Source organism: Bradyrhizobium sp. UFLA01-814 (assembly GCF_046718885.1).
GTDB lineage: Bacteria > Pseudomonadota > Alphaproteobacteria > Rhizobiales > Xanthobacteraceae > Bradyrhizobium > Bradyrhizobium elkanii.
Window position 1 is genome coordinate 1 of sequence record NZ_JAQOSR010000039.1, and the last position, 55,111, is coordinate 55,111.

The window sequence follows — 55,111 nt, forward strand, 5'->3', positions numbered from 1 at the left end:
GTTCAACCTGCTGCCGGACGTGCCGCTGGAGGTCGCGACGACGAACATCCAGCAGGCGGTCGACGAGCTGCACATGCCCGAGGGCATCCGCGGCAGCTTCGACGGGAATGCCGGCGATTTCAACAAGACCAGCGGGCGGCAGCCGCTGCTGATCCTCGGCGCGCTGGTCGCGATGTATATCGTGCTCGGCGTGCTCTATGAGAGCCTGGCGCATCCGATCACGATCATCTCGACACTGCCGTCGGCCGGCCTCGGCGCCTTGCTCGCCTTGCAGGTAACCAACACGCCGCTGACCGTGATCGCCTTCGTCGGCATCATCCTCTTGATCGGCATCGTCAAGAAGAACGGCATCATGATGGTCGACTTCGCGCTCGAGGCCGAGCGGCATCAGGGCCTGTCGTCGCGGGACGCGATCTTCGAGGCCTGCCGCGCGCGCTTCCGTCCCATCCTGATGACGACGATGGCCGCGCTGTTCGCCGGCGTTCCGCTGGTCATTGCGACCGGCCCGGGCACCGAGCTGCGCCGGCCGCTCGGCATCACCATCATCGGCGGCCTGTTCGTGTCGCAGATCCTGACGCTCTACACGACGCCGGTGATCTACCTGCTGATCGACCGGCTGCGCCAGCGCCGCGAGCCGTCTGGCGTGCACGCACCCGCGGAATAGTTTGAATTGCGCGGTTGCAAGCGTATAGCGGAGCGATGTCCGAACCGACCGAAGCAAAAACCGACGATGTCGCCGAGATGGAGGAGTGCCCGCATTGCGGCAAGCCGCTGCCGCTGTGCATCTGCGACAGCGTCACGCCGATCGAGAGCCGCATCCAGCTCCTGATCCTGATCCATCCGCAGGAGCAGGATAGGGCGCTCGGCACCGCGCGACTGTTGGCGCGGCATTTCGAGAACGCCGTGGTGCGGATCGGGCTGTCCTGGCCGAGCCTTGCCAAGGCGCTCGGCCGGCCGGTGCCCGATCCGTCGCGCTGGGCGGTGCTCTATCTTGGCTCCGCCAAGGTCGAGGATCTCGAGACCGATGCCGAGATCGTCGCGATCAACCGCAAGGGCGAGCTTGAGCCGCATCAGCGTGCCATCCTGGCCGACATCGAGGGAATCGTGCTGCTCGACGGCACCTGGAGCCAGGCCAAGGCGCTGTGGTGGCGCAATGCCTGGATGTTGAAGTGCCAGCGGGTGATTCTCGGACCGAAACGGCCCTCGCTCTACGGCAGACTACGGCGGGAACCGCGCCGCGACGGCCTGGCCACCATCGAGGCGGCCGCGATCCTGCTGGCGGGGCTGGAGAAGCGGCCGGACATTGCCGCAACGTTGTCAGGGAGTTTCGAGCGGATGCTGGCGAGGTTCCGGGAAGTGCAGGCCAAATTGCCGGAACTGGCGCCAAAACCGAAGAAGCGGGATTTCCGGAGGCGCCGGCGTTAGAGCCTAGCCCGGAACGGTGCGAAGCGGTTTTCCGAAAGGATCATGCTCAAACGAGGGGCACCTTACCTTCCGGCTCGGTTGCCTATCGGAGAGAGGCCGTATATGAAGTCCGCCGCAAGGGGCCACGTGGCGGAGTGGTTACGCAACGGTCTGCAAAACCGTGTACACCAGTTCAATTCTGGTCGTGGCCTCCACTCATCTCATCAATGGCTTGCAGCCAATCAATGAGAAGCCGCATTAGCTCGCGGCGTACCAACCTTCAGGAAATGGAATCAGCGGCCACGGCGCCTGGTTGTCATTGGCCGCGCGCGGTGGCGGCTGAATGCGGGGCGAGGGCTGAGCCACAAGATCCTCCTGAGCAATGGGCGCGATCGCCGTTCGTACGGCGTCCAGCAGCAGATCAAATTCGACTTCGCTCATCGCGCTCTCCGAGGTTCGAGAGCGCCATGGTCGCAAAACTGTCTTCGGTCCGGATTGAGCGATTCGTTCGAATTTTATGAAAAGAACGATGGCGCCCGCGTTGGTTAATAATTCGTTGGTGACCCCTTCGGGAACCTAGGTCGGCGTAGCCGCACCTCATGTGAGACAGATCACATCTTGCGAAAAACTCTGCCCGGAATTCCCGGCAATACTCATAGCCGTCAAATATCGCAGGAATTTTAGGGAGCCGTGACAATGAGGGCGTGCATCGCGGCATACTCGTTGATCGCATGCCACCTCGATCCTCGGCTCTTGCTGACATGGTTTCACCGGTGGGCAGCGTTGGGCGCTGCGGGCAGCTCCCGGACAGCGCAAATCGTCGACACCCGCTGTCTATCGCCTCTAGCCGGAGGAAATTCCCGACGTCTGCGCGCGGTTATGTCAGCCCGGTGAGGTCGTGCGGCAGCATGGACTTGAACTGCGTCAGCGCCTGCCGCGCCTTCCTCGGTGGCAGCGTGATCGCATGTCGCACGGCGGCTGCGATCAGCGTCATGGTCAGTCCCGAGAACGTGGCGACGGTGGCAGTCGGCATGTCGGGCGCAATCCGGATGACCGCATCGGACAACAGGCCGGAGAGCACGGCCATGTCGTCCGCATCGAGCTTCTGCAGGGCGCGGTCGGCTTGCGTCGCCTGCCGGATGTCGCGCATGACCGGCTCGCGCATGAACATCTCGTAGTAGCTGTCGACGATCCGGCACAGCGCCGGGTGCAGGTCGCGCGCGGTCGTCACGGTGGCCAGATCGCGTCTGACGCAATCGCGCCCGACCGCGTTATGGCGTTCGGCCAGGGTGCCGATAATCGCGGCCTTGTCCGGGAAATATTGATAGAGCGAGCCGAATGCGACGCCGCTGCGCGCGACGATGTCGCTCATGCGGAAAGCCTCGCTGCCCTTTTCCGCCATGATCTCGGTCGCGCAGGCGAGGATGCGCTCGAAGCGCTCGCGGCTGCGCTGCTGGGTCGGGGCAAGCCGCGCAAGCCCGGGCAGGGGGACTGTCGCGGATGCGGCCTTTCGTCTCGACATCTCTCTTCCCTGCGATCGGGGTTGACGGCTCTAATACGAGAGTTTATCGCATTTCACAAATACGAGTATTTCTCGTATTTGGAGGCGGAACGATGCGCCAGATCCTGACCTCGGGCTTGCTGTGGTTTTCCGCGCTCGGCTGCGGCCTGCTCGCCGGGCTCTATTTCGCGTTCTCGGCTTTCGTCATGACTGCGCTCGGCCGCATCGATCAGGCCGCCGGCATCTCGGCGATGAACGCGATCAATGTCGATATCGTCCGCTCGCCGTTCATGCCGGTGTTCCTCGGCACCACGCTGTCCTGCGCCGTGCTGGTCGTGCTCGGCGGGCTCAGATGGCAGGAGCCGGGAGCGATTGCGATGATTTGCGGCGGCGGCCTCTACGTGGTCGGCATGTTCGTCGTGACCATCGTCTTCAATGTGCCGCTGAACGATCAGCTTGCGGCCTCTGATCCTGCGGGCACGTCGGCGGCATCGGTCTGGGCGCGCTATCTGACCGACTGGACCTTCTGGAATCATGTGCGGACCATCGCCTCGCTGGCGGCGACTGCGCTGTTCATCGTTGCCATCGCCGGGCGGTAGCCAGCCCCGTTTGCGCGAGGAGCCGGGCTGTGCTGCCCGAGACCAGAATCATAGGCGCGGCCCGATCGCCGCGCTGGCGGTGTTTCCAGGCGCCCGCAGGAGCGCGGCGGGGCCGGCGGGCTGGGCATGTACCAAGCCGGGGCGATGGGTAAGCCCTTGTATCGCAGAGGCTTACCGTGCGCGCTAAAGTTTCGCCGGAGGGGCCATTTGGTTCTTTGCAAGGCCGAAAGGCTTTGTTATACGCTGCCCGCTCGCGAACAGATGTTCGCCTATTCCTCGGTAGCTCAGCGGTAGAGCATTCGACTGTTAATCGAATGGTCGCTGGTTCGAATCCAGCCCGGGGAGCCAGTTCGGTCTGGCCCCATCACACTCATCAACAATCACAAGCCCGTGGTCCGCATCGGACAGGCCGAAAACGTCGTCAAATCGACTCAATAGCCGTCGACACTCGCTCTCGCCGGGTCTTGAGAGGTGATTTTGATGGCCATTAACCTGATCGACCTGTCGATGCCGCAGCCGACGCTGGTTCCGAACGATGCCCCCGACATCAGTGACGATGAGTGCGTCCGCCGGCTCGCGAGGGCCGTCGAGGAGCATGATTCCGAGCATCTCGATGAAGTGGCCCGCCTGATCGGCCGACTCGCCGTCACGATCGAATAGCCCGCGCCTTGAAGCGCGTTTTGGGAGCGCGTTTTGCACGCCAGCGGCGTGTTGCGTTTTGGCGGAGCTTGTTCCAAAAGATGGCCCTGTTCTAGCTTCTCCAGCGGCAACGCCGCGACTTGCAGGGTCTCCGCCAATGACCGGTTCTTCGACCGCGCGCCAGTATATGGTCGATGGTCAGGTGCGTCCGAGCGACGTGACCGATGATCGTATTCTCGATGCCATGCTGACCGTGCCGCGCGAGGTCTTCGTGCCGGCCAGCAAGCAGGCGCTGGCCTATCTCGACCTCGACCTCGATGTAGCCGAGGGCGGTGCGACGAGGCGCTGCCTGATCACGCCGGCGCTGCTCGCCCGGATGCTCCAGGCCGCCGAGATCAAGGCCACCGACCGGGTCCTGGTGGTCGGCTGCGCGACCGGCTACGCCGCCGCTATCGTGGCGCGCTTTGCCGCAGACGTCAGCGCGACCGAAAGCGATCCGGCGCTTGCCGCAAAGGCGGCCACAGCCTTCGCCCAGCTCGGGGTCCAGAATATCACCGTCAAAACGGCTGCCGCCGCCGACGGCGACGCCGCCGGCGCCCCGTTTGACGTCATTCTCCTCAATGGTGCCACGGAAATCGTCCCGACCGGGCTGTTCGGCCAGCTCAAGGAGGGGGGCCGGCTGGTCGGGGTGTTCAGTCTGTTGCCGCCGCCGCGCGCCACCCTGGTGACGCACTCGCACGGGGATTTCGGCCATCGCGAGCTGTTCGACGCCTCGGCCCCCGTTTTGCCCGGATTCGAGCGGCTTCCCGCCTTCGTCTTCTGACGCTATCGCGGCGCACCGGCTGATAAAATCCCGTTCCGAATCAGAAGTGTGGCCCGTTTGCCCCATGTGAAGAGTTTCGACCGTGTTCCGTTGCGGGGTAGTTCCGTTGGCCCTAGCTGCGGACTAAGGTGAGGCGGGACTCACTTCGACTGAAGCGACCGCCGGACTGATTTGCGTGTGGAGACGGCGACTACAATGATTGGATTTCCGGGGATGCGTGGGGTGAAGGTTGTCACCGCGGCTGCGACTGCCGTCCTTCTGTTGGCGGAGATGGGCCCTGTGCCCGCACTCGCCGATACAATCGAGGCCGCTTTGGTGCGGTCCTACCAGAACAATCCCCAGCTGAACGCGCAACGCGCGCAGGTGCGGTCAACTGACGAGAACGTTCCGCAGGCACTGTCGGGCTACCGCCCGAAAGTCGCACTGACGGCAAGCGCGGGGTACCAATACACCGATACGCTGACGACACAGGGTGGCGACTCGAACAATCTTGTCCGCACCGGAATCCATGGCGCCAACGCGCCGCGCAGCGCAGGCCTCACGGTCAACCAGTCGCTGTTCAACGCGCAGACCGCGCCCAGGGTGCGCGCGGCGGAAAGCCAGGTCTCGGCGGCCCGCGAGGGCCTGCGTGTGCTCGAGCAAACCGTGATCCTGAGCGCGGCCACGATCTACATGGACTTTCTCCGCGACTCCGCCATCGTCGAAGTTCAACGCAGCAATACGCGCGTGCTGGAACAGACGCTGAAGCAGACTCAGGACCGTTTCAATGTCGGCGAAGTGACGCGGACCGACGTCGCGCAATCCGAAGCGCAGCTTGCGGCTGGCAAAACCCAGCAGCTCACCGCCGAATCGAACCTGACGACGACGCGATCGAATTTCCGCCGCATCATCGGCAACGAGCCGCAGAATCTCGCGCCGGGCTCGCCGGTTGATCGCTTCCTGCCAACGACGCTTGCGTCCGCCGTCGAACTCAGCCTGACCCAGAATCCGAACGTCACCTCGGCGATGTACGGCGTCGACGTCAACTTCCTGCAGGTCAAGGTCAGCGAAGGTGCGCTGTTCCCGTCGGTCAATCTGCAAACGTCCGTGCAGCAGCAATACGAGCAGACCATGATCAGCCAGCGCGCATTCAGCGCGGGAACGGCGGTCCAGCTGTCGGTGCCGCTCTACCAGGGCGGTGCGGAATACTCGCTGATCCGCCAGTCCAAGGAATCGCTGGCGCAGCAGCGCCTTGTGCTCGAACAGACCCGCGATCAGGCGCGCGCCAACGTCGTCACCGCATGGGGCCAGCTGGTCGCCGGCAAGTCGCAGGTGGCGTCGGCACAGGCGCAGGTGACCGCGTCGGAGATCGCCCTGAACGGCGTGCGCGAAGAGGCCAAGGCCGGTCAGCGCACCACGCTCGACGTGCTCAACGCGCAGCAGGCGCTCGTCAACGCGCGCAACGCGCTGGTCACCGCGCAGCACGACCGCGTCGTCGCGTCCTATAACGTGCTGAGCGCAGTTGGCCGCCTGTCGCCGCAGGTGATGGGCCTTTCGACCAACGTCTACGATCCGAGCGTGCATTACCAGCAGGTTCGTGACAACTGGGCCGGCGTCCGCACGCCCGACGGCCGCTAAACACCTTCGCATCATCATCGCTTGTCGCGTCATGTTTGTGGTTCTGAGTTAATCAGGACCACAAACAGGCGCGTTTGCTTGCATTCGATAATTGGGCTGACATACCGTTTTGTCGGGCAGCAAGGCGATTCGCGGCGCGCCGGCGTAGCGTGATGACAGGTGCGACGCCACCTGTGATCACGCTGCATTGGGCGACACGAAGCTTGCACAAAGCCTCGGGCGGGCTTGATCTGGGGACAAGTCGGGCGGGAGCAATGAAAATCTCCGCCCGCATCATCGGAACCGGCGAATCCTCTCGGGCTTGATGTAAAATCGTTTCGATGTGGAGTCGGAGATGACGCAACCTGCGAAGGTCCAAGAGCCCTCGATGGAGGAGATCCTGGCGTCGATCCGTCGCATCATTGCCGACGACGAGGCGAAGCCGGCCGCGGCCGAGAAGCCTGCGGCCGCCGCTGCGGCTCCGCCGCCGAAGGTCGAGCCAGCACCAGCAGCCAAGCCCGCGATCAAGAGCCCGCCGCCCGCAGCGCCACCGGCCGCGAAGGCCGCCGCGCCCGCGCCGAAATCACCGCCGCCTGCGCCAGCACCGGCGGCCAGCAACAGTCAGGACGACATCGACTCGCTGCTCGCCAGCCTCGACGAGGCGACGCCCGCAGCCGAGATCAGGCCGTCGCCGCAGCCCGCAGCCCAGCCCGAAGCCGACGTGTTCGAACTCACCGACGAGATGGCGCTGCCGGATCCGGCGACCGCGCCGTCGTTCCGCAAGGTCGAGCCGCAGGACGACCTCGAGTTCACGGAAGCGCGGAGCCGGGCGCCGGAACCGGCCAGGGAGCCGCCGGCGATCGAGAGCGCGCCCATGCAGCAGATCATCTCGGGAACCACGATGCGGGCCGTCGAGTCGGCCTTCAACTCGCTGGCCAACACCGTGCTGAGCAACAATGCGCGGACGCTTGAGGATCTGGTCAAGGAGATGCTGCGGCCGATGCTGAAGTCCTGGCTGGACGACAATCTGCCCGGGCTGGTCGAGCGGATCGTCAAGGCCGAGATCGAGCGGGTATCCCGCGGGCGCTAGCTCCGCGCGGGCGCTAGCTCCGCCGCGGGCGCGAGGCTGGCTCCCGCCGTCGGGTCTGGCAGCCCTCATTCAGCTTCCCAAATGCCCTAAACGCCGATTTGACGTGCCGGTCCGGTTGACTTGGTGCGCTCCGGCGGCTTTCTAGCCCTTTCCATGGTCCACAGCGCATTGTCATGATCGAGAAAAACTACCAGCCCGCCGATATCGAGCACCGCATGGCCCGGATCTGGGAGGAGAGCGGTGCGTTCAAGGCCGGCCGGCCTGAACGCAAGGACGCCGCGCCTTTCACCATCGTGATCCCGCCGCCGAACGTGACCGGCTCGCTGCACATGGGACACGCGCTCAACAACACGCTGCAGGACATCCTGTGCCGTTTCGAGCGGATGCGCGGCCGCGACGTGCTGTGGCAGCCCGGCACCGATCACGCCGGCATCGCCACCCAGATGGTGGTCGAGCGTCAGCTGATGGAACGGCAGGAGCCGGGCCGGCGCGACATGGGCCGCGCCAAATTCCTCGAGCGGGTCTGGCAGTGGAAGGCCGAGAGCGGCGGCACCATCGTCAACCAGCTCAAGCGTCTCGGCGCCTCCTGCGACTGGTCGCGCGAGCGCTTCACCATGGACGAGGGCCTGTCGCGCGCCGTCGTCAAGGTGTTCGTCGAGCTGCACCGCGATGGCTTGATCTACAAGGACAAGCGCCTGGTCAATTGGGACCCGAAGCTGCTCACCGCGATCTCCGATCTCGAAGTGCAGCAGGTCGAGGTCAGGGGCCATCTCTGGTACCTGCGCTACCCGATCGAGGGCCGCAGCTTCAGCCCCGACGATCCCAAGTCGTTCATCGTGGTCGCGACGACGCGCCCCGAAACCATGCTCGGTGACACCGGGGTCGCGGTGCATCCGGACGACGAGCGTTACACCGATCTGGTCGGCCACCACGTCATCCTGCCGCTGGTCGGCCGCAGGATTCCGATCGTCGCCGACGACTATTCCGATCCGGAGAAGGGCTCGGGCGCGGTCAAGGTGACGCCGGCGCACGACTTCAACGACTTCGAGATCGGTAAGCGCCATGGCCTGCCGCAGATCAGCGTGCTCGATCAGGAAGGCAGCCTCAGCCTGGTGGGCAACGAGGACTATCTTCGCGGCCTGCCGATGGGTGCCGCCGAGTTCGCCGCCGAGTTCGACAAGATCGAGCGCTTCGCGGCGCGCAAGAAGATCGTCGCAAGGCTGGAGGAGTTCGGCTTCCTCGAGCGGATCGAGCCCAACACCCACATGGTGCCGCATGGCGACCGCTCCGGCGTCGTGATCGAGCCGTATCTCACCGACCAGTGGTATGTCGACGCCAAGACGCTGGCGCAGCCGGCGATCGCGGCGGTGCGCTCGGGCGAAACCACGTTCGTGCCGAAGAATTGGGAAAAGACCTATTTCGAGTGGATGGAGAACATCCAGCCCTGGTGCATCTCGCGCCAGCTCTGGTGGGGCCATCAGATCCCGGCGTGGTACGGACCCGACGGCAAGGTGTTCGTCGCCGAGACCGAGGAAGAAGCAGTCGGCCACGCGCTCGGCTATTACGTCGAGCAGGAAGTCATCACGCCGGAGCAGGGCCACGAGATGGCGGTCGACCCCGCCAAGCGCGAGGGCTTCATCACGCGTGACGAGGACGTGCTCGACACCTGGTTCTCGTCGGCGCTGTGGCCGTTCTCGACGCTGGGCTGGCCGGACGACACCCCGGAGGTCGCGCGCTACTACCCGACCAACACGCTGGTTACCGGCTTCGACATCATCTTCTTCTGGGTCGCCCGCATGATGATGATGGGGCTCCATTTCATGAAGGAGGCGCCGTTCTCGACCGTCTACATCCACCGCCTCGTCCGCGACGAGAAGGGCGCCAAGATGTCGAAGTCGAAGGGCAACGTCATCGACCCGCTCGGCGTGATCGACGAATACGGCGCCGACGCGCTGCGCTTCGCGCTGACCCGCGAGGCGGCGCAAGGCCATGACATCCGCCTGTCGCCGCATCTGGTCGAGACCAACCGCAATTTCGCGACCAAGTTCTGGAACGCCTGCCGCTTCGCCGAGATGAACGAGTGCGTCAAGCCGGACGGTTTCGACCCGAAGGGCGCAAAGGAGACGTTGAACCGCTGGATCGCGCACGAAACCTCGCGCGTCACCCGCGAGGTCACCGAGACGATCGAGGATCATCGCTTCAACGATGCCGCGGGCGCGATCTACCGCTTCGTCTGGAACGTGTTCTGCGACTGGTATCTTGAGCTCGCGAAACCCGTGCTGATGGGCGAGGAGGGCGCGGCCAAGGCCGAGACCCGTGCCATGATCGCCTGGACCCGCGACGAGATCCTCAAGCTGCTGCATCCGTTCATGCCCTTCATCACCGAGGAGCTGTGGGCGGTGACCGCAAAGCGCGACGGCCTGTTGGTGCTGGCGTCCTGGCCGCGCAAGTCGGGCGTGACCGGCGAGCAGCTGGCCGCGATCGCAACCGCCGGTCCGGTGGTCGATCCGATCATTCCGCCGGTCATTGCCGCGCTCGACGCCGACGAGTTCAGCGATCCCGCGGCCGAGGCCGAGATCGGCTGGGTGGTCGATCTCGTCACCGCGATGCGGTCGGTGAAGGCGGAAATGAACATCCCGCCGTCGACGCTGACGCCGCTGGTGATCGCCGGCGCCTCCGCCGAGACGCTGGACCGCGCGCAGCGCTGGAACGACACCATCAAGCGGCTCGCGCGATTGTCGGATATCTCGTTCGCCGATCACCCGCCGGAAGGCGCGGTGCAGCTCCTTGTCCGCGGCGAGGCGGTCGCGCTGCCGCTGAAGGGCGTGATCGATCTCGCGGCTGAACGCACGCGGCTGGAGAAGGAGCTCGGCAAGGCCGACGCCGACATCAAGCGGGTCGATGCCAAGCTCGCCAATGAGAAGTTCGTCGCCAACGCGCCGGAAGAGCTCGTCGAGGAAGAGAAGGAAAAGCGCACGGCAGCAACGGAGCGCCGCGCCAAGATCCTCGAGGCGATCGAGCGGTTGAAGAAGGCGTCATAGCTGATAACGCCGTGGCGCTCAAAACCGCTTGCTGAGGAATTTCGATCCCTTCAGCCCGTAGCGCCAGGGCAGGTCGACGGCCTTGGTGATGCCGATCCGCACCCCGGTGATGATGTCGGGTGCTTCGGTCCGCGCATGGAGCGCGATCGGGGCGCGGTCGAGCGGCAATTCGCTGTGCGCGATGGTGATGCCGAGCGCCTCGCAGAGCTTGCCGGGCCCCGAGCATAGCGCGCGCGTGTCCTCCAGCCCGCGCCGCCGGCGCATCGCCGCGACCCCGTGGGTCGGCTCGAGCGCGCGGATCAGCACGGCGCTGGCGGAGCCCGCTTGCTCGCAGACGAAATTGACGCACCAATGGATGCCGTAGGAGCGGTAGACGTAGGAGAAGCCGGGCGGGCCGAACATCACCTGGTTGCGCGGGGTCGGCCCGCGGTAGGAATGCGCCGCCGGATCGGTGTGATGATAGGCCTCGACCTCGGTGATGATGCCGCCGGCGCCGCCGACCAGGAAGGTGGCGCCGATCAGGTCGGGGGCGACCTCGTGGACGCTGCGATCGAAGAAGGAGCGTTTCAGCGGCTTGCCGAGGCGCGGCGCGGTCGCGCTGGTGGATCGGGGTTTTTGAGGCATTTTGAGGTGGGAATCGGCATGGAACGGATCGCAAGACTGCCAATATATTGGCTGACCTGCTAGGGTCGCAGGGCGGGTTGCGAGCCGCGTCAACACCGATTAGCTAAACCCTTGGTTCGGAGCATGATCTCCAGCGCAAACCCGTTCCGGGTTTGTCGCGGGAAAACCGGTCTCCACTTTTCCGGATCATGCTCCCGCGACTTGCAGGCACAAATGGTCACCATCGTCGACACCATCTCCACCGCTCAGCTCCGTCCGCGGCACCCCGAAAAGGTGAACCGGCCGGATGCCGTGTCGCCGCCGAAGCCGGACTGGATCCGCGTCCGCGCGCCGAACACGCGCGGCTATGCGGATACGCGCCGGATCGTGAAGGAGAATGGCCTCGTCACGGTGTGCGAGGAGGCCGGCTGTCCCAACATCGGTGAGTGCTGGGACAAGAAGCACGCCACCTTCATGATCATGGGCGACACCTGCACGCGCGCCTGCGCGTTCTGCAACGTCAAGACCGGCATGCCCGGCGCGCTCGAGGCGAGCGAGCCGGAATACGTCGCGGAGGCAACCGCCAAGCTCGGGCTCAGTCATGTCGTGGTCACCTCGGTCGACCGCGACGATCTCGCCGACGGCGGCGCCGAGCATTTTGCAGAGACGATCCGCGCCATCCGCGCGCGCTGCCCGACCACCACGATCGAGATCCTGACACCGGACTTCCTGCGCAAGGACGGCGCGCTGGAGCGCGTGGTCGCGGCCAAGCCCGACGTCTTCAACCACAATCTGGAAACCGTGCCGTCGCGCTATCTGACGGTCCGTCCCGGCGCCCGCTATTTCCATTCGATCCGGCTGCTGCAGCGGGTCAAGGAAATGGACCCGACCATCTTTACCAAGTCCGGCATCATGGTCGGCCTCGGCGAGGAGCGGCACGAAGTGCTGCAGGTGATGGACGACCTGCGCTCGGCCGAAGTCGATTTCCTGACCATCGGCCAGTATTTGCAGCCGACCCGCAAGCATCACGCCGTGATGCGCTACGTGACGCCGGACGAGTTCGCAGGCTACGAGCGCGTCGCCTATACCAAGGGCTTTTTGATGGTGTCGGCTAGCCCGTTGACGCGCTCGTCGCATCACGCCGGCGAGGATTTCGCCAAACTGCAGGCGGCGCGCACGGCCCGCGGCCGCTAGATTTTTGTAAAACGGCGGTAACCGGCGTCGTCACGCGCCGTTGCTTGATCGGGCCTTGACCGAACCTTGATCGAATCTTGGACTGGACCAATGCAGCGCGTTCTGGTGATGGGATCGTCGGGATCCGGCAAGTCGACCTTTGCGCGGCGGCTGTCCGCGATGACAGGGATTCCGACCGTGTCGATCGATGCGCTGTTCTGGAAGCCGGGCTGGGTCGAGTCGGGCAGGGACGAATTCGAGCGCCGCATGACCGCAGCAGCCCGCGAGCCGCGCTGGATCATGGATGGGAACTACATGAGGCATGGTGCAGGGCAATTGCGCCGGGAGCTCTCCGACACGATCATCTGGTTCGACCTGCCGCGGTCGACCTGCATGCTCGGTATCTTCAGGCGGATAGCCGAGAGCTATGGCCAGGTCCGCCCGGAGATGGCGGAAGGCTGCCCCGAGAAGATCGATCTCGAATTCTTCCGCTACGTCTGGACCTATCGCCAGCAGCAGCGGCCGAAGCTGATCGAGTATTTTGCCGGCTTGCGGTCCGATCAATCGCTGGTCTGCTTCACCGATCGGGCGCAGGCGGATGAATATCTGACGCGCCTCGCACTCGGGCAAAACCGTGCGAGTATCCACTGATGCCACGATTCTCAAGCAAGCGGCGGGTCCGCCACACCGCACCTCAAATGTTCGATCTGGTCGCCGACGTCGAGCGCTATCCCGAATTCGTGCCGCTATGCCAGTCGCTCAAGATCCGCCAGCGCACGCCCAAGGATGACGGCACCGAGGTCGTGGTGGCGGACATGACGGTGTCCTTCAAGCTGGTGCGGGAAACCTTCACCAGCAGGGTGACGCTCGACCGGCCCAATCTGAAGATCCTGGTCGAATACCTGCGCGGCCCGTTCAGCAATCTGGAGAATCGCTGGAGTTTTGAGCCGAAGTCAGAAGCCGAATGCGACGTCGGCTTCTTCCTGAACTACGAATTCAAGAGCCGGATGCTGGCGATGCTGATGGGCTCGATGTTCGACGCCGCGTTTTCACGCTTTGCCGCGGCGTTCGAGAAGCGCGCGGATCAGGTCTACGGCAAGCCTCAGCTGTCGACGTAGCGAAGCCGTCTCGTCTACATCTCTGGAACGCAAATGCCCGGCACGAGGCCGGGCACGACGGATGATGCAGGAGACCGTTCGCCGACTTACGGGCAGGATCGCCGCACGCCGCCGGAGGCGATGTAGGTGCCCGAAGCGGGGTCGTAGGTACGGAAACGCTGGGAGCAATAGGCGTCGTTGTTGGCCTTGGCCTGGCTCGCCGCAATCGCGCCGCCGATGATCGCGCCGGCCGCCAGCCCGCCGATGATCGCCGCGCCGTTACTACCACGATCGCGATAGTAACCACCGCGGTAGCCGTATCCGCCGCGATAGCCGTAACGCGGACCACCGTGCCAATGACGATACTGCACATGATCGACGGAGGTAGGCTGGTCCTGCAATCGCACGGGAGCAAGTGGCGTGGCGGACGAAGGCGCAACAGTCGACAGCGTCATGGCGCCAGCGCTGATGGCGGCCACGAGCAAAGTTCCCAACTTCATCATTTTCTCCTTGTTGTGGGATTTTGCTGTTGGACGAACAATCGAAACAGCAGAGTTGGAACAACATAAAGCGGCGAAGCCGCGTCAGAGTTCCATTTTAGGTAGGCGTCACTGGGCCGCAGTTGACACAAGTCAGTGTAGGGCGGGCCGTGACGCGACCCGACTTCGAGTCGGGCCTATCCGCGCGGCGGCCGGCGGCGTTTCGCGGCGTGGCTCCGAGGCGAGCGGGCCACCCTTGGCCGCAACCGGCTGGCGGCCTCGCGACGCGGCTTGGCGGCCTGCGGCGGGCGCGCAAGCTCCATCAGCATGCGCAAGGCTTCGACCACGGAGCGCTGCCGCACCGTACTGCGGCCGATTGCGCCAAATCGCTGCTCGCGATGAATGATGCGGCCGTCGCGCGCCGCGACGGCGAAATGCACCAGGCCGACCGGCTTGCCCGGCGTCGCACCGCCGGGGCCCGCGATGCCGGTGATCGAGACCGCAAGGTCGACGCCGGCCTTTTCCAGCGCGCCGATCGCCATCGCGGTCGCGGTCTCCTTGCTCACCGCGCCGAACGTTTCCAGCGTGGCCGCCTTGACGCCGAGCATCATCCGCTTGGCCTCGTTCGAGTAGGTGACGAAGCCGCGGTCGATCACGTCGGACGAGCCGGGGATGTCGGTGAGCGCACCCGCGACCAGGCCGCCGGTGCAGGATTCGGCGGTCGCGATGGTCAGCTTGCGCATCCGGCACAGGTCGAGCAGCGAGCGGGAGAGGGCACGAGCGTCGCTGCCGCCCATGTCAGGCACTCCGGCCTTTGTCGTCCCAACCTGTATCATCCCACGGCAGGCGGACCGTGGCGCTCGCGGTCGCCGCGATGCCTTCCTCGCGGCCGGTGAAGCCGAGCCGCTCGCTGGTGGTGGCCTTGACCGCCACGCGCGAGATGTGGACGCCGGAGATCTCCGCGATCTTCGCCCGCATGGTATCGCGCAACGGTCCGATCTTCGGCCGCTCGCAGATCAGCGTCACTTCGAGATTGGCGATCCGTCCGCCACGCGCGGTGACGCGCTCGACCGCGTATTTCAGAAACTGGTCGGACGAGGCGCCTTTCCACTTGGCGTCGCTCGGCGGGAAATGCGAGCCGATATCGCCGTCGGCCAGCGCGCCGAGGATCGCGTCGACCAGCGCATGCAGCCCGACGTCGCCGTCGGAATGGGCCAGGAATCCTTTCGTGTGCGGCACGCGCACGCCGCAGATCATGACATGGTCACCGTCGCCAAAGGCGTGCACGTCGTAGCCGGTGCCGGTTCTGACGTCGCCGAGTTGGCTTGCGAGCCGCGCTTCCTCGCGCACGAAGTCCTCGGGTGTGGTGAGTTTCATGTTGGCAGCATCACCTTCAAACGTCGCAACCGTCAATCCCGCCCACTCGGCAAGCGCCGCATCGTCGGTGAAATCGGAGCGGCCCTCGCGCGCAGCACGACGATGCGCCTCCAATATTACGTCGAAACGGAAAGCCTGCGGTGTCTGCGCGATCCGCAGGCGCGCGCGCTCCGGCGTCGCCTCGACGTCGCCGGCGTCGCCGGTGAGCTTGATCGTGTCGGTGACGGGAATCACGGGGATCGCAGCTCCGGTCCGGCCGGCCGCGGCGATCGCGCGCGAGATCACGGCTGCGGTGACGAAGGGGCGCGCGGCATCGTGGATCAGCACGATGTCCGGCTTCTCGCTTGCAAGCGCCTCGAGCCCGGCATGGACCGAGGCCTGCCGGGTCGCGCCGCCCGGCGTCGGAGGCCGATGGCGGAGGCCTGCAACCGCTTCATCGAAAAGCGCGGTGTCGTCAGGATTGACCACAGGCTGCACCGCAAACACGTCCGGGTGTGCGGAGAACGCCTCCATGGCGCGGTAGATCACCGTCTGTCCGCCGATCGTCCGGTATTGCTTCGGCCCGCCTGCGCCGGCGCGCAGTCCACGGCCGGCTGCGACAAGAATGGCTGCGGTACGCTCAGGCTTCGGCATTTTGAACCAGTGACAGACGAATCGGGGATGAGGGGGACGGCTGATATCGCCGCGCACAGCCCTTAGCATGACCGCTGCGCAAAAACAGAGCGTTTGCCGATGACTGTGGGAAAAGCAGATTTTGTTGCAGTGCACTTGTACTGATGATAGGAATGTCTAAACCGTAGGCATGAGCCTTGACTGCACAAGAATTGTGCGCAGAATAGACGACGTCAGCTGCAATGGCGTGGCTGACAGAACGACGAGACGGTTGTGACCGGCGTGCAAAGTACTCCTCGTAACCCATTGAAGATCGGCGATATTGCTGTCGCCAACCGGGTTCTCCTCGCGCCCATGTCCGGCATTACCGATGCGCCCTTCCGGCGACTCGCTGCCACTTTGGGCGCCGGCTTGGTGGTCTCCGAGATGACCGCCAGCAACGATCTGGTGAATGGCAAGCCGATGTCGAAGCTGCGTTGCGAGGCAGCCGGGGTCGGGCCGCATGTGGTCCAGCTGGCGGGCTGCGAGACCCACTGGATGGCGGAGGGCGCGCGGATCGCCGAAGGCGCCGGCGCCGACGTCATCGACATCAACATGGGCTGTCCGGCCCGCCACGTGACCGGCGGCCAGTCCGGCTCCGCCCTGATGCGCGACCTCGACCACGCGATCACGCTGATCGAGGCGACGCTGTCGGCGGTCAAGGTGCCGGTCACGCTGAAGATGCGGCTCGGCTGGGATGACCGCTCGCTGAATGCGCCGGAACTGGCGCGCCGCGCCGAGGCTGCCGGCGTGCAGATGATCACCGTACATGGCCGGACCCGCTGCCAGTTCTACAAGGGCGAGGCGAACTGGAACGCCGTGCGCGCCGTCAAGGACGCCGTCACCGTCCCGGTCGTGGTCAACGGCGACATCACCTCGTTCGACAAGGCTGTCAGCGCGCTCGAGATGTCGGGTGCCGATGCCGTGATGATCGGCCGCGGTGCGCAGGGGCAGCCCTGGCTGCCGGGACAGATCGGCCGCCGCCTGGAAACCGGGATCGCCGAAGCGGCGCCGTCGCTCGCCGAGCAGCTCAAGCACATTCGCGCGCTCTATGACGAGGTTTGCAGCCACTATGGCCTGCGCATCGGGCTCAAGCATGCGCGCAAGCATCTCGGCTGGGCGCTGGAGGCTGCTGCGGCCTATAGCTGCGCACCGGCCGCGACATTGAAGGCCTGGCGGCAGGCGATCCTGACCGCGGAAGAGCCGTCCAGCGTGCATCGCTCGCTCGCCGATGCCTACGACGATTTTGCCTGGAGTGCTGCCGCATGACGTCAGCCATGGAATTCCGCCGGCCGGTGCCGACTGACGGGGAGGCCATCCTCAATGCGCTGCCCAATCCGGTGCTGCTGGTCGCACCCGACGGGCGGATCGTCGACGCCAATATCGCAGCCGAATCCTTCTTCGAGATCTCGACCCAGTTCCTGCGCCGGCAGTCGCTGAAGGAGCTGGTGCCGTTTGGCAGCCCGCTGCTGGCGCTGATCGAGCAGGTGCGGACGAGCGGCTCGCCGGTCAACGAATACAAGGTCGATCTCGGCACGCCGCGGATCGGCGGCGATCGCCAGGTCGATCTGCACGTCGCGCCGCTGACCGAGCGGCCCGGGCATATCGTGGTGATGCTGCAGGAGCGCACCATCGCCGACAAGATGGATCGGCAGCTCACCCATCGCAGCGCGGCGCGCTCGGTGATCGCGCTGGCGGCGATGCTCGCCCACGAGATCAAGAATCCGCTGTCGGGCATCCGCGGCGCGGCGCAGCTCTTGGAGCAGCAGGCGTCCTCCGAGGACCGGCTGCTGACGCGGTTGATCTGCGACGAGGCGGACCGCATCGTGACGCTGGTCGACCGCATGGAAGTGTTCGGCGACGACCGGCCGGTGGCGCGCGGCCCGGTCAACATCCATTCGGTGCTCGATCATGTGAAGCGCCTGGCGCAGTCCGGCTTTGCCCGCAATGTCCGCTTCATCGAGGATTACGATCCGTCGCTGCCGCCGGTGCTGGCCAACCAGGACCAGCTGATCCAGGTGTTCCTCAACCTCGTGAAGAACGCGGCCGAGGCGGTCGCCGATCTCGGCACCGATGCCGAGATCCAGCTCACCACGGCGTTCCGGCCGGGGGTGCGGCTGTCGGTGCCCGGCAAGAAATCGCGGGTCTCACTGCCGCTGGAATTCTGCGTCAAGGACAACGGCTCGGGCGTGCCGGAAGACCTGCTGCCGAACCTGTTCGACCCCTTCGTCACCACCAAGCAGACCGGCAGCGGGCTCGGCCTCGCGCTGGTCGCCAAGATCGTCGGCGATCACGGCGGCATCATCGAATGCGAGTCGCAGCCGCGCAAAACCACCTTCCGCGTGCTGATGCCGATGTACAGCGCCGCCAAGCAACACGACCAAAGCAACCGCGATGACGTTCCGGGTACGTCCTCGCCTGCCTCTCAGGATGCACGATGAGGAACACCAATGCCTGCAGGTAGCATACTTGTCGCTGACGACGACACCGCCATCCGGACCGTCCTGAACCAGGCGCTTTCGCGCGCCGGCTATGAGGTGCGCCTGACCGGCAACGCCGCAACGCTGTGGCGTTGGGTCAGCCAGGGCGAGGGCGATCTCGTCATCACCGACGTGGTGATGCCGGATGAGAACGCGTTCGATCTCTTGCCGCGGATCAAGAAGATGCGGCCGAATTTGCCGGTCATCGTGATGAGCGCGCAGAACACCTTCATGACCGCGATCCGCGCCTCCGAGCGCGGCGCCTACGAATACCTGCCGAAGCCGTTCGACCTGAAGGAGCTGATCACCATCGTCGGCCGCGCGCTGGCCGAGCCGAAGGAGCGGGTCTCCAGTCCCGCCGACGACGGCGAATTCGACTCGATCCCCCTGGTCGGCCGCTCGCCGGCGATGCAGGAAATCTACCGCGTGCTGGCGCGGCTGATGCAGACCGACCTCACCGTGATGATTTCGGGCGAGTCAGGCACCGGCAAGGAGCTGGTCGCGCGCGCGCTGCACGACTATGGGCGGCGACGCAACGGCCCGTTCGTCGCGGTCAACATGGCGGCGATCCCGCGCGACCTGATCGAGTCGGAGCTGTTCGGCCATGAGCGCGGCGCATTCACCGGCGCCAACACCCGCGCCTCCGGCCGCTTCGAGCAGGCCGAGGGTGGCACGCTGTTCCTCGACGAGATCGGCGACATGCCGATGGAGGCGCAGACCCGTCTGCTCCGCGTGCTGCAGCAGGGCGAATACACCACGGTCGGCGGCCGCACCCCGATCAAGACCGACGTGCGCATCGTAGCCGCCTCCAACAAGGACCTGCGCATCCTGATCCAGCAGGGCCTGTTCCGCGAAGACCTGTTCTTCCGCCTCAACGTGGTGCCGCTGCGGCTGCCGCCGCTGCGCGAGCGCATCGAGGATCTGCCCGATCTGATCCGGCATTTCTTCTCGCTCGCCGAGAAGGACGGCCTGCCGCCGAAGAAGCTCGACGCCCAGGCGCTGGAGCGGCTCAAGCAACACCGCTGGCCGGGCAACGTCCGCGAGCTGGAAAACCTCGCCCGGCGGCTCGCCGCGCTCTATCCGCAGGACGTCATCACCGCTTCGGTCATCGACGGCGAGCTGGCGCCGCCCGCGGTCACCTCGGGCAGCACGGCGACCGTCGGCGTCGACAATCTCGGCGGCGCGGTCGAGGCCTATCTGTCCTCGCACTTCTCCGGCTTCCCGAACGGCGTGCCGCCGCCGGGCCTCTACCACCGCATCCTCAAGGAGATAGAGATCCCGCTTCTGACCGCCGCGCTGGCGGCGACCCGCGGCAACCAGATCCGGGCCGCCGACCTGCTCGGATTGAACCGCAATACGCTGCGCAAGAAGATCCGCGACCTCGACATCCAGGTTTACCGGAGCGGCGGGTAGAGGTTGACGGGGCCGGCACGGGCCCCATCAGCGTTATTGAGTAGTCACAAATGGTTTTGGGGACACGGCGCCGCACCGTGGTTTGCGCCGCGGAAATGTCGCAATTCGGCAACATTGTGATATGATTGCATCAGTTCGCAATTCCCGCGGGCGATCGCTCTCAGCTCAATTGCCGGTATGACCAGCGCAGAGACCACCGCTTCAACATTACACGCCTCACCGGCCGAGCCCAATGCAGAGGCGCGGGGCTTCCCGCTGCGGCGCTGGCTGGCGCCGTTCGCCGTGGCCATCGCGCTGCTGTCCGCCTTCCTGACCTTCGTGGTGCTGACCGGGCTGACCCCGATCGAGCCCACGTCCGAGGTGGTCCGCTCCTTCCTGATGATCAACGCCGGCACCATCCTGCTGCTGGTCGGCATCATCGTCCGGGAAGTCTGGCAGATGGTGCAGGCGAGGCGGCGCGGCCGGGCCGCGGCGCGGCTGCATGTCCAGATCGTCGGCCTGTTCTCGGTGATCGCGGTGCTGCCCGCCGTGCTGGTGTCGATCGTGGCCAATGTCACCATCGAGCGCGGCCTCGACCGGCTGTTCTCCGGCCCGACCAAGCAGGTGATCCAGAATTCGCTGACCATTGCCAGCGCCTACATGCAGGAGCACGCCCAGCTCATCAACGGCGACACGCTGGCGATGGCCAATGACCTCGCCCATGCGCGGCCGCTCTACGACCAGGATCGTATGACATTCCTGCAGCTGATGACGGCCGGCGCCGAGTCGCGCAATTTGCCGGTCGCGGTGCTGATGGACAAGGACGGCAAGATCGTCGCCAGCGCCGAAACCGGCGTTCGCCTGAACTACGAGGCGCCGCCGCCCGACATCCTCAAGGACATCAACGAGACCGAGCCGAAGATCTCGGTCTTCCCGGAGAACTACGTCGCCTCCGTGGTCCGCCTGCGGGCCTATGACGACATGTTCCTGTATGTGGCGCGGCTGCTCGATCCGGCGGTGGTTGCCCAGCTCAAGCAGACCCAGACCAGCGCGGCCGAATATGCCCAGCTCGAGACCCGCAGGCTCGGCATCCAGGTCGCGTTCGCGCTGATGTTCGCGGTGATCGCGCTGACCATCCTGATGGCCTCGGTGCTGATCGGGCTGAACTTCGCCAATGGGTTGGTGTCGCCGATCCGCCAGCTGATGGGCGCGGCGAGCGAGGTCTCGACCGGCAATCTCAATGTCCAGGTGCCCGTCAACAAGTCGGAAAGCGACCTCGCGCTGCTCGGCGAAATCTTCAACAAGATGACGCAGGAGCTGCGCACCCAGCGCAACGAGCTGGTCGATGCCAGCGAAACCATCGACAGCCGCCGCCGCTTCATCGAGGCGGTGCTGTCGTCGGCCTCTGCCGGCATCATCGGGGTCGACGCCTCAGGCACCATCGGCGTCCTCAACCGCTCGGCGGAAAAGCTGATCGGCCACGCGGAGTCGGAGACGCTCGGCCATCCGCTCTCGGACGTGCTGCCCGAGCTCGACGAGATGATGAAGACCGCGCGCGAGGGAACCCAGCGCCTGGTGCAGGGGCAGGTCACGATCCTGCGCGACGGCCATGAGCGCAATCTGTCGGTCCGCGTCTCGGCCGAGCAGACCAGCCAGTCGCGCGACAGCTACATCATCACGCTCGACGACATCACCGAACTGGTGTCGGCGCAGCGCACCTCGGCCTGGGGTGACGTCGCCCGCCGCATCGCCCACGAGATCAAGAATCCGCTGACCCCGATCCAGCTCTCCGCCGAGCGCATCCGCCGCAAGTTCGGCAAGACCATCACCGAGGAGAAGGACAAGTCGATCTTCGAGCAGTGCACCGATACCATCGTGCGCCAGGTCGACGATATCAGGCGGATGGTCGACGAGTTCTCGCGCTTTGCGCGGATGCCGAAGCCCGTGATGGAAGGCGAGGACGTTGCCGACGTGGTCCGCCAGGCGGTGTTCCTGATGAAGGTCGCCCATCCCGATCTCGACATCGAGGCCGACATCAAGCAGTCGCCGCTGCCCGCGCAGTTCGACCGCCGGCTGATCTCGCAGGCGCTGACCAACATCATCAAGAACGCCACCGAGGCGATCGAGCAGGTCCCGCGTGAGGAGCTCGGCAAGGGCCGCATCGACGTCGTGGCGCAGCGCGAGAACGACGACATCCTGATCGACGTGGTCGACAACGGCATCGGCCTGCCCAAGGTCGCCCGTGCGCGCCTGCTCGAGCCCTATGTCACGACGAGGGCGAAGGGCACCGGCCTCGGCCTGGCGATCGTCGGCCGCGTTCTGGAGGACCATGGCGGCCGCATCGAGCTCAAGGATGCCTCCGATTTCCGCGACGGCCAGCGCGGCGCCTGGATGCGGCTGCGCTTTGCCGTCACGGGCCAGGCGGCCAAGCCGGAGAGCAAGTCCGAAGGCAAGGACCAAAAACCGGACGTCAAACCGGACAAGACCGAACCGGACAGTGAAAAAAAATCCGCCGGAGGAGCCGACCAACAGCCCGGCACAGGCGACCAACAATGAACCAAAAAACCAAGAACCGACCCAAGAACCAATCCAAGATCCCGCTGATCAAGGGCCAAATAATCAAGAGCCAAATGCGCAAAAGCCAAAATTCAAAGCCGCGACGAGCGACTGACAAGGCAGGTGTAACCCATGGCAAGTGACATTCTGATTGTCGACGACGAAGCTGACATTCGCGACCTCGTTGCGGGTATTCTGGACGATGAGGGGTTTTCCACGCGCACCGCGCGCGACAGCGATTCGGCGCTCGCCGAGATCGCCAACCGCCGGCCCAACCTGGTCTTCCTCGACATCTGGCTGCAGGGCTCCAAGCTCGACGGCCTGCAGCTGCTCGAGCAGATCAAGAAGGACAATGCCGATCTGCCCGTCGTGATGATCTCGGGCCATGGCAACATCGAGACCGCCGTCGCCGCGATCAAGCGCGGCGCCTATGACTTCATCGAGAAGCCGTTCAAGTCGGATCGGCTGATCCTGGTCGCGACCCGGGCGCTGGAAACCTCGCGGCTCCGCCGTGAGGTGAAGGAACTCAAGCAACTGGCACCTGCGGCGAGCGTCCTGACCGGCCGCTCGGCCTGCATGAACCAGCTGCGCCAGACCATTGACCGCGCCGCCAAGGCCAACAGCCGCATCCTGATCGTCGGTCCTTCCGGCGCCGGCAAGGAGCTTGCCGCGCGCACGTTGCACCATGCCTCCGGGCGCGCCGAAGGGCCGTTCGTGGTGATCAATGCGGCCGCAATCACGCCGGAGCGCATGGAGATCGAGCTGTTCGGCATCGAGGGATCGAACGGTGAACAGCAGCGCAAGGCCGGCGCGCTCGAGGAGGCGCATGGCGGTACGCTGTTCATCGACGAGATCGCGGACATGCCCCGCGAGACCCAGAACAAGATTCTGCGCGTGCTGGTCGATCAGACCTTCCAGCGCCAGGGCGGCACCAGCAAGGTCCATGTCGACGTCCGCATCATCTCCTCGACCGCGCGCAATCTCGAGGAGGAGATCGCAGCGGGCCGCTTCCGCGAGGACCTCTATCATCGCCTCTCGGTGGTGCCGATCCGGGTGCCGCCGCTGTCGGAGCGGCGCGAGGACATCCCCGAGCTGATCGACTATTTCATGGACCAGATCTCGGCCGCCACCGGCTTGCCGAAGCGGCAGATCGGGCAGGACGCGATGGCGGTGCTGCAGTCGCATGTCTGGCCGGGCAACGTCCGCCAGCTCCGCAACAATGTCGAGCGGGTGATGATCCTGGCCGGCGGCGGGCCGGAGGCGATCATCACCGCCGACATGCTGCCGCAGGACGTCGGCTCGATGGTGCCTGCGATGCCGACCTCCAACAATGGCGAGCACATCATGGGCCTGCCGTTGCGCGAGGCGCGCGAGGTGTTCGAGCGCGACTATCTGATCGCCCAGATCAGCCGCTTCTCCGGCAATATCTCGCGCACCGCGGAGTTCGTCGGCATGGAGCGCTCGGCGCTGCATCGCAAGCTGAAGGCGCTCGGGGTCGGCTGACCCCGGCGCGGCAGGCCGGCAGTCCGCCGGCGGCTCGGAGCGAAGCCCCGGCGGTCACCCGCCGGGGAGCCGACAGCCGGCTCTCGGCGGCGGTTTGGATCGATCGGCGGGGCGAGGGTGGGGCCGGTACAACCGGGGATTTATCCACTCTCCACGAGAATATTCGTCTCTTTCCCCGCAGTTTCTTAGAATTGCCACCGTGTTCCTACCGACTGCACCGCGAACTGGCTTGCCTAAAAACCGCGCGTAGCCTCTAATCCTACCGCTATGCCTGCCGGAGGGGGATCTCGTGGCAGGTGGGCAGCCGGAGGAGGCTCCGTCAGAGAGCAGCAACCGGTTCAATAAAAAAGAAGCACAAGCTTGCGGGACAAAAACAATGGCGGCAGACCGCGCACAAAATCTACAAGACACCTTCCTTAATCACGTTCGTAAAACCAAGACGCCACTGACGATATTTCTGGTCAACGGAGTAAAGCTGCAGGGCATTGTCACATGGTTCGACAATTTCTGCTTGCTGTTGCGGCGCGACGGCCACTCGCAGCTTGTCTACAAGCACGCGATCTCGACCATCATGCCCGGAGCTCCGATTCAGTTGTTCGAAGGTGGTGAGGACGCACCGGCTTGAGAGTGAACTGATTGGAACCCTTCAATCGTGAAGGGGGCGCCGACCGGACCAAGTCTAGGCCCGGGTCGGCGGGGAGCGGCAGCACCGGGCGGGTGATCGTCATCGGCCCGTACCTGCGCACGCGCCGTGGCGACGGCGATGCGCAAACAGATTCGTCTGTCCGCGACTATGAAGCGCGGATCGAGGAAGCCGCCGGCCTCGCCGGTGCGATCGACCTCACTGTGGTGGACTCCGTCATCGCGCCGATCAGCCAGATCCGGCCTGCGACCTATCTCGGCAAGGGCAAGGTCGAGGAGATCAACGGGCTCGTCGCCAGCAACGAGGTCGAGCTCGTGGTGATGGATTGCGCGCTGTCGCCGATCCAGCAGCGCAATCTCGAGAAGGCCTGGAGCACCAAGGTGCTCGACCGCACCGGCCTGATCCTGGAAATCTTCGGCCGCCGCGCCAAGACCAAGGAAGGCGCGCTGCAGGTCGAGCTCGCCCATCTCAACTACCAGCGCAGCCGCCTGGTGCGGTCCTGGACCCATCTCGAGCGGCAGCGCGGCGGCTTCGGCTTCATGGGCGGTCCCGGCGAAACCCAGATCGAGGCCGACCGCCGCCTGATCAGCGAGCGCATCACCAAGCTCGAAGGCGAGTTGAAGAAAGTGCAGGCGACGCGGCGGCTGCATCGCGCCGGCCGCCAGCGCGTGCCGTACCGCGTGGTGGCGCTGGTCGGCTACACCAATGCCGGCAAATCGACGCTGTTCAACCGCCTGACCCGCGCCGACGTGCAGGCCGCGGACATGCTGTTCGCGACGCTCGACCCGACCCTGCGCGCGCTCAACCTGCCGCATGGCGGCAAGGCGATGCTGTCGGACACGGTCGGCTTCATCTCCAATCTGCCGACCCAGCTCGTGGCCGCGTTCCGCGCCACGCTGGAAGAGGTGCTGGAAGCCGACATCATCCTGCATGTCCGCGACATCTCCCATGAGGACGCGGAGGCGCAGGAGCGTGACGTCGAGGCGGTGTTGCGCCAGCTCGGCATTGACCCCGACGCCGACGGCGGTCAGCGTATCATTGAGGTCTGGAACAAGATCGACCGCTTCGATCCCGAGGAGCGGGACAATTTGCGCAATATCGCCGCGCGCCGTCCGCCGGAGCGGCCATGCTTCCTGGTTTCGGCCGCAACAGGCGAGGGGATAGATGCGCTGCTCGCCGCGATCGAGGATCGCCTCGCGGCCAAGCGCTCGACGCTCAATCTCTCGATCGACGCCTCCGATGGCGCCGGCATCAGCTGGCTGCACCGCAATGCCGAGGTCCTGAACAAGGAGCTGCATGGCGAGCGCTTCGACATGACGGTGCGCGTCGACGAGACCAAGCGCGACATCGTGATGAGCCGGTTCGCGGCCGTTCCCCACGAGGCGTAAGCCCTCGAAGACGGTCCCTGCAATCTTCCGAAATATGACGATGCCGTGACGTTGCGGGCGCCGATGCGCCTGCGACGCAGCGTCGCACTTTCTGTTTGAAATCCGCGCCGCCTTGGTTCATTGCGCTGCAAGACGCAAAGCCGAGGCCGATCGATGCAGGACACCAGCGAAACCCTCACCCACGACACGGTCGCCGGCCAGAACGGTGATCTTGCCCATGTCCGCGCGCCCGAGATCGTCGATGCGCTCAACGCCCGCGAGCCCGCGGATGCCGCCAAGCTGCTGCGATCGCTGCCCGCCGAGAAGGCGATCGAGGTGCTCGACTTGCCCGGGCTCGACAACACCTGCGAGATCCTCGCCGAGCTGCCGAAAGACACCGCGGTCTCGCTGCTGTCGGGCGTCTCCGACGACCGTGCCGCCGATATCTTCAAGGAGCTGGTCGAGCCGCTGCGCACCACGCTGCTGAACGGGCTCAATCCGGAGACCCGCAACGTCATCTCGGGGCTATTGGCCTATCCTGAGCGCAGCGCCGGCAGCATCATGACGACCGAATTCGTCAGCGTGCCCTCGAGCTGGACCATCGCGGAGGTCCTGCATCACATCCGCATGGTCGAGCGCACCCGCGAGACCGTCTACTCGATCTTCGTGATCGACCCGGTCAAGAAGACCCTGATCCAGGCCGTGCCGCTGCGCCGCCTGATCTCGGGCGATCCGCACGCCAATGTGCTGACCGCGGCGCCGGCGCGGAAGCCGCTGATGATCTCGCCGGAGGCCGACCGCATGGAGGCGGCGCGGCTGATCTCGCGCTACGATCTGCTTGCCGTCGCGGTCGTCGACGGCCCCGGCCATATCCTCGGCATCGTCACGGTCGACGACGTCATCGACGCCATCGTCGAGGAATCCACCGAGGATGCCCAGAAGTTCGGCGGCATGGAAGCGATCGACGAGCCGTATTTGCGGATCGGTTTCGGCGAGATGATCAAGAAGCGCGCCGGCTGGCTGTGCGCGCTGTTCCTGTCGGAAATGCTGACCGCGACCGCGATGCAGTCGTACCAGAGCGAGCTCGAGAGGGCGATCGTCCTGACGCTGTTCATCCCGCTGATCATGAGCTCGGGCGGCAATTCCGGCTCACAGGCCACCTCGCTCCTGATCCGCTCGCTGGCCTTGCACGAGGTGCGGCTGCGCGACTGGTGGCGTGTCGCCGTGCGCGAACTGCCGACCGGTATCGTGCTCGGCGCCATTCTCGGCCTGATCGGCATCATCAGGATCACGCTCTGGCAGACGCTCGGCCTGTTCGATTACGGCCCGCATTGGGTGCTCGTCGCCGCGACCGTCGGTGCCGCACTGGTCGGCATCGTCACGTTCGGATCGCTGTGCGGCTCGATGCTGCCCTTCATCCTCAAGCGCATCGGCTTCGACCCGGCCAGCGCGTCGGCGCCGTTCGTCGCGACACTGGTCGACGTCACCGGCCTCGTGATCTATTTCGGCGTTGCTGCGGTGATCCTGCGCGGGACGTTGTTGTAGGCTGAGCCGGCGCCCTCAACCTCGGTGTCGTCCCTGCGAAAGCAGGGACCCATAACCACCGGCCGTCGTTATTGAGCTCGGTCGCAGTTGTTCAGCGCAACCAAGCTTGGCGGTGAATTGCGCGGTACTGGTATCGCTAACCTATCGTTAGATCACGCGGTATGGGTCCCTGCTTTCGCAGGGACGACAGCGGTCTTTGCTTCGTTCCACAATGCATCCATCTCCTCCAGCGATGCCCGCTCCAGCGAACGCCCCTTCGCCGCCAGCGCCTTCTCAATATAGGCAAAGCGCCGCTCGAACTTGGCGTTGGTCGCACGTAGCGCGGTTTCCGGATCGGCATCGACGTGGCGGGCGAGGTTGACCAGCGCGAACATCAGGTCGCCGGTTTCCTCCGCGATCTCCACCTTGTCGTTGCGGTCGAGCGCGGCTTCGATCTCGTCGGCCTCCTCGCGGATCTTGGCGAGCACCGCGCGCGGGTCGTTCCAGTCGAAGCCGACGGTGGACGCCTTCCGCTGCAACTCCATCGCGCGCGTCAGGGCAGGCAGGCCCACTTTCACGCTCGCCAGCAGCGATTTGTGCGCGGTGTCTTCGGGCGGCCGCCGCGCGGCGCGCTCGGCCTTCTCCTCGGCCTTGATCCGTTCCCAGGCGCTCTTGACGCCGGCCGGCTGGATGTTGCCGTCCTTGTCGGCAAAGACATGCGGGTGACGGCGGATCATCTTCCTGGTGATCGCCTCGACCACATCGCCAAACGCGAACGCGTTCTGCTCCTCGGCCATCCTGGCGTGATAGACCACCTGCAACAGCAGGTCGCCGAGCTCCTCGCGCAAATCGTCGAGATCGCCGCGCGTGATCGCATCCGCAACCTCATAGGCCTCCTCGATCGTGTAGGGCGCGATGGTCTCGAAATTCTGCACGAGGTCCCATGGGCAGCCGGTCACCGGCGTGCGCAGCGCAGCCATGATCTCGATCAGGCGGGAAATGTCGCGGGAAGGGGTCATGGAGCACCGCTGTATGAGAGGTATGGCCGTTATGCCAAATCGGCCCTGTCGATCCCAGCAAAACACGCCGGAAACACGGCACTGTCCACGGATTGGCCACGGCGCCGTCAGGTGCTAAATCGCGTTCCATGACCGATCAGAACGCGTCCGACACCGCGCTGGTGCTGTTTTCCGGCGGCCAGGATTCCACCACGTGCCTTGCCTGGGCCTTGTCGCGCTTTGCGCGCGTCGAGATGCTCGGCTTCACCTACGGCCAGCGCCACGCAATCGAGCTCGATTGCCGGGACCACCTGCTGGCCGGGATCAAGCGGGTTCGGCCGGAATGGTCCGCGAAACTCGGCGACAGCCACACGCTTGATATCCCGACGCTGTCGGAGATTTCCGACACCGCGCTGACCCGCGACGTCGCGATCGAAATGGGCGCAGACGGCTTGCCGAACACCTTCGTGCCCGGCCGCAACCTCGTGTTCCTCACCTTCGCTGGGGCGCTGGCCTATCGGCGCGGCATCCGCCACATCATCGGCGGCATGTGCGAGACCGACTATTCCGGTTACCCGGATTGCCGCGACGAGACCATCAAGGCATTGCAGTCCGCGCTCAATCTCGGCATGGCCAGGGATTTCGAGCTGCACACGCCGCTGATGTGGCTCGACAAGGCCGCGACCTGGCGACTCGCGCACGAGCTCGGCGGAGCAGGGCTGGTCGACCTGATCCGCGAGCACTCGCACACCTGCTATCTCGGCGAACGCGGCGCGCAACACGATTGGGGCTATGGCTGCGGCGAATGCCCGGCCTGCAGCCTGCGGGCCAAGGGCTGGCGGGAATATGTTGCTCAGGGTGGCCCGTAACAGTGGGCTGATAGCCGTCCGCAGGGGCGCACTGCCAAAATATCGAAAACAACCCCATGCAAAGGAGTCGGCGGCTGCCGTTCGACACCGCAACTTGACACGTCGGGCAACTCAGCGGTACTCTTCTATTATCCAGAAATAGTGCAGTGCGGCTCGAATCGCAAACCCATCCTCATCGTCGTCCCGGCGAAGGCCGGGACCCATAACCACAAATGGTCTTTGTTGAGCGATGGTGGAACGACGAGTCGCGTTCACACAATATTCGCTGCGGAGTATGGGTCCCTGCTTTCGCAGGGACGACAGCTGTGAATGCGGCGCGATCTGGTGCTACGGCGGAAACGCGCCGCTACGCGAAATCCCCCGGCGTCAGCACGATCGGCTGGCCGTGCGGGGTGCGGTCGGCGGCGTGGTCCCAGGCGTCGCGGTAGCGGTGCAGTGTCTCATGCGTCGTGACGCCCTTGGCGGCCACGAGGTGCTCCAGGGTTGCCAGCCAATGCTGGTAATAGGTCTCGCCGGTGTCGGGATCGCCGGCAGCCTGCGCGCGCTTGATCTGGTCGGCGAGCGCGGCGGCCCATTCGGTCCAGGTGAACACGCCGCGGTCATGCAGGCTCAACGCCATGGCGAACGCCTGCGCCTCCCAGGGGGCGCGGAATACCGGGCCGTCCTGATCGCGGGCAATGCTGGAGACGGCGCTGGTGGCGCGCGCGGCGGCACCGGCATCCATCAGACGGCCTCCAGATACGGCTCGAACGCGTCGATCGAGACCTTGATGGTCGGATCGGAGTCCGGTCCCCACAGCTCGCGTCCGTCGAACACGACGGTGTACAGCCACTGCGGATGTTCGCCGGCGTCGTTGGCCACTGTATCGGGAAACACGTGACAGCCATGATCGCGCTCGATCACCCCGACGTGACCGCGCACGTAGCGCGGCAGCCGCGTGTGCGTGGCAGGATGGATGTTCTTCGCCCGCACCCGATCGCCGGCCTTGAATTTCGCAGGTCCTGGCGCGGCGCGGCCGAACTTGCCGCGCACCATGATGCGCTCGATGTCGGCCACCGAGAACTTGCCGTGCTTGAGCGCTTTCGCCGGCGCGACGGCATGTCCGGCAGCAACGTCGTCCCTGGAGATATAGCCCTTGTCGAGCAGCAAAGCTTCCAGCCCGAGCAGCCATTTCCTGTAGTAGGAGCTCGACAGATAGACCTGCGGGGGCAGGGTCTCGCGATAGAAGCGCGAGGCGTCGATGTTGAAGGCGCCGGCCGCGCCCATCGCACGGACCATGGCGAGCACCCGGGATTCCCATTCCTCATGGAACATCGGCTCGTTCGGCTCGGGCTCGACCTTGCCGAACCCGTCCATGCCGCCCATGTCGTGGACGCCGTTCATGACGGCGCCCCCGGCTTTTTGGGAAAGCCGGTACCGATCATGGAATCGCGCGTCACCAGCTCGGCGAGCTGGTCTTCGCTCCAGCCCTCGGTGCCTTCGGGCCGCATCGGCAGCACCAGGAAGCGCGTCTCCGCGGTCGAATCCCAGACCCGGATTTCCGTCTCCTTCGGCAGGCTGACGCCGAAATCGGCGAGCACGCCGCGCGGATCCTTGACTGCGCGCGAGCGGTACGGCGAGGCCTTGTACCAGACCGGCGGCAGCCCCAGCATTTCCCAGGGATAACAGGAGCACAATGTGCAGACGACCATGTTGTGGCGGCCGGGCGTGTTCTCGATCGCGACCAGATGGTCGCCGACCCGGCTGACATGGCCGAGGGTGCCGACCGCCTTGCTGGCATCCTCGAGCAGCGCCTTCTTGAAGGCGGGATCGGTCCAGGCCTTGGCGACGACCCGGGCGCCGTTATGCGGGCCGATCTTGGTCTCGTAGGCCTGCACGATGGCGTCGAGCGCGGCAGCCTCGACATAGCCCTTCTCGGTCAGGATCGATTCCAGCGCACGGACGCGCAGTTCGGTCTCCGACAGTTCGGAATGGTCGTGATCGTGGTGGTGATGATCATGTTCGCTCATGCCCACAGAATAGGCGAAACCGTCGTGCTATGTCGAGGCAGGCAGTACACAAGAATGCGAGCGGGGAGGTATGCGTGGTTGATGATGTGACGATCGAGAAGGGGCTCGGACCGGAGGGACGGATCGCGGTGGTACGGTTCGACCGCGGCGACGGTATCAACGCGCTGTCGCCGGAGGCGCTGCGGCAGCTGACCGACGCGGCGCGCAGTTTCGAGGACGATGGCGAGACCTCGGTGGTGGTGCTGACCGGCGGCGCCAAATCGTTCAGCGCCGGCTTCGACCTCAAGGATGCCGAAGGGCGTTCGCGCCAGACCATGGACATGGGCGCGCTGCGCCGGCACCTGAAGCTCGGGCCGCGGCTGACGCGCGCCTGGCAGGACATCGAGCAGGTCACGATCGGCGCGATCGAGGGGTTTTGCGTCGGCGGCGGCGTGGCACTCGTGGTCGCGCTGGATTTCCGCGTCATGGCGCGCGACGCGCATATGCGGGTGCCGGAAATCGCGCTCGGCATGAACATGAGCTGGCAGAGCGTGCCGCGCATGCTGCATCTGATGGGACCGGCGCGCACCAAGCAGGCGGTGATCCTGGCCGACGACCGGATCTCGGCCGAGGAGGCCTACGAATGGGGCCTGGTGGAGCAGGTGACCGATCCTGGAAAGTCATATGAAGCCGCGATGGCGCTCGCGGCCAAGGTCGCCGCCCAGCCGCCGATCTCGGTCGCGATGACCAAGCTGACGGTCAACCGTCTGGCACATGCGCTCGACGATCTCGCCAGCCACATGGACCTCGACCAGTTCGCCCTGGCGAGCCTGACCGAGGATCACAAGGAAGGCGTCGCGGCCTTCCTCGGACGGCGGAAGCCGCGCTTCAAGGGGCGCTGATGCGTGTCGTTCAAGAGTCCTTCCAGCTTCGCAATGGCGAAGGCCCTGACGCCGGGCCGGTGCGTCAGGGCCTTTGCGGTGCGGAGACGACCCCAGCACCTTTCAGGGCCTGGGAGCCGACGTTGGGGTCATCCGCCTGCACCGTTGTCGAGGTCGAGCAGACAGCGAATAGCATGCGCCCATCGCCGGTGTTCGCATTTGCATATGTGAATCGCGCCTCTCGTCGATCCTATGTTCCCGAGATCAAGGCTGCGCAGTGGCGAGCGATGGTTGCCTCTTCGTTTGTTGCGATGACGAGCACGTCCACTGAACTGTCCTCGCGAGCAATGTGCAGCTGCGCTGCGGTGTTCGCGGATGGGTCGAGCTGGACACCCAGCCATCCCAGTCGCTCGCAGACCTGGATGCGAATTTCGCTCGCGTGCTCACCGATACCGCCGGTGAACACCAGGCATTCCAATCCGCCCAGCGTGCCAGCCATCGCGGCGACTTGTTGCGCGATGCGGAACGTGAAGAGGTCGACCGCTTCCTTCGCGGCGGGCTCCTGGCTTGCGAGCAGGACACGCATGTCGGAGGACAGGCCCGAAACGCCGAGCAGCCCCGATTGGTGATAAAGCAGCTGCTCAAGGTCGTCGACCGACATGCCGTTCTGCTGCTGGAGGTAGAGCAGAACGCCCGGATCGATCGTCCCGCAACGGGTCCCCATGACCAGGCCGTCGAGAGGCGTCAGCCCCATCGTGGTGTCGATGCTCCGGCCGCTCCGCATGGCGCAGAGGCTTGCGCCATTGCCGAGATGCGCCACCACGGTGCGCTTCGAGGAAAGCTCCGGCGAGATGTCGGCGAGGCGGCCTGCGACATATTCAAAGGAGAGACCATGAAAGCCGTAGCGCCGAATGCCGGCGCGTTCGAGATGTCTCGGGATCGCAAGCCGATTGACGGGCGGCGCGAGGCCATGATGGAACGACGTGTCGAAGCAGGCGACCTGCATCAGTTCCGGCCGGATCGCGCTGATTGCCCGGATTGGCGTCAGGCAGCGAGGCTGATGCAGCGGCGCCAGCGGGCTCAGGGCGTCGAGGGCGGCAAGCACCGTCGGATTGACTTCGACCGGTCGCGGAAATTCGCGGCCGCCGTGCACGACGCGATGCCCGACGGCACGCAGCTGCTGGCCAAGATGATGTTCGATCCGTGCCAGGACGGCGGCAAACAGCCGATCGGGCGACGCATCTGGCTCGGCTTGCTCCAACGCGAACGACGCGCGGCCGGCCGGATCGGTGAAGACCAATCGCGACGCGCCCTCGTGCTCATCGATCTGTGCCTTGCAGAGCAGCGTGGGATCGGCATGCGAAGCATCGAAAAGGCCGAACTTGATGCTCGACGAGCCGGAGTTGACGACCAGAACCGCGCCGGAAGTAGGCATGACTCAACCGCCGGATTCAGCAGGTGTGTCGCCGCTTGTGCTGCTCGGCCAGACCCAGTCTCGAACCTCCGGCATGTCCTCGCCATGCTCGCGCACATATCGCGCATGCGCGATCAAGGCATCCCGGTATCCTTGCTTGATCTGCGCGGCCTTGGTGGCGAGCCCCGGCACGCGCTCGATCGCCTCGCTCGCGAGATGATAGCGGTCTAGTCCATTGAGAACGACCATGTCGAAAGGTGTGGTCGTCGTGCCTTCCTCGACAAAGCCGCGCACGTGCATGTTGTCGTGATTGGCCCGGCCATAGGTGAGCCGGTGGATGAGATAAGGGTAGCCGTGGTAGGCAAAGATGACGGGGCGATCGCGCGTGAACAGGCTGTCGAAGTCGCGATCGCTGAGGCCATGAGGGTGCTGTTGCCTCGGCTGCAGCGTCATCAGGTCGACGACGTTGACCACGCGGATCTTGAGGTCGGGGAGGGCCGTGTGCAGCAGATCAACGGCGGCGAGCGTCTCCAGCGTTGGAACGTCACCCGCGCAAGCCATCACGACATCCGGCTCGCTGGTGGGATCCTCGGTTCCGGCCCACGTCCAGATGCCAATGCCGGCATCGCAATGGGTGGCTGCGTCCTGCATCGAAAGCCATTGCGCGGACGGTTGTTTGCCGGCGACGATGACATTGATCCGATCGTAGGTCCGCAGGCAGTGGTCGGCGACCCACAGCAGCGTGTTGGCGTCGGGCGGGAAATAGACCCGGACGATGTCGGCTTTCTTGTTGGTGACCAGATCGACAAAGCCGGGATCCTGGTGGCTGAAGCCGTTGTGATCCTGGCGCCAGACATGCGACGTCAGCAGGTAATTGAGCGAGGCGATCGAACGCCGCCACGGCAATTGACGCGAGACCTTCAGCCATTTTGCGTGCTGGTTGAACATTGAATCCACGATGTGGATGAACGCTTCATAGCAGGAGAAGAAGCCATGGCGTCCGGTCAATAGATAGCCCTCCAGCCAGCCCTGGCAGAGGTGCTCGCTGAGGACTTCCATAACACGGCCGTCTTGAGCGAGATGGACATCATACGGCTCGGTCGGCTCCATCCAAACCCGGTCCGTGGCTTCGAATACGGCATCCAGCCGGTTCGAGGAGGTTTCGTCAGGCCCCATGATGCGGAAATTTCCGGCATCGGCATTCAGCTTGAGGACATCGCGCAGGTATTTTCCGAGCTCGTGGGTCGCTGCGGCGACTGTCTGACCCGGCTGTTTTACCTCGACGGCAAATGCGCGATAGTCCGGCAGCCGGAGCTCACGTTTCAGAACGCCGCCATTGGCGTGTGGATTGGCGCCCATCCGGCGGTTCGCGGTCGGAGCGAGGGCCTGGAGCTCCGGGATCAGCGCACCATTCTTGTCGAACAGCTGCTCGGGATGGTAGCTGCGCATCCAGTCTTCAAGCAGCCTGAGATGCGCTGGGTTGTCGCGGACTTGCGCGACCGGCACCTGGTGCGCGCGCCAAAAGCCCTCGACTTTGAGCCCGTCGACCTCCTTCGGACCGGTCCAGCCCTTTGGACTGCGCAGCACGATCATCGGCCAGCGCGGCCGCTCCGATCGTTTGCTGCCGCGCGCCTCTGTTTGGATCTTGTGAATGGCTGCAAGCGCCTCGTCCATGGCAGCGGCCATGGCGCGATGCATCGGCATCGGATCGTCGCCCTCGACGAAGAGCGGCTCATGTCCGTAGCCGCGAAAGAGGTTGCGGATTTCCTCGTCGCCCATCCGCCCTAGCACCGTCGGATTGGCGATCTTGTAGCCGTTGAGATGCAGGATCGGCAGCACCGCGCCGTCGCGCGCGGGATTCAGGAACTTGTTCGAGTGCCACGATGCAGCCAGCGGACCGGTTTCCGCCTCGCCATCGCCGACGACGCAGGTCACGATCAGGTCCGGATTGTCGAACGCCGCGCCATAGGCGTGGACCAGCGAATAGCCGAGTTCGCCACCCTCATGGATGGAGCCGGGCGTTTCCGGTGCCGCGTGGCTTGGAATACCGCCGGGGAAGGAAAACTGCCGGAACAGTTTGCGCAGACCGTCCCTGTCTCGGCCGACATCGGGATAGATCTCGCTATAGGTGCCTTCGAGATATGTGTTCGCCACCATGCCCGGACCGCCATGTCCGGGACCGCAAACGTAGATGACGTTGAGATCGAGCGCGCGAATGACCCGGTTGAGATGGGCATAGACGAAATTCAAGCCCGGCGTGGTACCCCAATGGCCGAGCAGGCGGGGCTTGATGTGTTCCTTGCGCAGCGGCTCGCTGAGCAGCGGATTGTCGAGAAGATAGATCTGGCCGACCGAAAGGTAATTGGCGGCGCGCCAGTAGCGGTCGAGCAGGTCGAGATTGCTGGCGGTCGTTTTTTGTTCGATCGTTGCTTTCATGGAGCCAACTCCTCCCCAAAACTATCAAGACAACTACAGGTTGATCCGGCCGGTGATGATCGTGCTCGACCCATGGCGAGGCGGGGCGGGACGCCAGGCAGAGATATCCGCGGCGGTTCTCGGCTGATGCATTGCGTTCGCTGGCTCCAACCGCAGGCGCCGACCCTCGTTCCTTCGTTTGCCGCCTTGGAGCGGCGCGCCCGCTGTAGCCTAGCGGTGACGGCGACCGGTTTGGTCTTCGACATCGGCAAACGAGGCATCTCCGAGCGAGATCATTGATCTCTCATATGTAAATGCCGGAACCAGGCAGAGAGATGACAAGCGGCTGCTGCCTGATGTTTCGACCGCGATTCGATATCCGCCTTATTCAGCCGAAGGGTACAGTTGATGAATCTCATCGACCGCTACTTTTTCGCCGCAACGATGACAGTGACAATTGTACTCTGGCTGTACCTCGGGTTGCTGGTGGCCGGTAGCTGACGGCGCGCGCCCTCTAAAGCCAGGGTTACCCCCGCCTTGGCGTCGAATTTCCCTGCTCATTAAATAGGCCACGGCCACTGTCCTAACGGCGCACGCGACGACGCGCCCGGGAAACCCGACCAGCGGGAAAACGTTAACGCCTCGATCATCCGCGCAACTGGCAGAGGTGCCGCTATGCGTACGATCTTGATCGTGGAAGACGAGTATTTCATTGCCGATGACTGTGCCACGCTGGCACGGCAGGCCGGCTATCACGTCGTCGGCCCGTTCGCTTCGATCGACGAAGCCCGCCCGCACGCGTCCGGAGCCTCTGGCGCGCTGATCGATGTCAACGTCAATGGAACCGCGTCCTACAAGTTGATCGATGCCCTGCTTGCGATGGGAACACCGGTCACCCTGTACACCGGCTACGACGCCAGCACGCTGCCCGAGAAGTATGCGCATCTCCCCGTGGTGACCAAGACGCGCGGGTGTGCGGAGGCTCTCGGGATACTGTGCAAGCAGATGAGCTCCGCTGGATAGCCGGCGAGCTGAACGCAGATCGATGCGCGCGCCGGGATGCGCAGCGGTGGTTTGGGTCTCGGCCCCCGTGAGAGCTCGCTGCTCTTTCCACACGTCGTCCCTGCGAAAGCAGGGACCCATAACCACAGGGCTGCGTTGTTGAAGCGGGCTGTGGCTCCAGCGCAGCAAGCCAACTGACGTCGGCGGCTATGGGTCCCTGCTCCCGTGCGCAATTGCGCACTAGGCAGGGACGACACCGCATGTATTGCGCTGAGGTTCCCGGCACCAGCACTTTTGTTGGCAACTTTCCTCGCCGAGGTTTATTGTCTCCTCATCACCGGCCGAGGCTCTGCCCGTAGGCGTCGGTGGCTGAGAGACCGATGGTGCTCCCGCCTGCATAACCGGGGAGCACGACCATGCCCAACGAGCGGTACATCTATCGCCTTTCCAATTCCCACGATCTCGACGATACCGAGCGGACGATCCGGGTCGTCGGCCAGGCACGCAAACTCCTCGCCGAAAACCCGGCCAGCACGTTTCTGGGCCGCAAAACGCAGGAACCCTTTCCGCAAGGGGAAAGCCAGTACGGGAACCTGAAATCCTCACCTGCGTAAGCTTTCGCGCCTTGCGGAGGCGGAATCGTGCCGGATGGTGAATTATACGGGTACCTGCTCGCCGGATATCAGGCTGTGAAGCGGCGCATCGATGCTGGCGACGAACGCGCTCGAACAATTTTCGAAGTCTCATGGGCTGATGCGTTTGTCGCACCGCCGGCTGCCCCCGACTTATCCCATGACAGGGCGGACGCTGCGATCGAGTGACATGTTTCGCCGATGATCGATCCGCTGTTCGCCCGCGCTCAGCTTGCCATCGAAGAAAGTCACACTTTGCGCGCACAAAAGAAATCGCTCGCCGATCAGCGAGACGATCAGCTCGCCGAGCTGCGGCAATCGGTGCGTAGCTCCGCGAGCGCGCGCATGGAGATCAAAGCTCACCGCGACAACAGCAAGTAAGGCTTTCGCCGGCGGGGGCGGGCACATGCAATATCGCGATCGGTCGGCGGGCCGATTAGCGGGCTTTGATGAAGCGTTCGAGATGCATGGATAATTCGTAGCTCAGCGCCAATTGTCGCCAGGATCGCGCCAGCAACTCGTAATCCTTGCGCGTCGTTTCGACGCTGGATGTCGCAGCCAGACGGTCGGCTTCGTCGGCCAGTTGCCGGCACTCCGCGATCCGATCTGTTGAATCCTGCAGCATCGCTGTCCTTCCTGAGGACGATGCGCCAGGAGGATGCGTCAAGCCGCCGGTTTGCCGGAGATCGCGGGCCGAGACAATCAGGCAATATGAATGTCACCCAGCCTCAAGATCCTGAGCTGCGCGACGACGAGCCGCGCCTCGTCTGCCAATTGGGCGTTGCGGATGCGCGTTTCCATGACGGTTGAGAGGTCGGCGATCAGCGCGCGTTCTGCGGCCGTCTGCTCCAGCAGCTCGATACGCCTTTCGATCTCGGTCATTACGCACCCCGTCCGATATCGTGACTGGAGCATCGTGGGGCTCTCTGCAAACCTCCGCACTAACATTTGCAAATGCCCGGCTGGATTATTGGTGTCCAGCAGCGCGATGAGACAGGCGGTCAGACCTGCGGATCAATCTGCTTCATGGGATCACCGCGCAGGATCATGCCGGCGAGCCCGTGCGCCATGGCGCGCTGATCGAACGGCTTCTCCCACAACGGGACGTCCGCGAACTCGGTGCCGAGTACGATCTTGTCGTATCCCGAGGTGAACACGATGGGCACGCCGCGCGCCTGGAGCTCGCGCGCGACCGGATAGATCATCTGCTTGCGGATGTTCACATCGAGCACCGCACCATCAATCACGCCGCCGTCGTGCAGGATGCGAAGCGCATCGTCGATGTCACCGGCCGGCCCGGCGATATCCGCACCAAGCGCGCGCAGCGCGCTGCGCATGTCGTCGGCAAGGAAATATTCGTCTTCGACGATCAGGACGCGCCGTCCTGTCAAGAGTGGGGGTTCGCGCAAATGTGCAAATTCGGACATGTCAATTCCGGCCGCGCCCGGCGTGATGTCTTCGCAAAATTGGAACATAGGACGAATGCGCGCCTTGTTGCAAACAATGTTGGAAATGTTGGAAAAGGCAGGTTCCATGTCCAATCGGGACATCATCGTCATCGGCGGTTCGGCCGGGGCGACTGCACCGTTGAAGGAGATTCTGGGCCGGCTGCCGGCCGATCTACCGGCCGCGGTCTTCATCGTCTTGCACATACCGGCCCACGGGATCGGCATCCTCTCGACGGTCGCGAAGGCCGCCGGCAAGCTGCCGGTCCGGCAGGCGGAAAGCGGCATGGTCATCGAAAATGGTCACGTCTATCTGGCGGCACCGGACCGCCATCTCCTGATCCAGGACGGCCACCTGATGCTCGGCCGCGGGCCACGCGAAAATCTGGTACGGCCAGCGATCGACGCGCTGTTTCGCTCGGCCGCACTGCACTATGGACCGCGAGTGATCGGCGTCGTGCTCAGCGGTCTGCTGTCCGACGGCGCGGCAGGCCTGAACGCGATCAAGCGCTGCGGTGGGGTCGCGCTGGTTCAGGACCCGCAGGATGCGATGTCCGACGAAATGCCGCTCCGGGCATTGGAAGCGACCACGGTCGATCTCTGTATCTCGGGCGCACAGCTTGGCGATGTGCTGTCCGATCTCGCCCGGGAACGGGCCGGCGCGGTGCTGCCGATCCCGCCCGAGATCGTGCTGGAGGTGAAGATCGCGGCAGGCGAGCGCATCGGCAGCGATACGCTGGTCGATATCGCCGATCCCGCGCCGCTGACCTGTCCAGGGTGCGGCGGCGTCCTGTCCGAGCTGAAGGTCGGGCATCCGCTGCGATTTCGCTGTCAGGTCGGCCATGCCTATACCGCCGATGCCCTCGCCAAGGAGCAGGAAGGCCGGGTCGACGAAGCGCTTCGGGTCGCGCTGCGCATCATCGAGGAGCGCGCCGAACTGGTGCATCGGATGGCCGAGGACGGCCGCCAGAGCGGGCGGCCGGCGATCGCGCAAATGTATGAGGCGCGCGCCGCTGAATACCGCGAATATGCCGATATGATCCGGCGTGTCGTGCTACAATCGCTCGATCCGAAGCGACCGGCGCGGAAGGAACCGTGATGGCCAGCGCTGAGCATGCGAACTGGGCCGAACAGTTGCGGTCCGAGCGCGCGCTGCTGGTTAAGGCCGACATCGACATCGAGGAGGGCTGGCGGCGCGTCCGCAACCAGCAGGATTTGCTGGATTGGCTCCAGCGGGCCGGTCACGATACCGAGCAGGCCGAACATCTCGTCAGTCTGCTCAAGCGGACCTTGATCGAGTGGGAACGACACCGGACCCTGATTGTGCAGCGGGTCGCATACCTGGAGGAGCAGGTCGCATCCCATTAGCGCCAAGGGAAAAGCACGGGCCCGCGTTCGAGCATGTGGCTGGCCTGCCGCGGACGCCGCCGCAGAGCCATCGGCGCCCGCATCGAGGTTCCCAGGAAGGTGGAGATTTCCTACTTATCCCGTTGGGATAGGACTAAACTCTGCTATCAGCAGGCGCAGGCGAGGCGCCCGCGGGAAAGTGAGAGCCGCTGCAATCATGGATGACGTTGGCCAACCCCAGAGCGGAGACGAAGGGCGCCAGTCCAAGGCGCCGCTGATCATAGGTGTGGGCGCGTCCGCCGGCGCCCTCGATAGCATCGAGCGGTTCTTCTCGAAACTGAGGCTCAATCCGGACCAGGCCGTCGTGCTCGTGTTGCAGTACCGGGATGCCATCGAGGACACCCGGTTGCGCGGAGCGTTGCAGCGATCGGAAGGCGCGCGACTGTCCGAGATCAGCGACGGACAGCCCGTCGAGGGCGGCGTGATCCATCTGTGTCCGTCCGACATGATCACTACCGTTCATGGCGACCGTTTCGCCGTCCGGCGCGCCGAGCAGGCGCGCGCCGAGCGGGCCACCATCGACAGCTTCCTGGTGTCGCTGGCGGAGGAGCGCGCCGAGGAATCGATCGGCGTGGTGCTGGCCGGCACGGGTGGCGACGGCACGCTCGGGGTCGGGACCTTGAAGGATCATGGCGGCCTCGCGATCGCCGAACGCATTGGCGCCGGTCAGTCCAACCCCCACGACGAAGGCAGTTCGGCGGCGGCGATCGCCGATTTTGTGCTGCCGCCGGAGGACATTCCGGAGCATATCGACGTCTATTCCCGCCATTTGCGCCGGCTCGAGGAGAAGCAGGGCTTCGACGAAGTGCTGGCGGCGGCGGCCAGCTCGCTCGCGCGCATCGCGGATATTCTTCGCAACAAGACCGGCAACGACTTCCACGGCTACAAGCAGAACACGTTCCTGCGCCGCGTCCAGCGCCGCATGCAGGTGGTGCAGATCGACGATATCTCCGCCTATGTCGATTTCCTGAGAAATGACAAGGACGAGGCGCAACATCTTTTCAACGACCTCCTGATCGGCGTCACGGAATTCTTCCGCGACAAGAAGGAGTTCGAAGTCCTGGAAACCCAGATCATCCCGAAGATATTCGAAGGGAAGGGCGCCGGCCGGCAGGTGCGCGTCTGGGTGCTCGGTTGCGCGACCGGCGAGGAGGCCTATTCGATCGGCATCCTGCTGCGCGAGCATATGGCCGGTCTCGACTCGGTGCCGCAGGTGCAGATCTTCGCGACCGACATCGACGGCCGCGCGCTCGCTGCCGCGCGGGTCGGGCGTTATCGGACCAGTATCGAGAACGATATGACGCCGGAGCGGCTGGCGCGCTGGTTCGTGCGCGAAGGCGACACCTATTGCGTGGTCAAGGAATTGCGCGAGATGTGCATCTTCTCGCAGCACAATGTCATCAAGGACGCGCCGTTCTCCAAGCTCGATCTGGTCTCGTGCCGCAACCTGCTGATCTATCTCAATGGCGAGCTGCAGAACCGCGTCATCCCGCTGTTCCATTTTGCGCTGCTGCCGGACCGGTTCCTGTTTCTCGGCAATTCCGAGAACGTCACGCGGCATCCGAAGCTGTTTGCGCCGGTCGATCGGCGCGCGCGCATCTTCAAGAAACTCGAGACCGGGACACGGCTGCCGCCGGAATTCCCGATCACGACGGTCACAGGGCGGGCCTCCGTCGACATCCCGCCGGTACGTTCCGTCGGCCCGGATGTCGGCCTCGAGCGCCGCGCCCAGCGCATCGCCGAGCGCTATGCGCCGGCCTATGTCATCACCGACGACCACTTTCACATCCTGCATTTCTCCGGCCGCACCGGCCGCTATATCGAGCCGACCGCAGGCACGGCGACGCTCGATCTGCTGCAACTCGTGCATCGCGATCTCAGGCTTGAACTGCGCACGGTGCTCAGCCGTGCCGCGGAAACCAATGAACCGGCGCAGGCCGAGCAGGTGCAGCTCGGCGTCAACGGGCATCGCATGCTGGTCGACATCACGGTCGAGCCGATCCAGGACGGTCCCGCCGGCCATCGCAATTTCGTCATCCTGTTCAAGGATGGCCCGATCCGTCCCGTGGAGCAGGCCGAGAACATTCCCAACATTCTGGTCAGGACCGAGCATGTCGAGCGGCTGGAGGGCGAGCTGCGCGCCACCCGCGAGCGGCTGCAAGCCACGATCGAGGAGCTCGAAAGCACCAATGAGGAGCTGAAATCCTCCAACGAGGAATATCAATCGCTGAATGAGGAACTGCAATCCGCCAACGAGGAACTGGAGACCTCGCGGGAGGAATTGCAGTCGGTCAATGAGGAGCTGACGACCGTCAATGGCGAGCTGGCGCACCGCGTGCAGGAATTGACCCGCGCCACCAGCGACCTGAAGAATTTCCTCGAGAGCACCCAGATCGCAACCGTGTTCCTGGACAACGATCTGAAGGTGATGAACTTCACGCCCGCGATCACGCATTTGCTGCATCTGGTCGAGACCGATGTCGGCCGCCCGATCGCGCATATCAAGGCGCGGATTCCGATCGAGGAGCTCTACGACGATGTGCGGCGCGTGCTGCGGACGCTGGCCAGCGCCGAGCGCGAGCTGACCGCGCCCGACAGCGGCACGCGCTATATCGTGCGCATCCTGCCGTACCGCAGCATCGACAATTTCATCGCCGGCGTCGTGATCACCTTCATCGACGTCACCGCGATCACGCGGGCCGAGGAGCGGCAGCGGCTGCTGCTCGCCGAGCTGCAGCATCGCGTCCGCAACACGCTCGGCGTGGTCCGCTCGATCGCGCGCCGCTCGGCAGAGACCAGCGCGAACGTCGAGGACTACGCATCGCATCTCGACGGCCGGCTCAATGCCTTCGCGCGGACCCAGTCGCTGGTGACCCGCGATCCCGAGGGCGGCGTCGACCTCGAATATCTCGTGGTCGAGGAATTGCTGGCTTACAACGCGCGGGAGGGCGAGCAACTGAGAGTCTCCGGTCCCGGGATTCGCCTGCAACCGAAGGCCGCGGAGACATTCGCGCTGGCACTCCACGAGCTCGCAACCAACGCCTTGAAATATGGCGCGCTGAGCCAACGCGCCGGGCGCATCGACGTTACATGGCGCATCGACGATGCGGCCGAGCCACGGCAACTGGTGTTCAACTGGCGCGAACGCAGCGGGCCTGAGGTGACGCCGCCGCGCCGCAGGGGATTTGGATCCGATCTCCTGGAGCGGACGCTGGCGTTCGAGTTCAAGGGCAAGAGCACGCTTGAGTTCAATCCGTCGGGACTTCACTGCACGATCGCCATACCGATGAGCCCGCAAGCGATCCATACGCCGAGCATGGGGAGCTAGATGCATCCCCCGGTGCTCGAGGGGAATTTGGCGCAGCCGGTGATCCGGCGGCTCAACGCCATGCGGCAATTGTCCGAACGGGGAATCGCGTTGCTGCAACAGGCGATCCAGGACGGGCTGCACCGCGCCCGCCCGGGCGAAGACCTCGCCACCGAGGGCGATCCGGTCGACAGCGTCAGGATCATCCTGTCGGGCTGGCTCTGCCGCTACAAGACGCTGGCCGACGGTCGTCGCCAGATCGTCAATTTTGTTCTGCCGGGCGACAGCTGCGACGCCTGCGTTTATCTGCTGTCGGTGATGGATCATTCGATCGGCGCTCTGACCCCGGTCACCTATGCCGACATCAAGCGTCCGGCGTTCGAGCAGCTGCTGGCGAGCGACCGTTCGCTGGAGGAAGCGCTGTGGTGCGAAACCATGGTGAACAGCGCGATCCAGCGGGAATGGACGGTCAATATCGGGCGGCGCGTGGCGCTGGAGCGGGTCGCGCATCTGTTGTGCGAACTCTATGAGCGCCTGCTGCCGGTTGGAATGATCGACGGCGACTCCTGCCTGTTTCCGATCACGCAGATGGATCTCGCCGATGCCACCGGGCTGTCCGTGGTCCATGTCAACAGGACCCTGCAGGAGCTGCGCGGCGCCGGCCTGATCGTGCTGCGCGACCGCATACTGACGATCAACGACCTGAAGCAGCTCAAGGACACGGCGCTGTTTTCGGCCGACTATCTGCACACCAAGCGGCGCGGCTGAGACGCGGCCGGTGCGGCGGGCGCGAGAGACGCCGCAGGCGTTCGCCGATGCGATCCTTGAAATGTCGCAGCAGGGCTAAAGCGGGCGCGGCGACATCGACGTTTTGCACAGCGCACTGACGATCTGAACATGACAGTGATTTGTCACGACGAAGACAGCGCGACGGTCGGCCGCGCAAGATTTGGATACGGCTGATAACATACTTGAAACCCTCTCGCGCCGTCTCGCGCTATGATGCGGTTCAATCCACGAGGGCAGGGAGGCAATCATGCTCAATGGAGAGACGGCGGCTGTGCTTCGTGCAGTGCTCGACGAGGTCTGCGGAGACGTGCCGCGCTCCGATACGACGAAGCGGACCAACGTCGCCTCCGGATTGCTGCAGGCCGTTCGCGAGGGACGCTCGTCAATCGATGAGCTGCGCATCGCAGGCCAGGCCGCGTTGCGCACCGCCCCGAGCATGTGGGGCTAAGCGGTCTGATCGGGCAATCGCAGCGGCATGATTGTGCGTCGCACATTTGCAGACGTTAGTGCCGGAACCCGTTGCGAAGCGCAGGTTCTCGCGAGCTGACGCGCCGACCGGCCGTCAGCGCAACCAGGAGAACCCCGCTACGACCCCAGCTCTCCACCCCTGAGCTGGGGTCACTTGTGTCGAACAGGTGAGAGTGGAGCCACAGCGATCGAGCAGTGCGCGTCGAGGGCTCCTCGATCTCGTGCGCCGGTCACGTGCAGCCGCCATGATGGTGAAGGAACGTTCAGGAAAGTTCCGATCCTGTTCCTGCAACATGCGCGGACGCCAGTCGTTGTCACGGTGTACTGGAAAGGAGGATGCCATGACGAAGCTTACTTACGCTCTTGCCGCAGTGGCGGCACTCTCGATAGCGGCACCGACCGTTGCGAGCGCGCAGGGTGTGGGCATCTATGTCGGCAGCGACCACGGCTACTACGGCAATCGATATTATGGTGGCCCGCGCGTCGACGTATACCGGCATGACCGGGGCTGGCACCACGGCTGGTACAACCATCATCGCGACTACTACCGCAACCGCGGCTTCGTGATCCGTGGTCATGACTGGGACGATTAACGGTGCTGGTCGCACGTCGCGATAACCAGCTCGCGACGACCGATTAGGGCCTCGCTTCGGCGGGGCCCTTTTCATTGGCGTTACCGCATCGCGCCGGTTCGTCAGCGTAGGAACCTTGGCTGATCCACCAAATTGTCAGGACGGGACGAGGCGGACGGAGGAGGTTTGCATGAACCAGTTGATTTATCTGGTCGGACTGATCGTGGTCATTTTGGCGATATTGTCGTTCTTCGGGCTGCGGTAGGCACATCATGGATAACGAGCGAGGGCTTGCCGTGTCCGCCGCCAACAGGACCGGGCTTCGGCTGCAATGGAGCCCGGTCATCGCCGGCGCGCTGGCTGCCGCGGCGCTGTCGGTGATTTTGATCGGCTTCGGCGCCGCGGTCGGATTGGGCGTGAGTTCAAGCTCGCCGACATGGCGCGACGCATCGGCCGCGCTCGCGTTGTTGTCGGGGCTGTATTTGACCCTGCAGGCGGTGGTGAGCTTCGGCGTCGGCGGCTACATCGCCGGCCGGGCGCAGCGCGTGATTGGCGCGACGCCATCGGACGAGATCGACAGCCGCGACGGGCTTCACGGACTGACCGCCTGGGCGCTCGCCGTCATCCTCGGTGCCACAATCGTCACGCTGGTTGGCCTGTCAACCGCGCGCCCGGTGGTCCAGAACCGGCCATCTGCGACGGCCGCGGAGCCGTTGCTGAGCGCCGAGCTCGACCGTCTGTACCGGTCGCTGCGGCGTCCGGCCAATCTCGATATCGGCTATGAGCGGGCGGAGGCGGGCCGCATCCTGCTGACGAGCTCCGGCCGCAGCGGCGTCAACAGTGACGATCGCAGCTATCTGATCCAGCAGGTCGCGGCCGCGACCGGTCTGGCCGCGGCGGAGGCGGAGAAGCGCGTCGACAGCGTGATGGGCGATGCCAGGACCGCGATCCAGCGGTCGCGGCGCAGCGCGGTGATTCTGGCATTCTCGGTTGCGGCGGCGCTGCTGTTCGGTGCGGTCGCCGCGTGGGCCGCGGCAGGCGCGGGCGGCCGTCACCGCGACGGCGCCGCGTTGCCGGAGTGGATGGGCGGCAGGCCGACGACGGCCGTGCCGATTATCTGATGCAGTTGTGAATGTCCTTCAAGGGAGACGATGATGGCAACGATCTTGGTGATGGACCACTCCGGCGATACGAGGCAACAATTCGATCCCGATAACAGCGAGCAACTGGCCTGGGCGAATGCCCGCTTCGCCCAGCTCACATCGGACGGCTACACTGCCGCAATTCGGCAGGCGACCGGAGAGGCGAGGTTGGTCCGTGCGCTTGATCCGACCGCCGAGGAAACCCTGTTCTATCCGAGGCTGGTGGGCGGCTGACGCCATGCTCGCCCGTCTGCGCGAGATGCCCCTGCGATCCGCGCTCCGAGGAGCCGCCAGCACGCTGCGTGCGACGCTGGCCGCGATCTGGGATCGCTGGAAGGCGTATGAGCGAATTGAGGCGCGCGGACTTGCGCTGCTGTCCGCGTGGCTGTCACCCGAACAGCGGGCGCAATTCGAAAAATACAATCGCTTCGACGTCATCGGCTCGGAGTCCGGCAAGCGATACCGGATTTGCTACGGCACCTCGACCAACGTCTACGAGATGGACGGCGGCGACCGCATCGTGCTGGGCTGGTGCTTCCGGCCCGTCGGCTCACTGGTGGCGGGCGACGTCATGCTTGCCCAGAAAATCGCGCTCGAAACCGACGAACGCGCGACGCTCATGGTCGCCAAGCCATTCCCGAGCTCCATGCCACCACGCGCAAATCTCCCTCCGGTCAGTTAGCGCTCGGTCCGCGCCGCCCCGCGAGGCGCGAGCTGTCGCGCGTTGCCGGGGGAGGAACGTCGATCTTCCTGCCGGGTTGTCGGGTGCCAACTTGCTACGGACCTCGCCATGCGCGTCAACACCCGGCCGTCTTCGCTGAGCCTGATCTTCCGCTCCTACCTTGCGGACTTGCGGCAATGGCTGGGGCGCCTCGCGACCGGCTACGCGCTGGCATGCGGCGTCATGCTGATCGGCGCGGTCGCTCTCCTGGTTGCGATCGGGATCGGGGTCGCCGCGGCTTTCCACGCCCTTGAAGTGCATTACGGCATCTGGATCGCATATGCCGCGATCGGGGGCGTCTTTCTCCTCCTCGGGATCGTGGGGTTGGTCGTGGGGCGCGTCCTGCTCGCGCGTCCTGCGCCGGCGGTGCCGAGCCCGGGCCGACAGGCCGACATGCTCAAGCGCGCGATCGCGGTGCCCGTCGCGGCGCGGCTGATCGCCTCCAATCGGACGGGAGCAGGGGAGAGCGTAGATCCCACCACCCGGGCACTGGCCGCCGGGGCTGCAATCATGCTTGTCGGCTGGTTCGCCGCATCGCGCGCCCGGCGTCAGCGCGACGCGATCCAGGACTAGCGATGGCGCCACGCAATTGGACCAACGACCTGATGCTCGCCGGTGCAACGGCTCTGGCGACCTTGGCGATCTCTCGCCAGCTCTCCCGATCGGAGCGGTCGTCCGCGCGGGAGCAGGGCGTCGAACCCGTGCTGGCCGAAACCCGGGATCGTGGACGGCTTGCCGGCACGCCGCTTGAGATTCCGGCTGCCGGCTGGAAGGACATTCTGCTGCGCACCTATCAGCAGATCGACGAGGACCGCCTGCTGGCCACCGCGGCCGGCGTCGTGTTCTACGGCTTGCTGGCGATCTTCCCGGCCATCACCGCGTTGGTCTCGAGCTACGGCCTGTTTGCCGATCCGTCCACGATCTCATCGAACCTGCAGAGCCTGGCGCTGATGCTGCCGGAAGGCTCGTTTGCGATCGTCCAGGACCAGATCGCCCGCGTGCTCGCGAAGGGGACCTCGACACTCGGCCTGACCTTTGCCGCCGGCCTGCTGATCGCGATCTGGAGCGCCAATGCCGGCATGAAGGCGATCTTCGATGCGCTCAACGTCGTCTATGACGAGAAGGAAAAGCGCGGCTTCGTCAAACTCAACCTGATGTCCCTCGCGTTCACTATCGCCGGGCTGATTTCCATCATGCTGATGGTCGGAGCGGTGGTCGTCGTCCCGCTGCTGCTGCAGCAGGTTGGACTGGGCACGACGGCCGAGCTCGTCATCCGGCTCGGACGATGGCCGATCCTGGTGCTCCTGCTCCTCACCGCGCTTGCGGTGCTTTACCGCTATGGCCCGAGCCGAACCAGGCCGCGCTGGCAGTGGCTCAGCGTCGGCGCCGTCGCGGCAGCCGTGCTGTGGCTGGCCGGTTCGGTGCTGCTCTCCTGGTATCTGGCGAACTTCGGCGATTACAACGCGACCTACGGCTCGCTGGGGGCGGCCATCGGCCTGATGACGTGGATGTGGATGTCCGCCATCATCGTGCTGTGCGGGGCAGAGCTGAATTCAGAGATCGAGCATCAGACAATGCTCGATTCGACCGAGGGCTGCCGCAAGCCGCTCGGAGCGCGTGGCGCAACCATGGCCGACACGGTCGGCAAGGCGTCGTAGCCGCAGCAGACCCCGCATCCAGCAATGAGCATAGGAACCAATGGCATGACCCGGGCTTATGCCAAAATGGTTCAGATCAACGTGCTGGAAAAACCGATCGAGCGGATCAAGGAGACCTGCGAGCTGATGGGCATCGCGGACAGGTTCGACCGCGCGCTTCCCGAGCTCGAGAACTTCCTCGAAGCCGAGATCGCACAGGGCGAGGTCCGCGAGTCGAAGCTGACCTTTGACGGGCTCTGCTACCTGCGCCAACTGCTGGCGCAGGCGTGAGGTATCGACATGGCATTCTCGGAGGAAATGAACCGATGCGTTGAGACCTGTCTGTCCTGCTACAAGATGTGTCTCGCCACGGCCATGAACCATTGTCTCGTCACCGGCGGCAAGCATGTCGAGCCGGCACATTTCCGATTGATGATGGCCTGTGCGGAAATGTGCCGGACGGCGGCCCATTTCATGCTGATCAACACCCCGCATCATAAGCACACCTGCCGGGAATGCGCCGAGATCTGCGGCGAATGCGCCGAGGATTGCGATCGCGTCGGCGGCATGGACGAATGCGTGGCGATGTGCCGCGCGTGCGCGGAATCCTGCCGCAAGATGGCGGCCTGACGGCGCGGGCTCGCCGTTCGGTCAATCGGAGCTGACGTAGTGGGCGCGCCAGAGCAGCGCCGTGACGATCAGGGCGATGACCCCGGCGGCAATCACGATCCACGGTACATAGTCGGCCATTGGCGCACCTGACGGTCCGCTTCGCGAGCCAGCGCGCGAAGCGGAGCCGTGTAAGTCTAGAGTTGCGCGTGCTGGGTGGTCGGGCGTGAGATCTGGCTGAGCGCCATGCCCGTACCATCGCTGGCCTGGATCAGGGCGATATCCCCGAGGGCGATGATTCCGACCAGGCGCTTGTCCCGGCTCAGCACCGGCAGGCGCCGAACCTGGATCGCACCCATGTTCTGCGCGATGTCCTCTAGCTCCTGATCCTCGAAACAATACTTTACCTCGGCCGTCATGACGTCGCCGACCCGCGAGTCGGGGCCGCGACCCATTCCGATGCCGCGAAGCGCGATGTCGCGGTCCGTGATCATGCCGACCAGGCGCTCGCCATCGGCAACCGGCAGCAGGCCGACACCGAGCGCGGCCATCGCTTCTGCGGCATCGCGCAGCGTATCGTCGGGGGTGCACAGCTGGACGTCCGGTGTCATCGCGTCGCAAACCTTCATGCTAGCCTCTCCATGTGGCCGGTTGCGTCAACGGCCTAACGATGCCGCCCGGAACGGCGTTCCTAACTTTGTCGCCGCGGCCAGGACGCCGGCGACCAACGGGAACGAAGCGCAGGCGCCAGCCGGCCGTGGTGCTACTTGCCGTTCTCGGTGGTCACCTCGAAGGACCTGACGATGGATCGAGCGGTGGATCAGCCCTCGCTTTGAGGCTTGGTGATCCCGTTGCGCTCGGCAAGGTCGGCTTCCCAGCCGAACACCGAGCGGCCGTCGAGCGCAGGAGAACGGGCCCGCTCGTTCGCGACAAACGCCTCGAAGGAGGAGCCGGTGGCGGTTCGTTCCAGCCTGCGGGCCTGATCGTCGAGCCGCTTCAAGGCCTGCATCTCCTCGTCGCGGCCGAGCTTTGCCTGCTGCACGGCCGACTTCAGCACGCGGATGGTCTCGTCATAGACCTTGATCGGCACCGGGAAGGGGTGACGGTCCTTGCCGCCATGGGCGAGCGAGAAGCGTGCCGGATCGCGGAAGCGGTAGGGCGTCCCGTGAACGACCTCGGCGACCATCGCGAGCGACTGCACCGTGCGGGCGCCGACGCCGGGCGTCAGCAGCAGCTCGGGAAAATCCAGCGGCCCGCGATCGGCAGCCGCGGCCAACGTGCCGTGCAGGCGGCGCACGAACACGTCGCTCGAGCGCACGTCGTGATGCGCGGGCATGATCAGGTGCAGGAGGTCCGGCTGCGCGGTCGCGCTCTGCGTCAGCTCGGCATATTCACGCGTGATGCCGTCCGGCCCAAGCGCAGCGAGCAGATCGAGCTGCGCCTGGCGCGAGCTTTCGGCGCGGTGATCGGTGAGATTGACGATCTCGCCCTGCGTCGGCCCGTCGATCGCGCTGTGCGGCTCGTCGACGAAGCTGCGCAGGCCCTCGGAGTGCCAGTGATAGCGGCGGGCCTGCCGCTGGTCGCCGTTCATGCCTTGCTGGACGACGGTCCACTTGCCGTCGTCGGTGACGAAGAAACCGTGCAGGTAGAGCTCGAATCCGTCCTGCACCGCGGCGCTGTCGACCTTGGCCACCAGCCGGCTTGCGCGGGTCAGGGCGGCACCGTCGAATCCGACGCGGTCGCCAAGGGCGGACAGTTCATCCGGCGTGCGGCGCGAATGCTTGCCGCGGCCGCCGCAGACGTGGATTCCGAGCTCGCCTTGCAGCGGCGCCAGACCTCGCTTCAGCGCACCGATGACGCTGGTGGTGATGCCGGACGAGTGCCAGTCCATGCCCATCACGGCGCCGAACGACTGGAACCAGAATGGATGCGAAAGTCGCTGCAAGAAGGCATCGCGACCGTGATGGTGGACGATGGCCTGGGTGATGATGCCGCCCAGCGTCGCCATGCGCGCCGCCAGCCATGGCGGCACGCGGCCGCCATGGAGCGGAAGATCGGCGCTGCCGGTGCGTCGGGCCATCGGGCTCCCAGATGCTGAATCGGCGTCCAATCTACCAGCAAATGCGAGCGTGTGTACAAAGCGGACGTCGCTTCATTGCGCGTCTCGTCAGGCGGCTTCGGCGTTGATGCCGCTGACGGCGAGCTTGGTGAGCGCTTCATCCGTCTTCTTTTCCTCGGCCAGGGTCTGGTCGATGAGCTTGACCGCATCCTTCATGCTGAGGCGGTTGGCCCACGCCTTCAAGGTGCCGTAGCGGGCGATCTCGTAATGCTCGACCGCCTGGGCTGCCGAGCAGGCCCGCGTCGAGCGCCGGCGTGTCGGCATACTCCTCCATGATCTCCTTGCCCTCGTCGATGATCCCCTCGATGGCGTCGCACTTCTTGCCGCGCGCCGGCTTGCCCATCAGGTCGAAGATCTGCTCGAGCCGCTCGATTTGTCCTTCGGTCTCGTCATGATGCTTCTCGAAGGCCGCGCGCAGGTCGTCGGACCCGGCGGCCTTGGCCATCCGCGGCAACGCCTTCAGGATCTGCTTTTCCGCGTAGTAAATGTCCTTGAGAGTATCGAGGAAGAGGGCGCTGAGATCCTTGTCCGGCATTGGTCGCTCCGTGTGTTGGGTGAATAGTCCGGAGTGCCAACACGAGTGCGAAAAGCAAGTTCCTATCCTTGATCGATGCGTGGCAAAGCGCCTCGTCGGCCGTCGCGCATTCAAGCGCGCTACGATGGAGCTTGGTCGGATTGCGAGGTCTTGATTGCGAAGTCTTGCCGCAACGCGGCTTCGGAACGAAGCCTCGGCCGGCCCGTTGGTCGGTCTCATCGTTCAAGGGAGAACCGCGATGGATTGGAATCGTGTCGAAGGCAACTGGAAGCAGGTCAAGGGTAAGGTCAAGGAGCAGTGGGGCAAGCTCACCGATGACGATCTCGATGTGATCGACGGCAAGCAGGAGCAGCTCGAGGGCCGTCTGCAGCAGCGCTACGGCTATGCCAAGGATCAAGCCGCCAAGGAAGTGAACGACTGGTATGGCCGCCAGAAATGGTGAACCGGACCACGTCAGGGGCCCCGCTTCGGCGGGGCCTTTTGCGGCCTGGGCGGCTGACCCTGCGTGTGACGGCATGCGGTCGGCGCGCGCTGGAATGAGCGATGGGACAGCTTCTCAGCCCGCCGGGTCCGCGCGCGGCGCACCTTTGCATCGACATGCAGCGACTGTTCGAGCCGGGGGCGCCCTGGGCGACGCCCTGGATGGACCGCGTGCTGCCACGCATCGTCGAGCTGGCGCAGCATGCACCTGAACGTACCGTGTTCACCCGCTTTATTCCGCCGCGCTCGAAGCACGACGCGCGAGGGAGTTGGCGGGCTTATTACGAGAAATGGGAATGCGTGACCCGCGAGCGGCTCGATCCGGAGTTGATCGAGCTCGTGCCGGCGCTCGCCGCCTGTGTACCGCCGGCCGCCATCGTCGACCGGCCGATCTATAACGCGTTCGGCAATGGGCGCCTGCAAGCTCATCTGGATGCGCATGGGATCGATACGACCATCGTGTCGGGCGGCGAGACGGACGTGTGCGTGCTCGCCACCGTGCTGGCCGCGATCGATATCGGCTATCGGGTGATCGTGGCCGAGGATGCGCTGTGCAGCTCTTCCGATCACAGCCATGACGCGCTGCTGCAGCTCTATGCCGAACGCTTCAGCATCCAGATCGAGGTGGCATCCACGGCCGATATCCTCCGGATGTGGACCCTCGACGACTGAAGCGACAACGCGCCGGTCGGGCAACATCCCAGACGAGGCGTCCTGGCATCAGGGCAGTCGGAGCAGGGGTGGCAACACCTACTTGCTGGGGTTGCGCTTGGGACAATTTGTGCTGCCGTTCTTCGAGTTGCCGAGCACGAAGGTGCGATCCAACCCACGCGCACTCATGATCCTCTGCGGGCTGACCGGCTGATGGTACCGTGGGCGGCGAAGTCATGGTGACGCCGTGCAAGCCAAAACGCACGCGGTCGAGCGATGAGCCGCTGGGACGTGGGACCGGCCGTCGATCTGCGATCGGTGCAATGGTTCCTGGGATGGCTGTCGGCCGTGCGACGAAGGTGAGCGGACCGTGAGCGGTCTTAGCTGCCCCATATCCGTAATTCGCATAAGGTATATTATGGAATATTTATATCTACAATTAGATCAGATATTTAGTGGGAAATCTTCGCACTGGTCCGCAAGTTGGCGTGCGTGCTGATGTACCCAAGCCGGTCGTCCGGCCCGTGCCGATGCCGCAGCGATCCACGCGCGCGCATCTCGTCTGAAAGCCGATATTGCCGCCGCGTACGGACGCTGCAATAAGCCCCAGCTGTGCAGAGATCGCTGGTGACCCCGCGGCATCAGGTCCGTATAGGATGGCATCTCAGAACAACAACAAGCCTCTTGAGGGAGCAACCAATGAGCTTTTCACGACGCACGCTGCTGAAGGTTTCCGCCGCTTCCGCCGTCCTCGGCGGGATTGGCGCGCCCTATGTCGCGCGCGCCCAGTCGGCCGAGTTCTCTTACAAGTTCGCCAACAACCTGCCGGAGTCGCATCCGTTCGTGGCGCGCGCCCGGGAGATGGCCGCGGCGATCAAGACCGAGACCAACGGCCGCTTTGACCTGCAGGTGTTCCCGAACAGCCAGCTCGGTTCCGATACCGACATGCTGAGCCAGGTGCGCTCCGGCGGCGTCGAATTCTTCACGCTGTCCGGCCTGATCCTCGCGACCCTGGTGCCGGCCGCCTCGATCAACGGCATCGGCTTCGCATTCCCGGACTATCCCACGGTCTGGAAGGCCATGGACGGTGAGCTTGGCGCCTATGTGCGCGGCGAGATCAACAAGGCCGGCCTCGAGGTCATGGAGAAGATCTGGGACAACGGCTTCCGCCAGACCACGTCGTCGACCAAGCCGATCACCGGTCCTGACGATCTCAAGGGCTTCAAGATCCGCGTGCCGGTGTCGCCGCTGTGGACCTCGATGTTCAAGGCGTTCGATGCATCGCCCGCTTCGATCAATTTCAGCGAGGTCTATTCGGCGCTGCAGACGAAGATCGTCGAGGGCCAGGAGAACCCGCTGGCGCTGATCTCGGCGGCGAAGCTCTACGAGGTGCAGAAATACTGCTCGATGACCAACCACATGTGGGACGGCTTCTGGTTCCTGATGAACCGCAGAGCCTGGGCGGCGCTGCCGGACGATATCAAGACCATCG

General features: G+C 64.8%; 56 protein-coding genes, 2 tRNA genes and 2 pseudogenes (1 of these 60 cut by a window edge). 42 read left to right on the top strand and 18 right to left on the bottom strand.

Annotated elements, in window-relative coordinates:
* From PMN64_RS14240 to PMN64_RS14250, 3 genes are all read left to right on the top strand, one after another.
* A partial coding sequence (locus PMN64_RS14240; protein ID WP_411781124.1) for an efflux RND transporter permease subunit occupies positions 1 to 664 on the top strand: 664 nt, incomplete at its 5' end.
* Between the two features lie 35 nt (positions 665 to 699).
* A complete protein-coding gene (locus PMN64_RS14245; protein ID WP_411781125.1) occupies positions 700 to 1,425 on the top strand; it encodes a tRNA-uridine aminocarboxypropyltransferase in 726 nt (241 codons plus the stop codon).
* 120 nt (positions 1,426 to 1,545) lie between these two features.
* Positions 1,546 to 1,619: transfer RNA gene (locus PMN64_RS14250), tRNA-Cys, on the top strand.
* 43 nt (positions 1,620 to 1,662) lie between these two features.
* Here the strand turns inward: PMN64_RS14250 and PMN64_RS14255 are convergent.
* Positions 1,663 to 1,845: a hypothetical protein gene (locus PMN64_RS14255; protein ID WP_016842103.1), complete on the bottom strand. Its 183-nt coding sequence runs from the start codon at positions 1,843 to 1,845 to the stop codon at positions 1,663 to 1,665.
* A gap of 436 nt (positions 1,846 to 2,281) precedes the next feature.
* Positions 2,282 to 2,926, bottom strand: a complete 645-nt coding sequence (locus tag PMN64_RS14260) for a TetR family transcriptional regulator (protein ID WP_411781126.1) — start codon at positions 2,924 to 2,926, stop codon at positions 2,282 to 2,284.
* Between the two features lie 92 nt (positions 2,927 to 3,018).
* Here PMN64_RS14260 and PMN64_RS14265 point away from each other — a divergent pair, with 92 nt between their 5' ends.
* From PMN64_RS14265 to PMN64_RS14295, 7 genes are all read left to right on the top strand, one after another.
* Complete coding sequence (locus PMN64_RS14265) at positions 3,019 to 3,504, top strand: DUF1772 domain-containing protein (RefSeq protein WP_028339770.1); 486 nt, start codon at positions 3,019 to 3,021, stop codon at positions 3,502 to 3,504.
* Positions 3,505 to 3,777: 273 nt separating this feature from the next.
* A tRNA-Asn gene (locus PMN64_RS14270) sits at positions 3,778 to 3,852 on the top strand.
* A gap of 132 nt (positions 3,853 to 3,984) precedes the next feature.
* Positions 3,985 to 4,164, top strand: coding sequence for a hypothetical protein (locus PMN64_RS14275; protein WP_016842100.1), 180 nt, complete (start codon positions 3,985 to 3,987; stop codon positions 4,162 to 4,164).
* Between the two features lie 136 nt (positions 4,165 to 4,300).
* A complete protein-coding gene (locus PMN64_RS14280) occupies positions 4,301 to 4,966 on the top strand; it encodes a protein-L-isoaspartate O-methyltransferase family protein (protein WP_411781127.1) in 666 nt (221 codons plus the stop codon).
* A gap of 213 nt (positions 4,967 to 5,179) precedes the next feature.
* Entirely contained in the window at positions 5,180 to 6,583 is a 1,404-nt protein-coding gene (locus PMN64_RS14285; protein WP_411781128.1) for a TolC family outer membrane protein, read from the top strand.
* 334 nt (positions 6,584 to 6,917) lie between these two features.
* Complete coding sequence (locus PMN64_RS14290; RefSeq protein WP_411781129.1) at positions 6,918 to 7,652, top strand: DUF2497 domain-containing protein; 735 nt, start codon at positions 6,918 to 6,920, stop codon at positions 7,650 to 7,652.
* Positions 7,653 to 7,825: 173 nt separating this feature from the next.
* Positions 7,826 to 10,693 (top strand): valine--tRNA ligase, encoded by a 2,868-nt coding sequence (locus PMN64_RS14295; protein ID WP_411781130.1) that lies wholly within the window; start codon positions 7,826 to 7,828, stop codon positions 10,691 to 10,693.
* Between the two features lie 18 nt (positions 10,694 to 10,711).
* Here the strand turns inward: PMN64_RS14295 and PMN64_RS14300 are convergent, their stop codons facing one another.
* Complete coding sequence (locus PMN64_RS14300) at positions 10,712 to 11,317, bottom strand: DNA-3-methyladenine glycosylase (protein WP_411781131.1); 606 nt, start codon at positions 11,315 to 11,317, stop codon at positions 10,712 to 10,714.
* Between the two features lie 213 nt (positions 11,318 to 11,530).
* On the opposite strand from PMN64_RS14300, the gene lipA reads away from it, so the two are divergent.
* The 3 genes from lipA to PMN64_RS14315 all read left to right on the top strand — a co-directional run bounded on the left by lipA (position 11,531) and on the right by PMN64_RS14315 (position 13,587).
* Positions 11,531 to 12,490 (top strand): lipoyl synthase, encoded by a 960-nt coding sequence (gene lipA, locus PMN64_RS14305; RefSeq protein WP_028339776.1) that lies wholly within the window; start codon positions 11,531 to 11,533, stop codon positions 12,488 to 12,490.
* Between the two features lie 90 nt (positions 12,491 to 12,580).
* Complete coding sequence (locus tag PMN64_RS14310) at positions 12,581 to 13,120, top strand: DNA topology modulation protein (RefSeq protein ID WP_304495436.1); 540 nt, start codon at positions 12,581 to 12,583, stop codon at positions 13,118 to 13,120.
* Entirely contained in the window at positions 13,120 to 13,587 is a 468-nt protein-coding gene (locus PMN64_RS14315; protein WP_028339778.1) for a type II toxin-antitoxin system RatA family toxin, read from the top strand. Before PMN64_RS14310 ends, PMN64_RS14315 begins: the two co-directional genes overlap by 1 nt.
* 86 nt (positions 13,588 to 13,673) lie before the next feature.
* On the opposite strand, the gene PMN64_RS14320 is transcribed toward PMN64_RS14315, so the two are convergent.
* From PMN64_RS14320 to PMN64_RS14330, 3 genes are all read right to left on the bottom strand, one after another.
* Complete coding sequence (locus PMN64_RS14320; protein WP_304495435.1) at positions 13,674 to 14,069, bottom strand: BA14K family protein; 396 nt, start codon at positions 14,067 to 14,069, stop codon at positions 13,674 to 13,676.
* 173 nt (positions 14,070 to 14,242) lie between these two features.
* Entirely contained in the window at positions 14,243 to 14,842 is a 600-nt protein-coding gene (locus tag PMN64_RS14325) for a CinA family protein (RefSeq protein ID WP_304495434.1), read from the bottom strand.
* A 1-nt stretch (position 14,843) separates the two neighbouring features.
* On the bottom strand, positions 14,844 to 16,055 hold the full coding sequence (locus PMN64_RS14330; protein ID WP_411781132.1) for a bifunctional 2-C-methyl-D-erythritol 4-phosphate cytidylyltransferase/2-C-methyl-D-erythritol 2,4-cyclodiphosphate synthase: 1,212 nt from the start codon (positions 16,053 to 16,055) through the stop codon (positions 14,844 to 14,846).
* 333 nt (positions 16,056 to 16,388) lie between these two features.
* On the opposite strand from PMN64_RS14330, the gene dusB reads away from it, so the two are divergent.
* The 8 genes and pseudogenes from dusB (at position 16,389) to mgtE (ending at position 27,559) form a co-directional block, all read left to right on the top strand.
* Positions 16,389 to 17,342 (top strand): tRNA dihydrouridine synthase DusB, encoded by a 954-nt coding sequence (dusB, locus tag PMN64_RS14335; protein ID WP_411781133.1) that lies wholly within the window; start codon positions 16,389 to 16,391, stop codon positions 17,340 to 17,342.
* Positions 17,339 to 18,514 carry a two-component system sensor histidine kinase NtrB gene (locus PMN64_RS14340; RefSeq protein ID WP_411781134.1) on the top strand — a complete coding sequence of 392 codons (1,176 nt, stop codon included), beginning with the start codon at positions 17,339 to 17,341 and terminating at the stop codon, positions 18,512 to 18,514. Before dusB ends, PMN64_RS14340 begins: the two co-directional genes overlap by 4 nt.
* Positions 18,515 to 18,523: 9 nt before the next feature.
* Positions 18,524 to 19,966 (top strand): nitrogen regulation protein NR(I), encoded by a 1,443-nt coding sequence (gene ntrC, locus PMN64_RS14345; protein WP_021079341.1) that lies wholly within the window; start codon positions 18,524 to 18,526, stop codon positions 19,964 to 19,966.
* A 177-nt stretch (positions 19,967 to 20,143) separates the two neighbouring features.
* Positions 20,144 to 22,616 (top strand): annotated as a pseudogene (locus PMN64_RS14350) (ATP-binding protein).
* A gap of 17 nt (positions 22,617 to 22,633) precedes the next feature.
* Positions 22,634 to 24,004 (top strand): sigma-54-dependent transcriptional regulator, encoded by a 1,371-nt coding sequence (locus PMN64_RS14355; protein ID WP_018271700.1) that lies wholly within the window; start codon positions 22,634 to 22,636, stop codon positions 24,002 to 24,004.
* A 376-nt stretch (positions 24,005 to 24,380) separates the two neighbouring features.
* On the top strand, positions 24,381 to 24,629 hold the full coding sequence (gene hfq, locus PMN64_RS14360; protein ID WP_006020546.1) for an RNA chaperone Hfq: 249 nt from the start codon (positions 24,381 to 24,383) through the stop codon (positions 24,627 to 24,629).
* Positions 24,630 to 24,640: 11 nt separating this feature from the next.
* A complete protein-coding gene (gene hflX / locus PMN64_RS14365; RefSeq protein WP_028339784.1) occupies positions 24,641 to 26,035 on the top strand; it encodes a GTPase HflX in 1,395 nt (464 codons plus the stop codon).
* Positions 26,036 to 26,188: 153 nt separating this feature from the next.
* Positions 26,189 to 27,559: a magnesium transporter gene (mgtE, locus tag PMN64_RS14370; RefSeq protein ID WP_411781135.1), complete on the top strand. Its 1,371-nt coding sequence runs from the start codon at positions 26,189 to 26,191 to the stop codon at positions 27,557 to 27,559.
* Between the two features lie 152 nt (positions 27,560 to 27,711).
* Here mgtE and mazG read toward each other — a convergent pair whose 3' ends face one another.
* Complete coding sequence (mazG, locus tag PMN64_RS14375; RefSeq protein ID WP_411781136.1) at positions 27,712 to 28,557, bottom strand: nucleoside triphosphate pyrophosphohydrolase; 846 nt, start codon at positions 28,555 to 28,557, stop codon at positions 27,712 to 27,714.
* A gap of 128 nt (positions 28,558 to 28,685) precedes the next feature.
* On the opposite strand from mazG, the gene queC reads away from it, so the two are divergent.
* Positions 28,686 to 29,405 (top strand): 7-cyano-7-deazaguanine synthase QueC, encoded by a 720-nt coding sequence (queC, locus tag PMN64_RS14380; protein ID WP_411781137.1) that lies wholly within the window; start codon positions 28,686 to 28,688, stop codon positions 29,403 to 29,405.
* Positions 29,406 to 29,751: 346 nt separating this feature from the next.
* Here queC and PMN64_RS14385 read toward each other — a convergent pair whose 3' ends face one another.
* Genes PMN64_RS14385 through nthA form a run of 3 tightly spaced genes read right to left on the bottom strand, consistent with a single transcriptional unit; the run spans position 29,752 to position 31,414 of the window.
* Positions 29,752 to 30,129: a nitrile hydratase accessory protein gene (locus PMN64_RS14385; protein WP_411781138.1), complete on the bottom strand. Its 378-nt coding sequence runs from the start codon at positions 30,127 to 30,129 to the stop codon at positions 29,752 to 29,754.
* Positions 30,129 to 30,788, bottom strand: coding sequence for a nitrile hydratase subunit beta (nthB, locus tag PMN64_RS14390; protein ID WP_411781139.1), 660 nt, complete (start codon positions 30,786 to 30,788; stop codon positions 30,129 to 30,131). Before nthB ends, PMN64_RS14385 begins: the two co-directional genes overlap by 1 nt.
* Positions 30,785 to 31,414: a nitrile hydratase subunit alpha gene (gene nthA, locus PMN64_RS14395; protein ID WP_028344028.1), complete on the bottom strand. Its 630-nt coding sequence runs from the start codon at positions 31,412 to 31,414 to the stop codon at positions 30,785 to 30,787. The genes nthB and nthA overlap by 4 nt, the downstream gene beginning before the upstream one ends.
* Positions 31,415 to 31,488: 74 nt before the next feature.
* Here nthA and PMN64_RS14400 point away from each other — a divergent pair, with 74 nt between their 5' ends.
* A complete protein-coding gene (locus PMN64_RS14400; RefSeq protein WP_411781140.1) occupies positions 31,489 to 32,295 on the top strand; it encodes an enoyl-CoA hydratase/isomerase family protein in 807 nt (268 codons plus the stop codon).
* A 229-nt stretch (positions 32,296 to 32,524) separates the two neighbouring features.
* On the opposite strand, the gene PMN64_RS14405 is transcribed toward PMN64_RS14400, so the two are convergent.
* Both PMN64_RS14405 and PMN64_RS14410 read right to left on the bottom strand, forming a co-directional pair.
* Positions 32,525 to 33,709, bottom strand: a complete 1,185-nt coding sequence (locus PMN64_RS14405; RefSeq protein ID WP_411781141.1) for an acetate/propionate family kinase — start codon at positions 33,707 to 33,709, stop codon at positions 32,525 to 32,527.
* A gap of 3 nt (positions 33,710 to 33,712) precedes the next feature.
* On the bottom strand, positions 33,713 to 36,124 hold the full coding sequence (locus PMN64_RS14410) for a phosphoketolase (protein ID WP_411781142.1): 2,412 nt from the start codon (positions 36,122 to 36,124) through the stop codon (positions 33,713 to 33,715).
* Between the two features lie 654 nt (positions 36,125 to 36,778).
* Here PMN64_RS14410 and PMN64_RS14415 point away from each other — a divergent pair.
* The 3 genes from PMN64_RS14415 (at position 36,779) to PMN64_RS14425 (ending at position 38,118) form a co-directional block, all read left to right on the top strand.
* Complete coding sequence (locus tag PMN64_RS14415) at positions 36,779 to 37,126, top strand: response regulator (protein ID WP_411781143.1); 348 nt, start codon at positions 36,779 to 36,781, stop codon at positions 37,124 to 37,126.
* Between the two features lie 395 nt (positions 37,127 to 37,521).
* Positions 37,522 to 37,719, top strand: coding sequence for a hypothetical protein (locus PMN64_RS14420; protein WP_411781144.1), 198 nt, complete (start codon positions 37,522 to 37,524; stop codon positions 37,717 to 37,719).
* 219 nt (positions 37,720 to 37,938) lie between these two features.
* Positions 37,939 to 38,118, top strand: coding sequence for a hypothetical protein (locus PMN64_RS14425; RefSeq protein ID WP_304495423.1), 180 nt, complete (start codon positions 37,939 to 37,941; stop codon positions 38,116 to 38,118).
* A gap of 55 nt (positions 38,119 to 38,173) precedes the next feature.
* Here the strand turns inward: PMN64_RS14425 and PMN64_RS14430 are convergent, their stop codons facing one another.
* From PMN64_RS14430 to PMN64_RS14440, 3 genes are all read right to left on the bottom strand, one after another.
* Positions 38,174 to 38,362 carry a hypothetical protein gene (locus PMN64_RS14430; protein ID WP_411781145.1) on the bottom strand — a complete coding sequence of 63 codons (189 nt, stop codon included), beginning with the start codon at positions 38,360 to 38,362 and terminating at the stop codon, positions 38,174 to 38,176.
* Positions 38,363 to 38,439: 77 nt separating this feature from the next.
* On the bottom strand, positions 38,440 to 38,619 hold the full coding sequence (locus PMN64_RS14435) for a hypothetical protein (RefSeq protein WP_411781146.1): 180 nt from the start codon (positions 38,617 to 38,619) through the stop codon (positions 38,440 to 38,442).
* Between the two features lie 119 nt (positions 38,620 to 38,738).
* Positions 38,739 to 39,164 carry a response regulator gene (locus tag PMN64_RS14440; protein ID WP_051448125.1) on the bottom strand — a complete coding sequence of 142 codons (426 nt, stop codon included), beginning with the start codon at positions 39,162 to 39,164 and terminating at the stop codon, positions 38,739 to 38,741.
* 106 nt (positions 39,165 to 39,270) lie between these two features.
* Between PMN64_RS14440 and PMN64_RS14445 the strand changes: the two genes are divergently transcribed.
* The 13 genes from PMN64_RS14445 (at position 39,271) to PMN64_RS14505 (ending at position 49,855) form a co-directional block, all read left to right on the top strand.
* Complete coding sequence (locus PMN64_RS14445) at positions 39,271 to 40,281, top strand: chemotaxis protein CheB (protein WP_028344036.1); 1,011 nt, start codon at positions 39,271 to 39,273, stop codon at positions 40,279 to 40,281.
* Entirely contained in the window at positions 40,281 to 40,550 is a 270-nt protein-coding gene (locus tag PMN64_RS14450) for a hypothetical protein (RefSeq protein ID WP_028344037.1), read from the top strand. Before PMN64_RS14445 ends, PMN64_RS14450 begins: the two co-directional genes overlap by 1 nt.
* A gap of 196 nt (positions 40,551 to 40,746) precedes the next feature.
* On the top strand, positions 40,747 to 43,917 hold the full coding sequence (locus PMN64_RS14455; RefSeq protein ID WP_411781147.1) for a CheR family methyltransferase: 3,171 nt from the start codon (positions 40,747 to 40,749) through the stop codon (positions 43,915 to 43,917).
* A complete protein-coding gene (locus tag PMN64_RS14460) occupies positions 43,918 to 44,664 on the top strand; it encodes a Crp/Fnr family transcriptional regulator (RefSeq protein WP_259243388.1) in 747 nt (248 codons plus the stop codon).
* Between the two features lie 268 nt (positions 44,665 to 44,932).
* On the top strand, positions 44,933 to 45,133 hold the full coding sequence (locus tag PMN64_RS14465; RefSeq protein WP_411781148.1) for a hypothetical protein: 201 nt from the start codon (positions 44,933 to 44,935) through the stop codon (positions 45,131 to 45,133).
* A gap of 361 nt (positions 45,134 to 45,494) precedes the next feature.
* A complete protein-coding gene (locus PMN64_RS14470) occupies positions 45,495 to 45,746 on the top strand; it encodes a hypothetical protein (protein ID WP_411781149.1) in 252 nt (83 codons plus the stop codon).
* A gap of 251 nt (positions 45,747 to 45,997) precedes the next feature.
* The gene (locus PMN64_RS14475) at positions 45,998 to 46,846 is read left to right on the top strand and encodes a hypothetical protein (RefSeq protein ID WP_411781150.1); all 849 of its coding nucleotides are present in this window, start codon (positions 45,998 to 46,000) and stop codon (positions 46,844 to 46,846) included.
* Between the two features lie 33 nt (positions 46,847 to 46,879).
* Complete coding sequence (locus PMN64_RS14480; protein ID WP_038386759.1) at positions 46,880 to 47,101, top strand: hypothetical protein; 222 nt, start codon at positions 46,880 to 46,882, stop codon at positions 47,099 to 47,101.
* Between the two features lie 4 nt (positions 47,102 to 47,105).
* Positions 47,106 to 47,549 (top strand): hypothetical protein, encoded by a 444-nt coding sequence (locus tag PMN64_RS14485; RefSeq protein ID WP_369525521.1) that lies wholly within the window; start codon positions 47,106 to 47,108, stop codon positions 47,547 to 47,549.
* A 108-nt stretch (positions 47,550 to 47,657) separates the two neighbouring features.
* Positions 47,658 to 48,161 carry a hypothetical protein gene (locus tag PMN64_RS14490; RefSeq protein ID WP_411781151.1) on the top strand — a complete coding sequence of 168 codons (504 nt, stop codon included), beginning with the start codon at positions 47,658 to 47,660 and terminating at the stop codon, positions 48,159 to 48,161.
* Between the two features lie 2 nt (positions 48,162 to 48,163).
* Complete coding sequence (locus PMN64_RS14495; protein ID WP_411781152.1) at positions 48,164 to 49,246, top strand: YihY/virulence factor BrkB family protein; 1,083 nt, start codon at positions 48,164 to 48,166, stop codon at positions 49,244 to 49,246.
* Between the two features lie 45 nt (positions 49,247 to 49,291).
* Positions 49,292 to 49,516: a hypothetical protein gene (locus PMN64_RS14500; RefSeq protein WP_304495415.1), complete on the top strand. Its 225-nt coding sequence runs from the start codon at positions 49,292 to 49,294 to the stop codon at positions 49,514 to 49,516.
* 9 nt (positions 49,517 to 49,525) lie between these two features.
* Complete coding sequence (locus tag PMN64_RS14505; protein ID WP_411781153.1) at positions 49,526 to 49,855, top strand: four-helix bundle copper-binding protein; 330 nt, start codon at positions 49,526 to 49,528, stop codon at positions 49,853 to 49,855.
* A 176-nt stretch (positions 49,856 to 50,031) separates the two neighbouring features.
* Here PMN64_RS14505 and PMN64_RS14510 read toward each other — a convergent pair whose 3' ends face one another.
* The 3 genes and pseudogenes from PMN64_RS14510 to PMN64_RS14520 all read right to left on the bottom strand — a co-directional run bounded on the left by PMN64_RS14510 (position 50,032) and on the right by PMN64_RS14520 (position 52,488).
* Entirely contained in the window at positions 50,032 to 50,463 is a 432-nt protein-coding gene (locus PMN64_RS14510; RefSeq protein WP_016845942.1) for a CBS domain-containing protein, read from the bottom strand.
* Between the two features lie 191 nt (positions 50,464 to 50,654).
* On the bottom strand, positions 50,655 to 51,914 hold the full coding sequence (locus PMN64_RS14515) for a DUF763 domain-containing protein (protein ID WP_411781154.1): 1,260 nt from the start codon (positions 51,912 to 51,914) through the stop codon (positions 50,655 to 50,657).
* A gap of 87 nt (positions 51,915 to 52,001) precedes the next feature.
* Positions 52,002 to 52,488: pseudogene (locus tag PMN64_RS14520) on the bottom strand (ferritin-like domain-containing protein).
* A gap of 238 nt (positions 52,489 to 52,726) precedes the next feature.
* Here PMN64_RS14520 and PMN64_RS14525 point away from each other — a divergent pair.
* The 3 genes from PMN64_RS14525 to PMN64_RS14535 all read left to right on the top strand — a co-directional run.
* Positions 52,727 to 52,930: a CsbD family protein gene (locus tag PMN64_RS14525; RefSeq protein WP_028344049.1), complete on the top strand. Its 204-nt coding sequence runs from the start codon at positions 52,727 to 52,729 to the stop codon at positions 52,928 to 52,930.
* 101 nt (positions 52,931 to 53,031) lie between these two features.
* Positions 53,032 to 53,640 carry a cysteine hydrolase gene (locus PMN64_RS14530; protein WP_411781155.1) on the top strand — a complete coding sequence of 203 codons (609 nt, stop codon included), beginning with the start codon at positions 53,032 to 53,034 and terminating at the stop codon, positions 53,638 to 53,640.
* Positions 53,641 to 54,318: 678 nt separating this feature from the next.
* On the top strand, positions 54,319 to 55,111 hold the 5' portion of the coding sequence (locus PMN64_RS14535) for a TRAP transporter substrate-binding protein (protein ID WP_411781156.1). It continues 227 nt past the right edge of the window; 793 of the gene's 1,020 nt are visible here — the first part of the coding sequence; its start codon is at positions 54,319 to 54,321; its stop codon lies beyond the right edge, outside the window.

Excerpts from the sequence above, each read along its gene's own strand:
- PMN64_RS14245 (WP_411781125.1), top strand. The coding sequence starts at position 700 with ATGTCCGAACCGACCGAAGCAAAAACCGACGATGTCGCCGAGATGGAG.
- PMN64_RS14255 (WP_016842103.1), bottom strand. The coding sequence starts at position 1,845 with ATGAGCGAAGTCGAATTTGATCTGCTGCTGGACGCCGTACGAACGGCG.
- PMN64_RS14260 (WP_411781126.1), bottom strand. The coding sequence starts at position 2,926 with ATGTCGAGACGAAAGGCCGCATCCGCGACAGTCCCCCTGCCCGGGCTT.
- PMN64_RS14265 (WP_028339770.1), top strand. The coding sequence starts at position 3,019 with ATGCGCCAGATCCTGACCTCGGGCTTGCTGTGGTTTTCCGCGCTCGGC.
- PMN64_RS14275 (WP_016842100.1), top strand. The coding sequence starts at position 3,985 with ATGGCCATTAACCTGATCGACCTGTCGATGCCGCAGCCGACGCTGGTT.
- PMN64_RS14280 (WP_411781127.1), top strand. The coding sequence starts at position 4,301 with ATGACCGGTTCTTCGACCGCGCGCCAGTATATGGTCGATGGTCAGGTG.
- PMN64_RS14285 (WP_411781128.1), top strand. The coding sequence starts at position 5,180 with ATGCGTGGGGTGAAGGTTGTCACCGCGGCTGCGACTGCCGTCCTTCTG.
- PMN64_RS14290 (WP_411781129.1), top strand. The coding sequence starts at position 6,918 with ATGACGCAACCTGCGAAGGTCCAAGAGCCCTCGATGGAGGAGATCCTG.
- PMN64_RS14295 (WP_411781130.1), top strand. The coding sequence starts at position 7,826 with ATGATCGAGAAAAACTACCAGCCCGCCGATATCGAGCACCGCATGGCC.
- PMN64_RS14300 (WP_411781131.1), bottom strand. The coding sequence starts at position 11,317 with ATGCCTCAAAAACCCCGATCCACCAGCGCGACCGCGCCGCGCCTCGGC.
- lipA (WP_028339776.1), top strand. The coding sequence starts at position 11,531 with ATGGTCACCATCGTCGACACCATCTCCACCGCTCAGCTCCGTCCGCGG.
- PMN64_RS14310 (WP_304495436.1), top strand. The coding sequence starts at position 12,581 with ATGCAGCGCGTTCTGGTGATGGGATCGTCGGGATCCGGCAAGTCGACC.
- PMN64_RS14315 (WP_028339778.1), top strand. The coding sequence starts at position 13,120 with ATGCCACGATTCTCAAGCAAGCGGCGGGTCCGCCACACCGCACCTCAA.
- PMN64_RS14320 (WP_304495435.1), bottom strand. The coding sequence starts at position 14,069 with ATGATGAAGTTGGGAACTTTGCTCGTGGCCGCCATCAGCGCTGGCGCC.
- PMN64_RS14325 (WP_304495434.1), bottom strand. The coding sequence starts at position 14,842 with ATGGGCGGCAGCGACGCTCGTGCCCTCTCCCGCTCGCTGCTCGACCTG.
- PMN64_RS14330 (WP_411781132.1), bottom strand. The coding sequence starts at position 16,055 with ATGCCGAAGCCTGAGCGTACCGCAGCCATTCTTGTCGCAGCCGGCCGT.
- dusB (WP_411781133.1), top strand. The coding sequence starts at position 16,389 with ATGTCCGGCATTACCGATGCGCCCTTCCGGCGACTCGCTGCCACTTTG.
- PMN64_RS14340 (WP_411781134.1), top strand. The coding sequence starts at position 17,339 with ATGACGTCAGCCATGGAATTCCGCCGGCCGGTGCCGACTGACGGGGAG.
- ntrC (WP_021079341.1), top strand. The coding sequence starts at position 18,524 with ATGCCTGCAGGTAGCATACTTGTCGCTGACGACGACACCGCCATCCGG.
- PMN64_RS14355 (WP_018271700.1), top strand. The coding sequence starts at position 22,634 with ATGGCAAGTGACATTCTGATTGTCGACGACGAAGCTGACATTCGCGAC.
- hfq (WP_006020546.1), top strand. The coding sequence starts at position 24,381 with ATGGCGGCAGACCGCGCACAAAATCTACAAGACACCTTCCTTAATCAC.
- mgtE (WP_411781135.1), top strand. The coding sequence starts at position 26,189 with ATGCAGGACACCAGCGAAACCCTCACCCACGACACGGTCGCCGGCCAG.
- mazG (WP_411781136.1), bottom strand. The coding sequence starts at position 28,557 with ATGACCCCTTCCCGCGACATTTCCCGCCTGATCGAGATCATGGCTGCG.
- queC (WP_411781137.1), top strand. The coding sequence starts at position 28,686 with ATGACCGATCAGAACGCGTCCGACACCGCGCTGGTGCTGTTTTCCGGC.
- PMN64_RS14385 (WP_411781138.1), bottom strand. The coding sequence starts at position 30,129 with ATGGATGCCGGTGCCGCCGCGCGCGCCACCAGCGCCGTCTCCAGCATT.
- nthB (WP_411781139.1), bottom strand. The coding sequence starts at position 30,788 with ATGAACGGCGTCCACGACATGGGCGGCATGGACGGGTTCGGCAAGGTC.
- nthA (WP_028344028.1), bottom strand. The coding sequence starts at position 31,414 with ATGAGCGAACATGATCATCACCACCACGATCACGACCATTCCGAACTG.
- PMN64_RS14405 (WP_411781141.1), bottom strand. The coding sequence starts at position 33,709 with ATGCCTACTTCCGGCGCGGTTCTGGTCGTCAACTCCGGCTCGTCGAGC.
- PMN64_RS14410 (WP_411781142.1), bottom strand. The coding sequence starts at position 36,124 with ATGAAAGCAACGATCGAACAAAAAACGACCGCCAGCAATCTCGACCTG.
- PMN64_RS14415 (WP_411781143.1), top strand. The coding sequence starts at position 36,779 with ATGCGTACGATCTTGATCGTGGAAGACGAGTATTTCATTGCCGATGAC.
- PMN64_RS14420 (WP_411781144.1), top strand. The coding sequence starts at position 37,522 with ATGCCCAACGAGCGGTACATCTATCGCCTTTCCAATTCCCACGATCTC.
- PMN64_RS14425 (WP_304495423.1), top strand. The coding sequence starts at position 37,939 with ATGATCGATCCGCTGTTCGCCCGCGCTCAGCTTGCCATCGAAGAAAGT.
- PMN64_RS14430 (WP_411781145.1), bottom strand. The coding sequence starts at position 38,362 with ATGCTGCAGGATTCAACAGATCGGATCGCGGAGTGCCGGCAACTGGCC.
- PMN64_RS14435 (WP_411781146.1), bottom strand. The coding sequence starts at position 38,619 with ATGACCGAGATCGAAAGGCGTATCGAGCTGCTGGAGCAGACGGCCGCA.
- PMN64_RS14440 (WP_051448125.1), bottom strand. The coding sequence starts at position 39,164 with ATGTCCGAATTTGCACATTTGCGCGAACCCCCACTCTTGACAGGACGG.
- PMN64_RS14445 (WP_028344036.1), top strand. The coding sequence starts at position 39,271 with ATGTCCAATCGGGACATCATCGTCATCGGCGGTTCGGCCGGGGCGACT.
- PMN64_RS14450 (WP_028344037.1), top strand. The coding sequence starts at position 40,281 with ATGGCCAGCGCTGAGCATGCGAACTGGGCCGAACAGTTGCGGTCCGAG.
- PMN64_RS14455 (WP_411781147.1), top strand. The coding sequence starts at position 40,747 with ATGGATGACGTTGGCCAACCCCAGAGCGGAGACGAAGGGCGCCAGTCC.
- PMN64_RS14460 (WP_259243388.1), top strand. The coding sequence starts at position 43,918 with ATGCATCCCCCGGTGCTCGAGGGGAATTTGGCGCAGCCGGTGATCCGG.
- PMN64_RS14465 (WP_411781148.1), top strand. The coding sequence starts at position 44,933 with ATGCTCAATGGAGAGACGGCGGCTGTGCTTCGTGCAGTGCTCGACGAG.
- PMN64_RS14470 (WP_411781149.1), top strand. The coding sequence starts at position 45,495 with ATGACGAAGCTTACTTACGCTCTTGCCGCAGTGGCGGCACTCTCGATA.
- PMN64_RS14475 (WP_411781150.1), top strand. The coding sequence starts at position 45,998 with ATGGATAACGAGCGAGGGCTTGCCGTGTCCGCCGCCAACAGGACCGGG.
- PMN64_RS14480 (WP_038386759.1), top strand. The coding sequence starts at position 46,880 with ATGGCAACGATCTTGGTGATGGACCACTCCGGCGATACGAGGCAACAA.
- PMN64_RS14485 (WP_369525521.1), top strand. The coding sequence starts at position 47,106 with ATGCTCGCCCGTCTGCGCGAGATGCCCCTGCGATCCGCGCTCCGAGGA.
- PMN64_RS14490 (WP_411781151.1), top strand. The coding sequence starts at position 47,658 with ATGCGCGTCAACACCCGGCCGTCTTCGCTGAGCCTGATCTTCCGCTCC.
- PMN64_RS14495 (WP_411781152.1), top strand. The coding sequence starts at position 48,164 with ATGGCGCCACGCAATTGGACCAACGACCTGATGCTCGCCGGTGCAACG.
- PMN64_RS14500 (WP_304495415.1), top strand. The coding sequence starts at position 49,292 with ATGACCCGGGCTTATGCCAAAATGGTTCAGATCAACGTGCTGGAAAAA.
- PMN64_RS14505 (WP_411781153.1), top strand. The coding sequence starts at position 49,526 with ATGGCATTCTCGGAGGAAATGAACCGATGCGTTGAGACCTGTCTGTCC.
- PMN64_RS14510 (WP_016845942.1), bottom strand. The coding sequence starts at position 50,463 with ATGAAGGTTTGCGACGCGATGACACCGGACGTCCAGCTGTGCACCCCC.
- PMN64_RS14515 (WP_411781154.1), bottom strand. The coding sequence starts at position 51,914 with ATGGCCCGACGCACCGGCAGCGCCGATCTTCCGCTCCATGGCGGCCGC.
- PMN64_RS14525 (WP_028344049.1), top strand. The coding sequence starts at position 52,727 with ATGGATTGGAATCGTGTCGAAGGCAACTGGAAGCAGGTCAAGGGTAAG.
- PMN64_RS14530 (WP_411781155.1), top strand. The coding sequence starts at position 53,032 with ATGGGACAGCTTCTCAGCCCGCCGGGTCCGCGCGCGGCGCACCTTTGC.